Annotated in this window: 50 protein-coding genes (1 of these 50 cut by a window edge); 30 read left to right on the plus strand and 20 right to left on the minus strand. The window is 69.5% G+C overall.

Features of this window, described 5'->3' with window-relative positions; genetic code table 11:
• Positions 1-122 precede the first annotated feature (122 nt).
• The 4 genes from guaB (at position 123) to P6F26_RS19695 (ending at position 5,475) form a co-directional block, all read left to right on the plus strand.
• Positions 123-1,577: an IMP dehydrogenase gene (gene guaB / locus P6F26_RS09875; RefSeq protein ID WP_278028518.1), complete on the plus strand. Its 1,455-nt coding sequence runs from the start codon at positions 123-125 to the stop codon at positions 1,575-1,577.
• Between the two features lie 31 nt (positions 1,578-1,608).
• On the plus strand, positions 1,609-2,787 hold the full coding sequence (locus P6F26_RS09880) for an RsmB/NOP family class I SAM-dependent RNA methyltransferase (protein ID WP_278028519.1): 1,179 nt from the start codon (positions 1,609-1,611) through the stop codon (positions 2,785-2,787).
• 159 nt (positions 2,788-2,946) lie between these two features.
• Positions 2,947-4,002 carry a PAS domain-containing protein gene (locus P6F26_RS09885; RefSeq protein ID WP_278028520.1) on the plus strand — a complete coding sequence of 352 codons (1,056 nt, stop codon included), beginning with the start codon at positions 2,947-2,949 and terminating at the stop codon, positions 4,000-4,002.
• A gap of 102 nt (positions 4,003-4,104) precedes the next feature.
• The gene (locus tag P6F26_RS19695; RefSeq protein WP_430736740.1) at positions 4,105-5,475 is read left to right on the plus strand and encodes an ATP-binding protein; all 1,371 of its coding nucleotides are present in this window, start codon (positions 4,105-4,107) and stop codon (positions 5,473-5,475) included.
• Here the strand turns inward: P6F26_RS19695 and P6F26_RS09900 are convergent.
• Positions 5,444-6,088, minus strand: coding sequence for a gamma-glutamyl kinase (locus P6F26_RS09900; protein ID WP_278028521.1), 645 nt, complete (start codon positions 6,086-6,088; stop codon positions 5,444-5,446). The two genes, P6F26_RS19695 and P6F26_RS09900, sit on opposite strands and share 32 nt — an antisense overlap.
• A 187-nt stretch (positions 6,089-6,275) precedes the next feature.
• Here P6F26_RS09900 and recA point away from each other — a divergent pair, with 187 nt between their 5' ends.
• From recA to P6F26_RS09925, 5 genes are all read left to right on the plus strand, one after another.
• On the plus strand, positions 6,276-7,346 hold the full coding sequence (gene recA / locus P6F26_RS09905) for a recombinase RecA (RefSeq protein ID WP_278028522.1): 1,071 nt from the start codon (positions 6,276-6,278) through the stop codon (positions 7,344-7,346).
• A gap of 157 nt (positions 7,347-7,503) precedes the next feature.
• Positions 7,504-10,167 carry an alanine--tRNA ligase gene (gene alaS, locus P6F26_RS09910; RefSeq protein ID WP_278028523.1) on the plus strand — a complete coding sequence of 888 codons (2,664 nt, stop codon included), beginning with the start codon at positions 7,504-7,506 and terminating at the stop codon, positions 10,165-10,167.
• Position 10,168: 1 nt separating this feature from the next.
• Positions 10,169-10,459, plus strand: coding sequence for a DUF1330 domain-containing protein (locus P6F26_RS09915; RefSeq protein WP_278028524.1), 291 nt, complete (start codon positions 10,169-10,171; stop codon positions 10,457-10,459).
• Between the two features lie 79 nt (positions 10,460-10,538).
• Entirely contained in the window at positions 10,539-12,233 is a 1,695-nt protein-coding gene (gene ade, locus P6F26_RS09920; protein ID WP_278028525.1) for an adenine deaminase, read from the plus strand.
• Between the two features lie 84 nt (positions 12,234-12,317).
• Positions 12,318-14,519 (plus strand): NADP-dependent isocitrate dehydrogenase, encoded by a 2,202-nt coding sequence (locus P6F26_RS09925; protein WP_278028526.1) that lies wholly within the window; start codon positions 12,318-12,320, stop codon positions 14,517-14,519.
• Positions 14,520-14,559: 40 nt separating this feature from the next.
• Here the strand turns inward: P6F26_RS09925 and pcaG are convergent, their stop codons facing one another.
• The 4 genes from pcaG to pobA are packed head-to-tail and all read right to left on the minus strand — an operon-like array spanning position 14,560 to position 17,476.
• The gene (gene pcaG / locus P6F26_RS09930; protein ID WP_278028527.1) at positions 14,560-15,159 is read right to left on the minus strand and encodes a protocatechuate 3,4-dioxygenase subunit alpha; all 600 of its coding nucleotides are present in this window, start codon (positions 15,157-15,159) and stop codon (positions 14,560-14,562) included.
• Entirely contained in the window at positions 15,159-15,881 is a 723-nt protein-coding gene (gene pcaH, locus P6F26_RS09935; RefSeq protein WP_278028528.1) for a protocatechuate 3,4-dioxygenase subunit beta, read from the minus strand. Before pcaH ends, pcaG begins: the two co-directional genes overlap by 1 nt.
• Entirely contained in the window at positions 15,874-16,263 is a 390-nt protein-coding gene (pcaC, locus tag P6F26_RS09940) for a 4-carboxymuconolactone decarboxylase (protein ID WP_278028529.1), read from the minus strand. The genes pcaH and pcaC overlap by 8 nt, the downstream gene beginning before the upstream one ends.
• A 10-nt stretch (positions 16,264-16,273) precedes the next feature.
• Complete coding sequence (pobA, locus tag P6F26_RS09945; RefSeq protein ID WP_278028530.1) at positions 16,274-17,476, minus strand: 4-hydroxybenzoate 3-monooxygenase; 1,203 nt, start codon at positions 17,474-17,476, stop codon at positions 16,274-16,276.
• A 194-nt stretch (positions 17,477-17,670) separates the two neighbouring features.
• On the opposite strand from pobA, the gene dusA reads away from it, so the two are divergent.
• From dusA to P6F26_RS09960, 3 genes are all read left to right on the plus strand, one after another.
• Positions 17,671-18,669 (plus strand): tRNA dihydrouridine(20/20a) synthase DusA, encoded by a 999-nt coding sequence (gene dusA, locus P6F26_RS09950; RefSeq protein ID WP_278028531.1) that lies wholly within the window; start codon positions 17,671-17,673, stop codon positions 18,667-18,669.
• Between the two features lie 96 nt (positions 18,670-18,765).
• On the plus strand, positions 18,766-19,590 hold the full coding sequence (locus P6F26_RS09955) for a sulfite exporter TauE/SafE family protein (protein ID WP_278028617.1): 825 nt from the start codon (positions 18,766-18,768) through the stop codon (positions 19,588-19,590).
• Entirely contained in the window at positions 19,587-20,366 is a 780-nt protein-coding gene (locus P6F26_RS09960; RefSeq protein WP_347403039.1) for a hypothetical protein, read from the plus strand. Before P6F26_RS09955 ends, P6F26_RS09960 begins: the two co-directional genes overlap by 4 nt.
• 25 nt (positions 20,367-20,391) lie before the next feature.
• Here the strand turns inward: P6F26_RS09960 and P6F26_RS09965 are convergent, their stop codons facing one another.
• Genes P6F26_RS09965 through ccmI form a run of 3 tightly spaced genes read right to left on the minus strand, consistent with a single transcriptional unit; the run spans position 20,392 to position 22,345 of the window.
• A complete protein-coding gene (locus tag P6F26_RS09965) occupies positions 20,392-20,631 on the minus strand; it encodes a DUF1289 domain-containing protein (RefSeq protein WP_278028532.1) in 240 nt (79 codons plus the stop codon).
• Positions 20,628-21,113, minus strand: coding sequence for a Holliday junction resolvase RuvX (gene ruvX, locus P6F26_RS09970; protein ID WP_278028533.1), 486 nt, complete (start codon positions 21,111-21,113; stop codon positions 20,628-20,630). Before ruvX ends, P6F26_RS09965 begins: the two co-directional genes overlap by 4 nt.
• Positions 21,110-22,345: a c-type cytochrome biogenesis protein CcmI gene (ccmI, locus tag P6F26_RS09975; RefSeq protein ID WP_278028534.1), complete on the minus strand. Its 1,236-nt coding sequence runs from the start codon at positions 22,343-22,345 to the stop codon at positions 21,110-21,112. The genes ruvX and ccmI overlap by 4 nt, the downstream gene beginning before the upstream one ends.
• Positions 22,346-22,526: 181 nt before the next feature.
• On the opposite strand from ccmI, the gene P6F26_RS09980 reads away from it, so the two are divergent.
• The 4 genes from P6F26_RS09980 (at position 22,527) to rarD (ending at position 25,265) form a co-directional block, all read left to right on the plus strand.
• Positions 22,527-22,751 carry a hypothetical protein gene (locus P6F26_RS09980; RefSeq protein WP_278028535.1) on the plus strand — a complete coding sequence of 75 codons (225 nt, stop codon included), beginning with the start codon at positions 22,527-22,529 and terminating at the stop codon, positions 22,749-22,751.
• A 146-nt stretch (positions 22,752-22,897) separates the two neighbouring features.
• The gene (locus tag P6F26_RS09985; RefSeq protein WP_278028536.1) at positions 22,898-23,500 is read left to right on the plus strand and encodes a superoxide dismutase; all 603 of its coding nucleotides are present in this window, start codon (positions 22,898-22,900) and stop codon (positions 23,498-23,500) included.
• Positions 23,501-23,675: 175 nt separating this feature from the next.
• A complete protein-coding gene (locus P6F26_RS09990; RefSeq protein WP_278028537.1) occupies positions 23,676-24,371 on the plus strand; it encodes a cyclic nucleotide-binding domain-containing protein in 696 nt (231 codons plus the stop codon).
• A 15-nt stretch (positions 24,372-24,386) separates the two neighbouring features.
• Complete coding sequence (gene rarD, locus P6F26_RS09995; protein ID WP_278028538.1) at positions 24,387-25,265, plus strand: EamA family transporter RarD; 879 nt, start codon at positions 24,387-24,389, stop codon at positions 25,263-25,265.
• Here the strand turns inward: rarD and P6F26_RS10000 are convergent.
• A complete protein-coding gene (locus P6F26_RS10000; RefSeq protein ID WP_278028539.1) occupies positions 25,234-25,785 on the minus strand; it encodes an LOG family protein in 552 nt (183 codons plus the stop codon). The two genes, rarD and P6F26_RS10000, sit on opposite strands and share 32 nt — an antisense overlap.
• A gap of 151 nt (positions 25,786-25,936) precedes the next feature.
• Here P6F26_RS10000 and P6F26_RS10005 point away from each other — a divergent pair, with 151 nt between their 5' ends.
• The 3 genes from P6F26_RS10005 to P6F26_RS10015 all read left to right on the plus strand — a co-directional run bounded on the left by P6F26_RS10005 (position 25,937) and on the right by P6F26_RS10015 (position 29,852).
• On the plus strand, positions 25,937-27,442 hold the full coding sequence (locus tag P6F26_RS10005; RefSeq protein ID WP_278028540.1) for a LysM peptidoglycan-binding domain-containing protein: 1,506 nt from the start codon (positions 25,937-25,939) through the stop codon (positions 27,440-27,442).
• Positions 27,443-27,516: 74 nt separating this feature from the next.
• Entirely contained in the window at positions 27,517-29,406 is a 1,890-nt protein-coding gene (locus P6F26_RS10010) for an ABCB family ABC transporter ATP-binding protein/permease (RefSeq protein ID WP_278028541.1), read from the plus strand.
• A 74-nt stretch (positions 29,407-29,480) separates the two neighbouring features.
• A complete protein-coding gene (locus P6F26_RS10015) occupies positions 29,481-29,852 on the plus strand; it encodes a GNAT family N-acetyltransferase (RefSeq protein WP_278028542.1) in 372 nt (123 codons plus the stop codon).
• A 23-nt stretch (positions 29,853-29,875) separates the two neighbouring features.
• Here the strand turns inward: P6F26_RS10015 and P6F26_RS10020 are convergent, their stop codons facing one another.
• Complete coding sequence (locus P6F26_RS10020) at positions 29,876-33,661, minus strand: efflux RND transporter permease subunit (protein WP_278028543.1); 3,786 nt, start codon at positions 33,659-33,661, stop codon at positions 29,876-29,878.
• On the minus strand, positions 33,658-34,905 hold the full coding sequence (locus P6F26_RS10025) for an efflux RND transporter periplasmic adaptor subunit (RefSeq protein ID WP_278028544.1): 1,248 nt from the start codon (positions 34,903-34,905) through the stop codon (positions 33,658-33,660). Before P6F26_RS10025 ends, P6F26_RS10020 begins: the two co-directional genes overlap by 4 nt.
• Before the next feature lie 232 nt (positions 34,906-35,137).
• Here P6F26_RS10025 and P6F26_RS10030 point away from each other — a divergent pair, with 232 nt between their 5' ends.
• Together P6F26_RS10030 and P6F26_RS10035 are read left to right on the plus strand one after the other, a co-directional pair.
• Positions 35,138-35,932: a hypothetical protein gene (locus P6F26_RS10030; protein WP_278028545.1), complete on the plus strand. Its 795-nt coding sequence runs from the start codon at positions 35,138-35,140 to the stop codon at positions 35,930-35,932.
• A gap of 59 nt (positions 35,933-35,991) precedes the next feature.
• Positions 35,992-37,362, plus strand: coding sequence for an outer membrane protein assembly factor BamB family protein (locus P6F26_RS10035; protein WP_278028546.1), 1,371 nt, complete (start codon positions 35,992-35,994; stop codon positions 37,360-37,362).
• Between the two features lie 11 nt (positions 37,363-37,373).
• Here P6F26_RS10035 and P6F26_RS10040 read toward each other — a convergent pair whose 3' ends face one another.
• Positions 37,374-38,039: a YdcF family protein gene (locus P6F26_RS10040; RefSeq protein WP_278028547.1), complete on the minus strand. Its 666-nt coding sequence runs from the start codon at positions 38,037-38,039 to the stop codon at positions 37,374-37,376.
• Between the two features lie 46 nt (positions 38,040-38,085).
• Positions 38,086-39,663 carry a glutamine-hydrolyzing GMP synthase gene (gene guaA / locus P6F26_RS10045; RefSeq protein WP_278028548.1) on the minus strand — a complete coding sequence of 526 codons (1,578 nt, stop codon included), beginning with the start codon at positions 39,661-39,663 and terminating at the stop codon, positions 38,086-38,088.
• 225 nt (positions 39,664-39,888) lie between these two features.
• Here guaA and P6F26_RS10050 point away from each other — a divergent pair, with 225 nt between their 5' ends.
• A complete protein-coding gene (locus P6F26_RS10050; protein ID WP_278028549.1) occupies positions 39,889-41,439 on the plus strand; it encodes a trimethylamine methyltransferase family protein in 1,551 nt (516 codons plus the stop codon).
• On the opposite strand, the gene P6F26_RS10055 is transcribed toward P6F26_RS10050, so the two are convergent.
• Positions 41,432-41,692, minus strand: a complete 261-nt coding sequence (locus tag P6F26_RS10055) for a DUF6477 family protein (protein WP_278028550.1) — start codon at positions 41,690-41,692, stop codon at positions 41,432-41,434. The two genes, P6F26_RS10050 and P6F26_RS10055, sit on opposite strands and share 8 nt — an antisense overlap.
• Positions 41,693-41,939: 247 nt before the next feature.
• Between P6F26_RS10055 and P6F26_RS10060 the strand changes: the two genes are divergently transcribed.
• Positions 41,940-43,049, plus strand: a complete 1,110-nt coding sequence (locus tag P6F26_RS10060) for a DUF6456 domain-containing protein (protein WP_278028551.1) — start codon at positions 41,940-41,942, stop codon at positions 43,047-43,049.
• A gap of 108 nt (positions 43,050-43,157) precedes the next feature.
• Positions 43,158-44,108: a lipoyl synthase gene (gene lipA, locus P6F26_RS10065; RefSeq protein ID WP_278028552.1), complete on the plus strand. Its 951-nt coding sequence runs from the start codon at positions 43,158-43,160 to the stop codon at positions 44,106-44,108.
• Positions 44,109-44,119: 11 nt separating this feature from the next.
• Here lipA and P6F26_RS10070 read toward each other — a convergent pair whose 3' ends face one another.
• The 3 genes from P6F26_RS10070 to hpt all read right to left on the minus strand — a co-directional run bounded on the left by P6F26_RS10070 (position 44,120) and on the right by hpt (position 46,198).
• Entirely contained in the window at positions 44,120-45,013 is an 894-nt protein-coding gene (locus tag P6F26_RS10070) for a cytochrome c (RefSeq protein WP_278028553.1), read from the minus strand.
• A gap of 44 nt (positions 45,014-45,057) precedes the next feature.
• Complete coding sequence (locus P6F26_RS10075) at positions 45,058-45,525, minus strand: c-type cytochrome (RefSeq protein ID WP_278028554.1); 468 nt, start codon at positions 45,523-45,525, stop codon at positions 45,058-45,060.
• 112 nt (positions 45,526-45,637) lie between these two features.
• The gene (hpt, locus tag P6F26_RS10080) at positions 45,638-46,198 is read right to left on the minus strand and encodes a hypoxanthine phosphoribosyltransferase (protein WP_278028555.1); all 561 of its coding nucleotides are present in this window, start codon (positions 46,196-46,198) and stop codon (positions 45,638-45,640) included.
• A gap of 92 nt (positions 46,199-46,290) precedes the next feature.
• On the opposite strand from hpt, the gene P6F26_RS10085 reads away from it, so the two are divergent.
• On the plus strand, positions 46,291-46,755 hold the full coding sequence (locus P6F26_RS10085) for a type II toxin-antitoxin system RatA family toxin (RefSeq protein WP_278028556.1): 465 nt from the start codon (positions 46,291-46,293) through the stop codon (positions 46,753-46,755).
• Positions 46,756-46,773: 18 nt separating this feature from the next.
• On the opposite strand, the gene P6F26_RS10090 is transcribed toward P6F26_RS10085, so the two are convergent.
• The 3 genes from P6F26_RS10090 to P6F26_RS10100 are packed head-to-tail and all read right to left on the minus strand — an operon-like array spanning position 46,774 to position 48,916.
• The gene (locus P6F26_RS10090) at positions 46,774-47,238 is read right to left on the minus strand and encodes a CinA family protein (RefSeq protein ID WP_278028557.1); all 465 of its coding nucleotides are present in this window, start codon (positions 47,236-47,238) and stop codon (positions 46,774-46,776) included.
• Positions 47,235-47,732: a phosphatidylglycerophosphatase A family protein gene (locus P6F26_RS10095; protein WP_278028558.1), complete on the minus strand. Its 498-nt coding sequence runs from the start codon at positions 47,730-47,732 to the stop codon at positions 47,235-47,237. Before P6F26_RS10095 ends, P6F26_RS10090 begins: the two co-directional genes overlap by 4 nt.
• The gene (locus tag P6F26_RS10100) at positions 47,729-48,916 is read right to left on the minus strand and encodes a bifunctional 2-C-methyl-D-erythritol 4-phosphate cytidylyltransferase/2-C-methyl-D-erythritol 2,4-cyclodiphosphate synthase (RefSeq protein WP_278028559.1); all 1,188 of its coding nucleotides are present in this window, start codon (positions 48,914-48,916) and stop codon (positions 47,729-47,731) included. Before P6F26_RS10100 ends, P6F26_RS10095 begins: the two co-directional genes overlap by 4 nt.
• Before the next feature lie 202 nt (positions 48,917-49,118).
• Between P6F26_RS10100 and dusB the strand changes: the two genes are divergently transcribed.
• From dusB to ntrX, 5 genes are all read left to right on the plus strand, one after another.
• Positions 49,119-50,084, plus strand: a complete 966-nt coding sequence (gene dusB / locus P6F26_RS10105) for a tRNA dihydrouridine synthase DusB (protein WP_278028560.1) — start codon at positions 49,119-49,121, stop codon at positions 50,082-50,084.
• Positions 50,081-51,151 (plus strand): two-component system sensor histidine kinase NtrB, encoded by a 1,071-nt coding sequence (locus P6F26_RS10110; RefSeq protein WP_278028561.1) that lies wholly within the window; start codon positions 50,081-50,083, stop codon positions 51,149-51,151. The genes dusB and P6F26_RS10110 overlap by 4 nt, the downstream gene beginning before the upstream one ends.
• A gap of 33 nt (positions 51,152-51,184) precedes the next feature.
• Positions 51,185-52,561, plus strand: coding sequence for a response regulator (locus tag P6F26_RS10115; RefSeq protein ID WP_278028562.1), 1,377 nt, complete (start codon positions 51,185-51,187; stop codon positions 52,559-52,561).
• Between the two features lie 155 nt (positions 52,562-52,716).
• The gene (locus tag P6F26_RS10120) at positions 52,717-54,915 is read left to right on the plus strand and encodes a sensor histidine kinase NtrY-like (protein ID WP_278028563.1); all 2,199 of its coding nucleotides are present in this window, start codon (positions 52,717-52,719) and stop codon (positions 54,913-54,915) included.
• Positions 54,916-56,155 carry the 5' portion of a nitrogen assimilation response regulator NtrX gene (gene ntrX / locus P6F26_RS10125; protein WP_278028564.1) on the plus strand. 158 nt of this gene lie beyond the right edge of the window, so only the first 1,240 of its 1,398 coding nucleotides appear in the window; the start codon lies at positions 54,916-54,918; its stop codon lies off the right edge, out of view.

Below are 56,155 nucleotides of genomic sequence, written 5' to 3' on the forward strand. Positions count from 1 at the left end.
GCCCCGAGGCGGCGCTCGGCCCCTTCCGCGCAGGCCGCCGCGAGGCCGGCCATTTCGCTCTTTCCCTCCCGCCCGCCACATGAGATAGGGACGCGCCAACGCAGAACCCCAAGGAGAGTCCGATGGAGATTCGCGAGGCGCTTACCTTCGACGACGTGCTTCTGGTTCCCGACGCGAGTGTCGTGCTTCCCTCGGATGTCGACACGAGGACGCGGGTCACGAAGTCGATCAAGCTCAACATTCCGCTTCTCAGCTCGGCCATGGACACCGTGACCGAGGCGCGCATGGCCATCGCGATGGCGCAGGCCGGCGGCATGGGGGTCATCCATCGCAATCTCGACATCGACGCACAGTCGCGCGAGGTGCGCCGCGTGAAGCGTTTCGAAAGCGGCATCGTCTACAACCCCGTCACGCTCACGCCGGACCAGACGCTCGCCGACGCCAAGGCCCTGATTGAGCGCTACGGCTTCAGCGGCTTTCCCGTCGTCGACGAGAAGCGGCGCGTCCTAGGGATCGTGACGAACCGCGACATGCGCTTCGCCGAGGCGGACGACACGCCGGTGCGCGTCATGATGACGTCCGACAACCTCGCCATACTGCGCGAGCCCGCGGATCGGGGCGAGGCGATCTCGCTGATGAAGGCGCGGCGCATCGAGAAGCTTCTCGTGACCGACGCCGAGGGAAAGCTCACCGGGCTTCTGACGCTAAAGGACACCGAGCGCGCGGTCCTGAACCCCTCCGCGTGCAAGGACGAACTCGGGCGCCTGCGGGTGGCGGCAGCGACGACGGTGGGCGACGCGGGCTTCGAGAGGTCGGCCGCGCTTGTCGATGCGGGCTGCGACCTCATCGTGATCGACACCGCGCACGGCCATTCCGCCAGCGTGGCCGAGGCCGTCCGCCGGGTGAAGGCGATGTCGAACTCCGTGCAGGTCGTCGCGGGCAACGTGGCCACCGCCGAGGCGACACGCGCGCTCATCGACGCGGGTGCGGACGCCGTCAAGGTCGGCATCGGCCCCGGCTCGATCTGCACCACGCGCATCGTGGCGGGCGTGGGCGTGCCGCAGCTGACGGCGATCATGGATTGCGCGGCCGCCGCGCGCGAGAGCGGCACTCCGATCATCGCGGATGGCGGCATCAAGTATTCCGGCGACTTCGCGAAGGCGATCGCGGCGGGGGCGGACTGCGCCATGGTGGGCTCGATGATCGCGGGCACCGACGAAAGCCCGGGCGAAGTCATCCTGTTCCAGGGCCGGAGCTTCAAGTCCTATCGCGGCATGGGATCGCTCAACGCGATGGCCCGCGGCTCGGCGGACCGCTATTTCCAGAAAGACGCGGCGTCCGACAAGCTGGTGCCCGAAGGCATCGAGGGCCAGGTGCCCTACAAGGGCCCCGCCGGTACGGTGATCCACCAGATGATCGGCGGCCTCAGGGCGGCGATGGGATACACGGGCTGCGCCAATATCGACGAGATGCGCTCGAAGAGCCGTTTCGTGCGGATCACGGGGGCCGGTCTGAAGGAATCTCACGTCCACGACGTGCAGATCACCCGCGAGAGCCCGAATTATCAGGCAAGCTGAACGGTTTGCGGGCCGTGGTTGAAGTGCGAAGATGACCCCCGCAGCCCGTGCCTCCGCTGCCATTTCCGTGCTGGACGGCTGGCTTGGCGGTCTTGCCGCGGAACAGGCGCTGTCGCGGTGGTCGCGCGGCGCGCGCTATGCGGGCTCGGGGGACCGCGCCGCGGTGCGCGATCTCGTCTTCGATGTTCTGCGGCACATGGAAAGCGCGGCGCAGGCGGGCGGTGCCGCGGATGGCCGCGGCCTCGTTCTGGGGCTTCTTCGGCTCCGGGGGAGCGATCCCGCCTCTCTCTTTGACGGCGTGGGTTACGGGCCGGAGCCGCTGACGGAGGCGGAGACGGCTTTCGCCGAGCGTCCGCTGCGGCCGCCGGAGCCCGGCACCGACATCCCGCCATGGCTGCGGGAGGCGATCGGGTTGCGGGCCGAGGACGCCGCCGCCCGCGACACGCTGTTCGCGGCCCTCTGCGAGCGCGCGCCGGTCTGGCTGCGCGTCGTCCTGCGCCGGACGACCCGAGATGCCGCGCAGGCGCGCCTCGACGCCGAGGGCATCGCCACACGGCCTGACCCAGGCTGCGACACTGCCCTTCTGGTCACGGGGGGCGCCCGCTCCCTCCGCGGCTCGGCCGCCTACCGTGACGGGCTCGTGGAGTTGCAGGACCTGTCCGCCCAACGTGCCGTCGCGTCCGTTCCCTGGCCCTCCAGGGGGCGCATCCTCGACTTCTGCGCGGGCGGCGGCGGCAAGGCGCTTGCGATCACCGACCGCACCGGGGCCGCGGTGCTGGCCCATGACGCCTCCGAGCGGCGAATGTCGGACCTGCCGGCCCGGGCCGCGCGCGCGGGCGTCACGATCGAGCGGCTTGCGTCCGGGCAGGCGGCTGCGCGGGCGCCCTACGAGGCCGTCCTGTGCGACGTGCCGTGTTCGGGCACGGGCACCTGGCGCCGTGACCCCGAGGCGAAATGGCGGCTTGCGCCCGAGCGGCTGGACGAATTGCGGCAGCTCCAGGCGCATATCCTCGACGAGGCCGCCCCCCTCGTCGCCGAGGGCGGTCTTCTGGTCTACATGACCTGCTCGCTTCTCGCCTGCGAGGACGAGGAGCAGGTGGCCGCGTTCCTGCGCCGCGCGCCGGGCTGGCGGCAGGAGGGCGCGCGCCTCGACACGCCCCTGAGCGCATCGGACGGCTTCTACACAGCGATCCTGCGCCGCACCGCCTGAGCGTGCGCTACCATTTTTCTTTTCAAGCGGCGTTTTTCGGGCATTTTAAGCGTCGTTTAAGGTTTCCCGTGCAGGCTGGTGTCCTGTGGCAGTGGCGGACACGGGCGGACGCAAGTCCTTCGTGGTGGGGAAGGGCGGTATGGAACGGATCGGACGGGCATGAGCGACCAGGCAGACGCGCCCGCGCCGGCGGGCCCGCCGTCCGTGCTGTGGGCGGCGCAACCGCTCATGCTGCTTGTTCTGGGGCTTGTCGCGGCACTTGGCGCCTATCTCGCCTCTGACGCGCAGCTTTCCTTCGTGCTGGTCGGGGCGGGGGGAGGATGTTTCGCGGCCGGGGTGCTCCTCGGGGCGCGGGGCTACCGTGTCGCGCGCCTTGCGCATCGCGACCTGCGGCGGGCGATGGACCTCGTGCGCCATGATCCGTCCCCGTCCTTCATCACCGACGCCACCGGCGCCGTCGTGGCGCAGAACGCCTCGGCCCAGCGGCGCTTCGGCGACAGGACGGGCCAGCCGATGGCGCGCGCCGTGGGCGCGATCCTGCCCAACGCGTCCGCGGTGGTGTTCCGCCAGGAAACCGCCGTGGCCCGGCGCGACGCCGCGCACGAGACCATCGTGACCCCGCGCGGCGCGGTGCGGCTTCTGGCGCATCGCCTCGGGGGCGGCATCTTCTGGCGGCTGGAGGACACGACCGATGCCATGCGCACAGGCTACGGTATCGGCCTGCCGATGATGGTGGTCAGCCACACCGACACCGTCCTGTCGCTGAACGACGCCATGCACGAGGTTCTGGGCCGGCGCGCCGACAGCCTGTCCGACGTGTTTCCCGACATGCCGCTCGTGGCCGGCCGCCGCACCCGGATGCTGGGCGCGGAGGGCCCGATCGAGGTCGTTCCGATCGTCGTGGCGGCCCGGGACGGCCGGCGCGAGATCTACGCCGTGCCGGGTCTCGCCGAGCCGCCCGCGGCCTCCGTCGCGGCCCGCGCGTTCGAGGCGCTTCCCGTCGCGCTCCTGCATGTCGGGGGGGATGGGCAGGTGCTTGCCTCCAACCGTCAGGCGCAGGCGCTGCTGGGCATCGGCCCGGCCGAGCGCGGGTCGCTCTCGAAGCTGGTGGACGGTCTGGGCCGCCCGGTGCGCGATTGGGTCGCCGACAGCCTCGCCGAAAGCATTCCGCCGCGCGCCGAGTTCGTCCGCGCGAAGAAGCGCCATGACGAATGATTCCTCCAGATCTCGCTCAGCCGCATCAGCGACGCCACGGGGCCGTCGCTTCTGGCGGTGCTCCATGACGCGACCGAGCTCAAGACGCTGGAGCAGCAGTTCGTGCAGAGCCAGAAGATGCAGGCCATCGGCGAACTGGCGGGCGGCGTCGCGCATGACTTCAACAACCTGCTCACGGCGATCACCGGGCATTGCGACCTCGTGCTCCTGCGCCACGACCAGGGCGACGAGGATTACGCGGACCTCGTCCAGATCAACCAGAACGCCAACCGCGCGGCCGCTCTCGTCGGGCAGCTTCTGGCGTTCTCGCGCAAGCAGACGCTGGAGCCCGACGTCGTGGACCTGCGCGACACGATGGGCGAACTGACGCATCTGCTCAACCGGCTCGTGGGCGAGAAGATCACGCTGACGCTGAACCATGATCCGGGGCTGCTTCCGGTGCGCGTCGATCGCCGCCAGCTCGACCAGGTGATCATGAACCTCGTGGTGAACGCGCGCGACGCGATGCCCGAGGGGGGCGAGATCCGGGTCGAGACGCGCGTCCTGCGCCTGCGCGAGCCGCTCCACCGGGAAAGCGCGGCCGTGCCCAAGGGCAACTACGTCACGATCCGCGTCCGCGACGAGGGGCATGGCATCCCCAGCGACAAGCTGAACCGGATATTCGAGCCCTTCTTCACGACCAAGAAGGTCGGCGAAGGCACCGGGCTTGGCCTGTCGATGGCCTACGGCATCGTCAAGCAGACCGGCGGGTACATCTTCGTGGACAGCGTCGTGGGCAAGGGGACGACCTTCACAATCTACATCCCCGTCTACGATGTCCCCGCCGGCCTTGCGGGGGCGCCGCGCCTCGTGTCGGCGGCCGACCGCGGGGCGACGCCCGGTCCCGCGGCACGTCGGGCGGCGGAAGGGGCGTCGGCGCCCTTGCAGGGCGCCCTCGGGCAGGAAGCGCATGGCTCACACGGCCCCGCGCCCTCCACCGCGTCCTCCACCGGGGCCGCGCCGGGGCCGCGCGCCGTTGAGGCCGGACAACCCCTCGATGCGTCGCGGCCGGCACCGGCCCCGGCATCCCGACCCGCGCGGGGCAGGCCGCAAGACGGGCGGCCGGACGGTTCTGCCGTGGTCCTTCTGGTGGAGGACGAGGCGCCGGTGCGCGCCTTCGCCTCGCGCGCGTTGCAGCTGCGCGGCTACAAGGTCATCGAGGCGGACTGCGCCGAAGCGGCGCTGCGGACGCTGGCGACGACGCAGACCGGGATCGACCTCTTCGTGACCGATGTGGTGATGCCCGGCATGGATGGGCCAAGCTGGGTTCGGGAGGCGTTGAAGATCCGACCGGGAACCAAGGTCGTCTTCGTCTCGGGCTACTCGGAGGAGGACATCGAGGACCTGTCGTGGGGCATTCCCGACGCGGTGTTCCTGCCCAAGCCCTTCACGCTTGCGGAGCTTACGGCGACGGTGGCGCGGCAGCTTCACTGACCCGCGCGTAGCGCCCCGCGCAAAGATCGTCCCATAGCGCGAAGTCGGCCGCCGCCTCGCGGCGCAGCCGCGCGTCGAGCTCCTGCGGAAGATGCGGCTCCGGGCCGGCGGGCGAGACGTTGCGCCGCTCGAGGCTCACCGAGACCGACAGGCGGTTTTCCAGGAACGCGACCGCCTCCTCCAGCCGGTCGTGCCGGAAGAGGTGATCGGCGCCCGGACGCCCGCCCTCGTCCGAGAGGAACCGCGACTGCCGCCCGATCCGGGCGAATTCCGCCGGCTGGTCCTGAAGCCACGCGGCCACGAAGTCCTCGAAACCGATCCCTTCCGTCGATTGCGGCCGGCCCGAGATCGCGGGGCGCCCGCGATAGCGATGCCAGCTCGAAAGCCAGCCGACCGGCTCGCGCATCACCGCCATCACCTCCAGCGGCCGCGCCCCGTCGTTCTCGAAGATCCGCGCCAGCTGCCTGCGCCAGCGGCGGAGATTGCAGTGCTTCAGCCCCGGAGGATGCAGGATCGAGGCGTCGGCATGGGGCAGGAAGGCGGCCTCGAGCGCGGTCGTGCCGGTCTTGGGAACCGCCAGCAGCACCAGCCGCGCCTTCCAGAATACCAGCATTTCCTGCCTCCAACGATGCAGCGGCCGAACCTAACCCTTTCTTAACCTGTCACGATCAAAAAGGGGATGAGCAAGATTCATCTTGAAATGTTCCCTTTTTGTTTGCTACCGGTAAATGAGAACAAGAGGCGAACAAGAGCACTGCATTGCCGCGCGTGCGGCCGCATGACATAAGGGGCGAAATTCCATGGCAACGGCGAACCTCCTCGACATGACCGACCGCAAATCGGCCGACAAGCAGAAGGCGCTTGACAGCGCGCTGGCCCAGATCGAACGTCAGTTCGGCAAGGGCTCGATCATGAAGCTCGGCGGCGACAATCCTTTCCGGGACATCGAGGCGACCTCGACGGGCTCGCTCGGCCTCGACATCGCGCTCGGCATCGGCGGGCTGCCGAAGGGCCGCATCATCGAGATCTACGGCCCCGAAAGCTCGGGCAAGACGACGCTGACGCTGCACGTCGTGGCCGAAGAACAGAAGAAGGGCGGCGTCTGCGCCTTCGTCGACGCCGAACACGCGCTCGACCCGCAATACGCCAAGAAGCTTGGCGTGGACCTCGACGAGCTTCTGATTTCGCAGCCCGACACCGGCGAGCAGGCGCTGGAGATCACCGACACGCTGGTGCGCTCGGGCGCGGTCAGTCTCGTCGTGGTCGATTCGGTCGCGGCCCTCACGCCGAAATCCGAGCTTGAGGGCGACATGGGCGACTCGTCCGTGGGCGTGCACGCGCGGCTCATGTCGCAGGCGATGCGCAAGCTCACGGGCTCGATCAGCCGCTCGAACTGCATGGTGATCTTCATCAACCAGATCCGGATGAAGATCGGCGTCATGTTCGGCTCGCCCGAGACGACGACGGGCGGCAACGCGCTCAAGTTCTACTCGTCCGTCCGCCTCGACATCCGCCGCATCGGCGCGATCAAGGACCGCGACGAGGTGGTGGGCAACGCGACCCGCGTGAAGGTCGTCAAGAACAAGGTGGCGCCGCCGTTCAAGCAGGTCGAATTCGACATCATGTATGGCGAGGGCATCTCGAAGATGGGCGAGCTGATCGACCTCGGGGTGAAGGCCGGCGTGGTCGAGAAATCGGGGTCATGGTTCTCGTACGGGGACGAGCGCATCGGGCAGGGACGCGAGAACGCCAAGCAGTTCCTGCGCGAGAACCCCGACGTGGCGCTGTCCATCGAGGACAAGATCCGCGCGGCCCACGGCCTGGACTTCGGCGCCTCCGACGAGGACGACACGGCCATGGTCGAGGATTGACCGGCCGCGCGCCGAGCAATCTAGCGGTCAGAGGCTTCATGGGGGCGGTCTTCGGACCGCCCTTTTGCCGTGTTGTGCCCCCTCGCTTATGGACACGGACCATGGCCGGCTATACATCCGCTCCCTGACCCTTTCCCCGACGACAGACGCGCATCCCATGGCCAGCCTGAACGACATTCGCACGACCTTCCTCGATTATTACCGCCGCAACGGACACGAGATCGTCGACAGCTCGCCCCTCGTTCCGCGCAACGATCCCACGCTGATGTTCACGAACTCCGGCATGGTCCAGTTCAAGAACCTCTTCACCGGGGTCGAGCACCGCGACTACAAGCGCGCGGCCACGAGCCAGAAATGCGTGCGCGCAGGCGGCAAGCACAACGACCTCGACAACGTGGGCTACACCGCGCGGCACCACACGTTCTTCGAGATGCTGGGGAATTTCTCGTTCGGCGACTACTTCAAGGACGAGGCGATCCCCTTCGCGTGGGAGCTTCTGACCCGCGACTTCGGCATCGACAAGTCCAAGCTTCTGGTGACGGTCTACCACACCGACGACGAGGCGGCGGCGATCTGGAAGAAGGTCGCGGGCCTGCCGGACGAGAAGATCATCCGCATCCCCACGAACGACAACTTCTGGATGATGGGCCCCACCGGCCCCTGCGGACCCTGCACCGAGATCTTCTACGATCACGGGCCCTCGATCTGGGGCGGCCCGCCCGGCAGCCCCGAGGAGGACGGCGACCGGTTCATCGAGATCTGGAACCTCGTCTTCATGCAGTTCGAGCAGTTCGAGGACGGATCTCGCCGGGACCTCGCGGCGCAATCGATCGACACCGGCATGGGCCTCGAGCGGATCGGCGCGCTTCTGCAGGGCAAGCACGACAATTACGACACCGACCTCATGCGCAGCCTGATCGAGGCGTCGGCCCACGTGTCGAACGTCGATCCCGACGGGCCCAAGAACGTGCATCACCGGGTGATCGCGGACCACCTGCGTTCGGTCTCGTTCCTGATCGCCGACGGGGTCATGCCCTCCAACGAGGGACGCGGCTACGTCCTGCGGCGGATCATGCGCCGCGCGATGCGCCACGCGCATCTTCTGGGCACGCAGGATCCGATGATGTTCCGCCTCGTGCCGACGCTGGTGCAGCAGATGGGGCAGGCCTATCCCGAACTCGGCCGCGCGCAGGCGCTGATCACCGAGACGCTGAAGCTCGAGGAAGAGCGTTTCCGCACCACCCTCGAGCGGGGCTTGCGGCTTCTTGACGACGAGCTTGCGAAGCTTCCCGACGGCGCCGAGCTGCCTGGCGAGGCCGCGTTCCGGCTTTACGACACCTACGGCTTCCCGCTCGACCTGACGCAGGATGCGCTGAGGGGCGAGCACCGCGGCGTCGACGTCGAAGGCTTCGAGGCCGCGATGGCCGAGCAGAAGGCCAAGGCGCGCGCGGCCTGGTCCGGCTCGGGCGAGCAGGCCGACGCCGCGATATGGTACGACGTCGCCGAAGAGCACGGGACGACCGAGTTCCTCGGCTACGACACCGAAACCGCCGAGGCCGTCATCCGCGCACTCGTGAAGGGCGGCGAGCGTGCGAACGCGGCGCACGAGGGCGACAGCCTGACCGTCGTGGTGAACCAGACGCCGTTCTACGCCGAGGCGGGCGGTCAGGTGGGCGACACCGGCACGCTCAGGACCGAGACGGGCGAGGCGCGCATCACGGACACGCGCAAGGTCGCGGGCGTCTTCCTGCACATGGCCGAGGTCACGAAGGGCGACATCACGCCCGGCCAGCCCGCCGTGCTCGAGGTGGACCACGCCCGCCGCACCACGATCCGCGCCAACCACTCGGCCACGCACCTCCTGCACGAGGCGCTTCGCCGCGCCCTCGGCGAGCATGTCGCGCAGCGCGGCTCGCTCAACGCACCGGACCGCCTGCGCTTCGACTTCAGCCACACCAAGGCGCTGACGCCCGACGAGATCGCGACGGTCGAGCGCGAGGTGAACGACCTGATCCGCCAGAACGCGCCCGTCGAGACGCGCATCATGACGCCGGACGCGGCGCGCGACCTGGGCGCGCAGGCGCTATTCGGCGAGAAATACGGCGACGAGGTCCGCGTCGTGTCGATGGGCGCGCTGGAGGGCACGGGCAAGGGCCGCGACGGGCAGACCTACTCGATCGAACTCTGCGGCGGCACCCATGTGCGCCAGACCGGCGACATCGGCCTTTGCGTGGTGCTGGGCGACAGCGCGTCCTCGGCCGGCGTCCGCCGCATCGAGGCGCTGACCGGCCCCGCCGCCTTCGAACACCTCGCCGAGCAGGACCGGCGCATGGCCGCGCTGGCGCAGGAGCTCAACGCGACCCCCGCCGAGGTGCTGGCCCGCGTGCGTGCACTGAAGGACGAGCGGCGCAAGCTCGAGAACGAGGTGGCGCAGCTGCGCCAGCAGCTCGCTTTGTCGGGCGGCGGATCCTCGTCCGCACCGGACGTCGCGAAGATCGGCGACATCCCGTTCCTCGCGCAGGCGATTTCGGGCGTCAGCGGCAAGGACCTCGCCGGTCTGATCGACGCCCACAAGGAGCGGATCGGCTCGGGCGCAATACTTCTGATTGCGGATGCGGGCGGCAAGGCCGCGGTGGCGGCCGGCGTGACGGGCGACCTGACCGGCAAGGTCTCGGCGGTCGACCTCGTGCGCGCGGCGGTCGAGCAACTTGGCGGCAAGGGCGGCGGCGGCCGGCCCGACTTCGCGCAGGGCGGCGGGCAGGACCCGTCCCGGGCGCCACAGGCCATCGCCGCGGCCGAAGACGTTCTGAAAGGAGCCTGAGATGCCCGCTGCCTACTGGATCGCCCATGTGACCGTCACCGACGAGGACGCCTACGGCAGGTATGCCGCCCTCGCGAGGGAAGCCATCGAAGCGCATGGCGGCCGGTTCCTCGCGCGCGGCGGAACCGCCATCCAGAAGGAGGGCCGCGCCCATCCGCGCAACGTGGTGGCGCATTTCCCGAGCCTCGAGGCGGCCAATGCCTGCTACGAAAGCGAGACCTACCAGCAGGCGCTCGGCCACGCGCGCGGCGCCTCCAAACGCGACCTGGTGCTGGTCGAGGCGCTGGAATAGCCACTTCCCCCTCGCGCCGGTCACGCGGGTGCGGCATCCTTGGCGCCAGCCCGTGACCGGAACGGCAGGAGGGATAGCCATGGCCGATCTCGAAACGCGTATCGCGGCAGGGCGGGGCGACGCGCCCGCCGATCTCGTCCTTCGCGGGGGGCGGGTCCTCGACTTGATCACGGGCGGCCTCATCGAGGGCGACGTCGCGATCACCGACGGCATCATCGTCGGCACCGGCGAGGACTACGAGGGCCGGGAGGTCGTCGACGTGACCGGCCTCACGCTGGTTCCGGGCTTCATCGACACGCATCTCCACATCGAATCGAGCCTCGTGACGCCCTACGAGTTCGACCGCTGCGTGACCCCGCGGGGCGTCACCACCGCCATCTGCGATCCGCACGAGATCTCCAACGTCATCGGCGCCGAGGGCATCCGCTATTTTCAGGAGGCCTCGCGCCGGACGCTCATGGACATCAGGGTGCAGCTGTCGTCCTGCGTGCCGTCCACCGACATGGAGACGGCGGGCGCGGAGATCGACGCCGCGGGCCTCGCCGCACTCATGGGGCACCCCTCGGGCATCGGCCTTGCGGAATTCATGAACTATCCCGGCGTGATCCACCGCGACCCGCGGGCGATGGCCAAGCTCGCGCTGTTCGAGGGCGGGCACATCGACGGCCACGCCCCGCTTCTGTCGGGCCGCGACCTCAACGCCTATGTTGCCGCCGGGATCTCGACCGAGCACGAGGCCACGAGTGCGGACGAAGCGCGCGAGAAGCTGCGCAAGGGGATGCGCGTCCTGATCCGCGAGGGCTCGGTCTCGAAGGATCTGGAGGCGCTGCAGACGGTCCTGACCGACACGACGGCGCCCTACATGTGCCTGTGCACCGACGACCGCAACCCTCTCGACATCGACGAGGAGGGCCACCTCGACCACATGATCCGGCGGCTCATCGCGATGGGCGCGCCGGTGCTTGCGGTCTACCGCGCGGCCTCGCTTTCCGCGGCCGAGGCGTTCGGCCTGAAGGATCGCGGCCTGATCGCGCCGGGCAAGCGGGCCGATATCGTGGCGGTGGACGATCTTGCGACCTGCCGTGCAAGGGCCGTGTGGGCCGGGGGCCGCGCAGTGACGCCCGAGGCCTTCGCCGCGCGCGACGTGATCCCGCCGGTCGGCCGCAACTCGGTCAAGGCGCCGCCGCTGAGCGCCGACAGCTTCCGCGCGGCGGCCAACCGTGAGGAGACGGACGTCATCGGCATCCTCGAGGGCAAGATCCTGACGGAACACCTGCGCGAGGCGATCCCGAGCGTCGATGGCGACAAGCGCCCCGACCCCGACCGCGACCTCGTCAGGATCGCGGTGGTGGAACGTCACGGGCGCAACGGCAACATCGCCACCGGTTTCGTGAAGGGCTTCGGCCTGAAGGCGGGCGCCATCGCGTCGACCGTCTGCCACGACCACCACAACATCGCCTGCGTCGGCGTCGATTATGCCGACATGGCGCTTGCCGCGGGCCGCCTGTCGGAGATCGAGGGCGGTTTCGTGGTCGCGCGGGACGGCGAGGTCCTGGCCGAGCTTGCGCTGCCCGTCGCGGGCCTGATGAGCCTTGCGGGCTTCGAGGAGGTGCGCGACGACCTCATCGCGTTGCGCAAGGCCGCGGCCTCGCTCGGCGTGACCCTGCAGGAGCCGTTCCTGCAGCTGGCCTTCCTTGCCCTGCCGGTGATCCCGGCGCTGAAGATCACCGACCGGGGCATGGTGGACGTGATCCGGTTCGAGATCATTCCCTGACCCCCCCCTGTGGCACCTTGTTCGGTAGACGGCCATTCCGTTGTGTACTATGGCATACCAAAATCAACCCAAGGGCCGGAATCGATGACTGACAAACCCGACATCATCTACACCAAGGTCGACGAAGCGCCGGAACTGGCGTCCGCCTCGCTTCTGCCGATCGTCCAGAGCTTCGCCTCCGCCGCGGGCGTTTCCGTGGGCACGATGGACATCTCGCTGGCCGGGCGGATCATCGCGGCCTTCCCCGAGCACCTGACCGAAGAGCAGCGCATCCCCGACGACCTTGCGGCGCTTGGCCAGATCGTGAAGACGCCCGACGCCAACGTCATCAAGCTTCCCAACATTTCGGCCTCCGTGCCGCAACTCGTCGCCGCGGTGCGCGAGCTGCAGGCGCAGGGCTATGCGCTGCCCGACTATCCCGAGACGCCCGCGACCGACGCCGAGAAGGACGCCCGCGCGCGCTACGACGCGATAAAGGGCTCGGCGGTGAACCCGGTCCTCCGCGAGGGCAACTCGGACCGCCGCGCGGCCGGCGCCGTCAAGAAGTTCGCGCAGGCCAACCCGCACCGCATGGGCGACTGGTCGGCCGACAGCAAGACGCGCGTCGCCTCCATGCCGGGCGGAGATTTCCGCGCGAACGAGGTTTCGGCCACGCTTCCGGCCGCGGCGACGGCGAAGATCGTGCTCGAGACCGAGGGCGGCGAGGAGATCGTGCTGAAGGATGCCGTCAGCTATCCCGAGGGCACCGTCGTCGACGCCACCTTCATGAGCGCCAGCGCGCTTGACGCCTTTCTCGCCGACGAGATCGAGAAGACGAAGCAGGACGGCGTCCTCTTCTCGCTCCACCTCAAGGCGACGATGATGAAGGTCTCCGACCCGATCATCTTCGGTCATGCCGTGCGCGCCTGGCTGAAGCCCGTCTTCGACGAGTACGGCGACGAGATGAAGGCGCTTGGGGTGAACCCCAATTCAGGCCTCGGCGACCTGCTGGAGCGGGTGAAGGACAACGCCGGGATCATGGCGGCCATCGAACGGGTCCGCGCCGAGCGGCCGCCGATGTACATGGTCGACAGCGACCGCGGCATCACCAACCTGCATGTCCCCTCGGATGTCATCGTGGACGCCTCGATGCCCGCGCTGATCCGTGGCGGCGGCAAGGGCTGGGGCCCGGACGGCAAGGAGCACGACGCGGTTTGCGTGATCCCCGACACGTCCTATGCGCCCGTCTATGACGAGACGATCGCCTTTTTCAAGGAACACGGAAAGCTCGATCCGGCGACGGCGGGCACGGTGCAGAACATCGGCCTGATGGCGCAGAAGGCCGAGGAATACGGCTCGCACCCCACGACCTTCGAGATCCCTCAGGCGGGCACGGTGAAGATGGTGCTTCAGGACGGCACCGTCCTGCACAGCCACGATGTCGCGGCCGGCGACATCTGGCGCTCGGCCAGCGCGCGCAAGGCGCCGATCGAGGATTGGGTTAACCTCGCGATCGAGCGGCAGAACGCGACCGGCTACCGCGCGATCTTCTGGCTCGACGAGACACGCGCCCATGACGCCCAGCTGATCGCCCAGGTCAGGCCGATCCTCGAGGCCCGCGGCGTCGCCGACCGCTTCGAGATCATGGCCCCGCGCGAGGCGACGCGCGCCTCGCTCGAGACGATCACGAAGGGCGAGAACACCATCGCCATCACCGGCAACGTGCTGCGCGACTACCTCACCGACCTGTTCCCGATCCTCGAGCTCGCGACCTCGGCCAAGATGCTGTCGATCGTGAAGCTGATGAACGGGGGCGGCCTGTTCGAGACCGGGGCGGGCGGCTCGGCGCCCAAGCACGTCCAGCAGTTCCATTCCGAGAACCACCTGCGCTGGGACAGCCTCGGGGAATTCTGCGCGCTCGGCGAAAGCCTGAAGTTCCTCGCCGACCAGAAGGACAACGCCAAGGCGCGGATCCTCGGCGAGGGCGTCGAGGCGGCCACGCAGGGCTATCTCGACAACGACAACTCCCCCCAGCGCAAGCCGGGACAGCCCGATACGCGGGACAGCCACTACTGGTTCGCGCGCTACTGGGCCGAGTATCTCGCGGCGCAGACCGAGGATCGCGACCTCGCCGATCACTTCGCGCCCATCGCGCGGGATCTTGCCGGGAAGGAGGCGCAGATCACGCAGGAGATGCGCGCGGACCGTGGCAAGCCTGCCGACCAGGGCGGCTACTACCACCCCGATCCGGCGAAGACGGCGGCCCTACTGCGGCCCTCGGCGACGCTGAACGCCATCATCGGTTGACCGTGCGGCGCGGCGGGCCCAGGGCTCCGCCGCGCCACCCCTACAGGTCGAGGAAAACCGTCTCTCCCTCGCCCTGCAGGAGGATGTCGAAGCGGAACTCGCCCGCGCCTGTTCTCTTCGCGATCAGCGTTTCCACCCTTGGCCTGTGCTCGATCCGGCACAGGAGCGGGTCGGCCGCGTTGTCCTCGTCCTCGAAGTAGATGCGCGTCTGCAGCCCGACGTTGATCCCGCGGGCCACGATCCAGAGCGAGACATGCGGCGCCTGAATCCGCCCGTCGCGCAGCGCCACCGGTCCCGGCCGCACGGTGCGCAACGTGAACTCCCCCGTCTGTCCGTCCGCTGCGAAGCGGCAGAAGCCCGTGACGGCCGGGTCCGCGCCGGGCTCGCCCGGGAACAGGCCGCCCGCGTCGGGCTGCCAGCTTTCGATCAGCGCGTCGCGCAGCGCCCAGCCCGTCCCGTCGAAGACCGCGCCGCGGATCGTCACGATCTCGCCCCGTGCGCCCTCGCGGATCGGGCTTGCGCCCAAGTCCTCGGGGTAGAGGCCCTCGATCCCGGCGAAGCTCGGGATGCACCCGATATGGACGTAAGGCCCCGCCGTCTGGCTGGCCGTTTCCTGTAGAAGATCGAGATTTTGCGCCATCACATCCCCTCCGGCCGCGTCTCGAACATGGTCTGTCGCCGCCCGCGCAGCACGATGTCGAAACGGTAGGCGAGGTAATCCATGCCGCGCGAATTCTGCAGGTCGAGCGGCGCCACAAGCCGCTCGATCTGGCCGCGATCCCTGATCGTGTGGACGATCGGGCAATGCTCGATCAGGGGGTCGCCCTCGAAATACATCTGCGTGACCAGCCGCTGCCCGAAGGCATGGCCGAAAACCGAGAAGTGGATGTGCATCGGCCGCCAGTCGTTCGCGCGGTTGGGCCAGGGATAGGCGCCGGGGCGGATCGTCATGAACTCGTAGCGGCCGGCCTCGTCCGTCAGCGTCCGCCCGCAGCCCCCGAAATCGGGATCGAGGGGCGCGAAGTAGGTGTCCTTGACGTGCCGGTAGCGCCCGCCCGCGTTGGCCTGCCAGATCTCCACCAGCGTCCCCGCCACGCCGCGTCCCGTCTCGTCGAGGACACGGCCGTGGACGCGGATGCGCTCGCCGATGGCGCGACGCGCGCCACGGCTGAAGTTGCGGATCAGGTCATTGTCGAGCGGGCCGATCAGGGAATGCCCGAAGCGGGGCCCTGTCTCCTCGGCGGGCGTGCTTTCCATCGACAGAAGCGGCAGGTTCGGCGCGCGCGTGACCGAGCTCTTGTAGTCGGGATCGCGCGGCGCGGGGTGCAGGGCGTGCCTGCGCGGCATCAGGGGCTCAGTCATCGCCCGCCTCCTCCTTCTCCATCTCGGCGAACGTCGCCTTGGCGAGCCTGATCGCGTGGTTGGCCCTGGGCACGCCCGCGTAGACGGCGACGTGCAGGAAGGCCTGCATCACGTCCTCACGGGTGGCGCCCGTGCGCGCGGTTGCGCGGATGTGCATCGGGATCTCATCGAAGCTGCCCGTCGCCGCCAGAAGCGCCAGCGTCAGCATCGAGCGCTCCCGCAGGCCGATCGTGTCGTCGGCCCAGAGCGTCCCCCATGCGCCCTCGGTGATCATCGTCTGGAACGGCGCGTCGAAATCCGTCTTCGCCGCTTCGGCCCTGTCCACATGCGCGTCGCCCAGCACCTCGCGCCGGGTCGCCATGCCTTTTTCGTAACGGTTCATGCGGATCCTTTCAGTAGGGCAGGCCGACATAGTTTTCCGCCATCGCCTTCTGCGCGGCCTCGTTCGAGCGGAGAAAGTCGATCTCGGCCTGCTGCATCCGGCGGTCGAAGCCCGTCTGGTCGGGAAAGCGGTGCATGAGCGTGGTGAACCACCAGCTGAACCGCTCGGCCTTCCAGACGCGGCGGAGCGCGCGGGACGAATAGGCGTCGATGCCCGCGCTCGAGCCCGTGGCGTAGTAGTCGGCCAGGCCCTCGTGCAGGTAATGCACGTCTGACGCGGCGAGGTTCAGGCCCTTCGCCCCCGTTGGCGGCACGATGTGCGCCGCGTCCCCGCACAGGAACAGCCGCCTCCAGCGCATCGGTTCGGTCACGAACGACCTCAGGGCCGCGATCGAGGTCTCGATGGAGGGGCCCGTGACCAGTTTCGCGGCTTCCTCGGCGGGAATGCGGCGTTTCAGCTCAGTCCAGAAGTCGTCGTCGCTCCAGTCCTCGACCCGCTCCTCGAGCGAGCACTGGATGTAGTAGCGGCTGAGCGTGGGGTTGCGCATGGAGCACAGCGCAAAGCCCCGCTCGGAGCTGGCGTAGATCAGCTCGTCGCCCACTGGGGGCGTCTTTGACAGGATGCCGAGCCAGCCGAAGGGATAGATCTTCTCGAACTCGCGCCGAACCTCGCCGGGGATGCTGGTGCGGCTGACGCCGTGAAAGCCGTCGCACCCCGCCACGAAGTCGCAGTCGATGCGCCGCGCCTCGCCCGCCACGGTGAAGGTGAGATGGGGCGCCTGCGTCGCGGCGTCGTGGATCGCGACATCCTCGACCTCGAACATGATCGGCGCGCTGGCGGCCTCGCGTGCCGCGTACAGGTCGCGCGTCACCTCGGTCTGGCCGTAGACGGTCACGGCGTGGCCCGTCGCCGCGCGGAAATCCACGCGGAAGATCTCGTCGTCGAAGGAGATGAGCGTGCCGTCATGCGCGATGCCCTCGCGCTCCACCCGGTCTCCCACGCCCGCCTCGCGCAGCAGCTCCACAAGGCCGCGCTCCAGCACGCCCGCGCGGATGCGGCTCAGGACATGCGCCTTGGAGCGCCGCTCGAGGATCACGGTGTCGATGCCGCGCCGATGCAGGAGCTGCCCCAGAAGGAGGCCCGCAGGCCCGCCGCCGATGATGGCGACCTGCGTTCTCGTGGCGGCAAGCCCCCGGTCAGCCGTCCTGTCCAAGCGCCCCGTCCTCCCCGACGTCCAGTTCACCCGCGCTCCGAGTATAGCGCCCCCGCGGCCGAGCGCGACGGGCAATGTGACGAGCCGGGGCGGGGCGGGTGTTCCACAGGCGCATCTGACGTATTATGTGACGGGCAACGCCCCCAGGCTCTTGAACGCACACCTTCGCGCGCGCGCCCCGAGGAGATCCGAGCATGACCGGCACCGCCGCCCGCGACGCCGCCCGCCTGTCCGTCGCGCCGATGATGGACTGGACAGACCGGCATTGCCGGTATCTGCACCGTCAGCTGTCGCGCCGGGCGCTTCTCTATACCGAGATGGTCACCGCGCCTGCCGTCATTCACGGCGACCGGGCGCGCCTTCTCGACTTTGACCCGGCCGAGCATCCGGTTGCCCTGCAACTCGGCGGGTCCGATCCGTCCGAACTGGCCGAGGCCGTGCGCATCGCGGCCGATTACGGCTATGACGAGATCAACCTCAACGTCGGCTGCCCGTCCGACCGCGTGCAATCGGGCGCATTCGGCGCTGTCCTGATGGAGCGCGCCGGGCTGGTGGCGGACTGCGTCGCTGCCATGATCGCCGCGAGCCCGGTGGAGGTGACGGTGAAGTGCCGCATCGGCGTGGACGACCAGGTTCCCGCCGAGGTGCTTCCCGATTTCCTTACGCGCGTCTCGGAGGCGGGGGTCGGCCGCTTCGCCATCCATGCGCGCAAGGCGTGGCTGCAGGGCCTCAGCCCCAAGGAAAACCGTGACGTCCCGCCGCTCGACTACCCGCTCGTGCACGCCATGAAGGCGGAGTTCCCGCATCTTCACCTGTCCATCAACGGGGGCATCGCCACGCTGGAGGAGGCGCAGGCGCACCTCGCGGCGGGGCTCGACGGGGTGATGGTCGGACGCGCGGCCTATCACGCGCCCGCCGACATTCTCGGCCGGGCCGATGCCGCGATCTTCGGCGAGGCCGCGCCCGCGCGCGGCGCCGAGGACGCAGTGCGCGCCATGCTGCCCTACATCGAGGCGCACCTGTCGGGCGGCGGCCGGCTGCACCAGGTGACGCGTCACATGCTGGGGCTGTTCGCGGGCCGTCCCGGCGCGCGCGGCTGGCGGCGGGTCCTGTCGGAGGGGGCGCATCGCGACGGCGCGGACGCCGAACTCGTCGAGCGCGCGCTGGCGGAGGTGGCGCGCCGCGCGGCCTGAGCAATGGCGCACACTCGCCGTGCGAAGCGGGGGCTTCCCTCCGCCGGGCGGCTGCGCTAGGCGCACCCGTCCGATCAACAGAACATGCGGGGAACCATGCCGGAATTGTCCGATCTCTTGCCGATGCTTGCGCTGATCCTCGTCATCGGCGCCTTCGCGGGGCTGATTGCGGGCCTTCTGGGCGTAGGGGGCGGCATCTTCCTCGTCCCGACGTTCTATTTCGCCTTCGAGCGTCTCGGCTACGACACGCCCGACCTGATGCAGATCTGCCTCGCGACCTCGCTTGCCACGATCGCGATCACCTCGATCCGCTCGGTCATGGCGCACGAGAAGAAGGGCGCGGTCGACTGGAGCATCCTGAGAGGCTGGGGACCCGGCATCGCGATCGGTGCGGTGCTGGGCGTGGTCGCCGCGGCGGGGCTGCGAAACGAGGTCCTGATGGCGATCTTCGGCGTTCTCGGCGTGACCATCGGGCTCTACCTCGCGTTCGGGCGCGACAGCTGGCGCCTCGGCGAGGCCATGCCGCGCGGGATCGCGCGGGCGGTGGCGTCGCCCGTGATGGGCTTTCTCTCGGTCCTGATGGGCATCGGCGGCGGCAGCTTCGGGGTGCCGCTCATGACGCTCTATTCCGTGCCGATCCACCGCGCGGTGGCGACGGCGGCGGGCTTCGGCGTCATCATCGCGATCCCCAGCGTGATCGGCTTCCTGCTGGTGCCGGGGCAGGGGCCTGACCGCCCGCCCTACACGCTGGGGCAGGTCAACGTCGTGGCCTTCGTCGTGGTCGTCGCGATGACGCTGATCACGGCGCCCTGGGGCGCGCGGCTGGCCCACGCCACCAACCCCAAGCCGCTCAAGCGCATCTTCGCGGTCTTCATCTCGGTCATGGCGCTCAACATGCTGCGCAAGGCCATGGGCTGGTGAGCTGGCTCGACCGCGGATGGCAGGTGTTTCCCGCCGAGCCCGCGGTTGCCGACTGGCTTGACGCGGCAGGGCCAGCGGCCCTTGCGGCAAGCCGCGATCCGGCCCTTCTGCAGGCGTGGCTGCGCCAGGGCGGGACATGGTTCGTGGGCGTGGACGCCCTTGCCAACGGACCGGACGGGCGCGTGGACGGCGGCCCGCCGCTTGCGGGTGCGGCGCTTGCGGCGGCGCGCGCCGTGGCGGGCCATCTTCCGCTGCACAGGGGTCAGGTCTCGGTTACCTGGCCGGGTTACCCCGCGCGCGATCCCGGCGAAAGCGAGGCCGCCCACCGGTTCCGGCGCGACCGCGACGCGGCCCACCTCGACGGGCTTTTGCCCGTGGGTCCGCGAAAACGCCGCCACCTCAGGGAGATGCACGCCTTCATCCTCGGCATCGCCGTGACCGGCGCGGGTCCCGAGGCCGCGCCCCTCGTGGTTCGGGAGGGCAGTCACCACCTGATCCGCGCCGCCTTCGCCGACGCGTTTCGCGATAGCAGCCCCGAGGACTGGCCCGGGATCGACATGACGGAGGTCTACGGCGCGGCGCGGCGCGAGGTGTTCGAGCGTTGTCCGCGCCGCCTCGTGCCCCTGAGGGCCGGAGAGGGCGTCCTCGTCCATCGCCACGCGATACACGGCGTCGCACCCTGGGCCGAGGGCGCACCTGCCCCGGACGGGGGCCGCGCCATCGTCTACTTCAGGCCCGAAGTGTCCCGGCCGCTCGACTGGCTGGACCTGCCGTAAGGGCCGGGGGCGGGGTCCAGCGCCGTCAGCTTCCCTTGCGGGCGAGCTTCGCCGCGCGGCCGCCCCGGCGCACCGACAGCTTCTCGCGCCGCGCGGGCAGCTCGGTCATCACCTCGCGCCGCGCCTCGCGGCTCATCCGGCCCCATGCCGTGATCTCGTCGATCGTGCGGTAGCAGCCGGTGCAGATCCGCGCCTCGGGATGCACCACGCAGATCTTCACGCAGGGGCTTTCGATCTCTTCGCGTTTCCAGACGTCGTCGCTCATCTTTCGGCCCCGATATGCCTCATGCGATCCAGCACTCCTTGAAGGATATAGCCCGCCGCGACCGCGTCGATCACCTCTGCGCGACGTTTGCGTGTCGTATCCGCCTCCAGAAGCGCCCTTTCGGCCGCGACCGTGCTCAGACGCTCGTCCCAGAAGGTGATCGGCATCTCCGCGAAGGGCTCGAGCCGCGAGAGGTTGCGGGCGAAGGCGCGCGTCGACTGGGCGCGGGGTCCCTCGCTTCCGTCCATGTTGCGCGGCAGGCCGAGCACGATGCCGCAGAGCTCGCGGTCGGCCACGATCCCGGCCAGCTGCGCGGCGTCGGCGGTGAACTTGGTCCGCTTCAGTGTCGAAAGCGGCGTCGCCACGCTCAGCAGGCGGTCGGACACCGCGACGCCGATCGTCTTCGTCCCGAAGTCGAGGCCCGCGACCCCGCGGCCGGGCTTGAGGACGGCGGCGAAGTCGGCGATGTCCTCGAGGATCACTCGGGCGCCTCGGGCAGGGTGGCGCCCGCCTCCTCGATGAGGGCGAGGGCCTCGGGGCTTTCGGCGAAGACGGCCGTGGCCTCCTCGTAGACGGCGCGGGCCTGCTCGGTCCGGCCGAGAACGCCGAAGGCGGTGATCAGGCGCGCCCAGTCCTCGGGCGGGCCGCCCTCGGTGGCGAGCCGGTCCGCAAGGCCGCCCACCATGCCCTCGATCATCGCGGTGCGGTCGTCGGGGGCCATGTCGGCCGCGGCCTCCATGTCCTCGGCGGTGGGGCCGCGCGGGCGGACGGGCTGCGGCAGGTCCGACAGCGTGACGCGCTCGCCCGCCAGCGCCGCGACCTCCTCGATCTGCAGGCGGATGGGTTCGAGCCAGGGCGCGTCGGCGGTGCTTTCGGCCAGAAGGTTGCGCCAGATCGGAAACGCCATGTCTGGCCGCCCCTGCTGCGCATACATGAGGCCCGCGTAGTAACGCGCGGTTCCGTTCCTCGGCGACAGCTCCAGCCCGCGGCGCAGCGCGGCCTCCGCCTCGGGGCTGACGTAGCCTCCGGCGGCGAGGATCATCATTTCGGCGAGGTCGATGTAGTGGGCGCCCGTCGCCTCGTCGCCGAGGATCCCGATCAGGCGCTCCTGGGCCGCGCGCGCGCCGCGGAAGTTCCCCAGCGCCGCCTCGTTCGACGCCAGAAGGGCCATGCCCTCCGCGTCCTCGGGCCGCTGCTCCATGATCGTGCGCAGGCGCTGCACCAGCTCCTCGCGCTCGGGCTGGTCGGGGATGGCGGGCCGGACCGAAGTCTGCGCCTCCGCGGCGTCCTGGTCGGGGCGGTTCGCGCGCGCCTCCTCGACCATGGCGATGCGAGCCTGCATCGGCAGGTCGGGATAGCCCGGCGCGCCGATCTGCATGTAGAGCGCGACCGAGCCCGCGACCATCGCGACAAGCCCGCCCGCCACGATCCAGCGGTCGGCGGCCGAGCGCCGCGCCTGGTCCTTCTCGGCGTGCGCGAGCGCGCTGTCGGCCTCGAGGATGCGGCGCGACACCTCAGTGCGCGCGCGTGTGGCCTCGGCCTCGGACAGGATGCCCCGCTCGAGGTCGCGGTCCACCTCCTTCAGCTGGTCGCGGTAGACCTGCAGGTCGTAGGCGGCCGCCGGCACGCCGCCCCCGCGCGGGCGCAGGAACGCCACGAGGATCAACAGCGACACGAGCAGCGAGACGCCGCCAACCGCGATCCAGAATCCCATCCTTGCCTCTCCGCCCTTTTTTCCTGGTTCACATCTATGCGCTCCGCGGGGCTACGAAAACCCGACAAAGGCGCGCGGCGGGCGCGGTGGGACGCCGCGGGCCAGCGGCGTCTTTCGGAACAAGCGGCCCGGCGCCCGCGTTCCCCGATTGACGAAGGAAAGCGGCAGGAGGTCAGTCTTGATGGCAGAACGCACCGACAAGCCCGACAGGACACCCGACGCCGACATGCGCCCCATCGGGCGACGCGACAGGCGCCGCGAGGGGGCGCTGGGGATGATCCTGCTGATCGCGCTGCCGCTTCTGATCCTCGCGGTCGCGTTCTTCATGTGGTCGCAGGAAATCGGCTTTGGCGGACCGGCGGGGGACGCGCCCGACACGCCCGCCCCGCAGGCGCCCGCGGACTAACCGCGCGTTCGCGCGTCTCTCCACGGTGTCGCATGTCGCCGCGGGAGCGTCGGACGTCGCGGGCTTTTTCCGGCCCGGGGTTGACCTTGCCGCCCCCGCCGCTCCATCTGTCAGACAATCGCAAACCGCAACCAAGGGGGGCCCAGATGGCTTTCGAACTTCCCGATCTTCCCTATTCCCACGACGCTCTCGCCGATCTCGGCATGAGCCGCGAAACTCTCGAGTATCACCACGACATCCACCACAAGGCCTATGTCGACAACGGCAACAAGCTGATCGCGGGCACCGAGTGGGAAGGCAAGTCGGTCGAGGACATCATCACCGGCACCTACCAGGCCGGCGCGGTCGCGCAGAACGGCATTTTCAACAATGCCTCGCAGCACTGGAACCACGTCCAGTTCTGGGAAATGATGGGACCTGGCGACAAGGGGATGCCGGGCGAACTGGAAAGCGCGCTGACCGAGTCCTTCGGGTCGGTCGACAAGTTCAAGGAAGACTTCGCCGCAGCCGGTGCCGGCCAGTTCGGTTCGGGCTGGGCGTGGCTGGTGAAGGACGCCGACGGCAGCCTCAAGGTGACGAAGACCGAGAACGGCGTGAACCCGCTCTGCTTCGGGCAGACCGCGCTTCTGGGCTGCGACGTGTGGGAACATTCCTACTACATCGACTTCCGCAACAAGCGTCCCGCCTACCTGCAGAACTTCCTCGACAAGCTGGTGAACTGGGAAAACGTGGCCGCGCGCATGGCGTGAGGCCCGCCCCCCGGGGCATCCTTGACGAAAGGCCCGCCCGTCTCGGCGGGCCTTTCTCGTTCCGGTCCGCACGCGCCCGACGAGGCGGGCCGCGGACGGACCGTGCCGAACCGGTTGACGCCCGCGCGATTCCTCATCTTGATAAGCCGATGTAATCGTACCGGACCCCGCCCGCATGGATCTTACACTCGCGTCCGCCCTGTCGGCGGAGGGCCTTCTGGGCCACATGGCCTATGTCGTCCTGGTGGCTTCCATGCTGATGCGCACCCTGACGTGGCTTCGGGTTCTGGTGATCGTCTCGGCGCTTTTCGCCATCGCCTACGGCGCCTTCGTGATCCGCGATCCCGTCACCGTGATCTGGGAGACGCTTCTGGTCGTGGTGAACATCCTGCAACTCATCTCGCTGCACTGGAGCAACCTGCGGGCGCGCTTCACCTCCGACGAACGCGCCTTCGTGTCGCGCCATCTTCCCGGCCTGTCGCGGGGCGAGGCGCGCGCGCTGCTCGATGCGGGGGAATGGACGCGGCTTGCGCCGGGCGCCGTCTTCACCAACGAGGGCGCCCCGGTGGAGCACCTCGTCTACATCGCGCAGGGCGAGGCCGACGTCGTGCTGCGCGGCAACGCCGTGTCACGGTGCCGTCCGGGCGATTTCATCGGCGAGATGACGGCGCTGACTGGCCTGCCCGCGACGGCAAGCGTGCGGGCGGCGGGCGAGGTGCTGATCTGGCGGATCTCGGCGGCGCGGCTGCGTGACATCCTGCGCCGCCGGGAGGCCCTCGAGCGCGAGATGGACGCGGCCTTCGCGCGCAGCTACCGCGACAAGCTTGTGGACATGAACGCACGCGCCGCCGCCAGCGGCACCTCGGGCTGACGTAGAGCCACGGCGATGAGCGACGCGTCGAAGGGCGTTCTGGCGATGGCCCTTGCCTGTGCGGTCTGGGGCCTCTCGCCCCTGTTCTACGCGCTGCTTGACCATGTGCCGCCGCTCGAAATCCTCGCGCATCGGACGATCTGGTCGCTCGTCACTTTCGCTGCCGTGCTGACGTTCCAGCGCAGGCTGGCCGAGCTGCCGCGTGCGTTGTCCACCCCGCGTCTCTTCGCGCTGACGGCGGCGGCGGCGGCGATGATCTCGGTGAACTGGTTCCTGTTCATCTACGCGGTGGGCGTGGGCCGGACGGTCGAGGCGTCGCTCGGCTACTACATCTTTCCGCTCGTGGCGGTGGCCATCGGCGCGATCGTCCTGCGCGAGTCCCTTTCGGCCGGCCAGAAGGTCGCCGTCGCGATGGCGGCGGCCGCCGTGGCGGTCCTGACCGTGGGGCTGGGTGCCGCGCCGTGGATCTCGCTGGTGCTGGCCACCACCTTCGGCATCTACGGCCTTCTCAAACGCTGGGTCGTGGCGGGCCCGGTCGTGTCCGTGGCAGCCGAGGTGCTTCTGTTCCTGCCGCTGGCTGCAGGCTTCCTCGCGTGGGTCTGGGCGACGCGCGGGATGGAGCATTCGGCGGGCGACATGGCGCTGTTCGTGCTGTCCGGGCCGCTCACGGCCGTGCCGCTGATGTTGTTCTCGTATGCGGCGCGGCGCGCGGCGATGGCGACGATCGGACTGATCCAGTATGTCAATCCGACGCTTCAGTTCCTCGTCGCGGTCCTCGTCCTGAACGAGGCGGTGACGGCATGGCACATGATCGCGTTTCCGCTGATCTGGGCGGCGCTCGCCGTCTATTCCGTGGCCACGCTCAGGCCCCTGGCCCGTCCAGCGCCGCCATGAGGGCGGGCACGTCCGGCACCGACCTGAAGTAGTCGAGAAGGCTCGCCTCGGCGAAGCCCTGCGCGACCACGTGATCGAGGAGGGCGCGCATCGGCCCCCAGTAGCCCGCGGTATCAAGAAGGTAGATCGGCTTCTCGTGGAGGCCGAGCTGGCGCCACGTCAGCACCTCGAAGAACTCGTCGAGCGATCCCGCGCCGCCGGGCAGCATGACGATGGCGTCGGCGTTCATGAACATGACCTTCTTCCGCTCGTGCATCGTCTCGGTGACGATGAAGGTCGTCAGGTCGCGCTTGCCGACCTCGCGCGCCAGCAGATGGCCGGGGATGACGCCGAAGGTATCGCCGCCCGCCGCCTGCGCGGCCCGGGCAACGGCCCCCATCAGACCGACGTCGCCGGCCCCGTAGACCAGGCGCAGCCCCGCCTCCGCAAGCGCCGTCCCGAGGGCCGTCGCGTCGGCCATGAAGGCAGGGTCGGCGCCCGTCCGGGAGCCGCAATAGACACATATGGAGATGCTCGACATCGGGTCCCTTGCGCTTGACCGGATTTTTCGCCCTGATACTGCGTAATGCGCGCGCGCTCAACCGGCGGCGGCCCTTTCGGGCGCCTGCCGCCCGCGGGGCGGGCGGGCCAGGAGTGCCCCGGTTCGGGGGGATGGATCCGGGAGAATGCCCATGAGGCTTGGAGCCGCGTTCGGCGAAGGCAGGGCGGCAGTGTCGCTTGCTGCGCTGGCGGGCGTCGCGGTCGTGGTCGCGGCGCTGGCCTTCGTGACGCTCCGTGACGATGCGGGCGGGCCGGTCCGCGAGGCCGCGACACCGCCGGCCGGGGCGGTTCCGCCCGGCGGCGAGGCATCCGGGTCCGCGACGCCGCTCGCAACGCCGGCCGGGGGAGAGGCCGCGCGCGATGATGTCGCGCCGCAGGCCGCGCGCGATGATGTCGCGCCGGATGGCGCGCGCGATGATGTCGCGCCGGAGGCCGTGGAGCAGGCCGAGGGGCAGGGGGACGACGCCACGGGCGCGCCCGCGCCCGCTACGCCCGTCCCGCCGCGCTTCGACCAGATCCGGGTGGCGCCCGACGGCGCGGCCGTGGTCGCCGGGCGCGCGCCCTCGGGGGCCGACGTTTCGCTGCTCAGCGACGGCGAGGAGGTCTCGGTCGCGCAGGCCGCGCGCGACGGCGGTTTCGCGGCCATCTTCGAACTGCCGCCTTCCGACAGGCCCCGGATCCTGAGCCTCGTGGCCCTGATGCCCGACGGCGTCCGGATCGAAGGCGTGGAAACCGTCATCATCGCGCCGTTCGGAACGGACGCGCGGGCAGACGCGGCGCCCCCGGACGAGGCGCCCGCCCCGCAGGAGACCGCCGACGCGCCGACAGGCCCGGAGGGCGAGGCCGTTTCGGACGAGGTCGCCCTGGCCGCTCCGGAGGCCCGTCCGCTGCCTCGCGACGAGGCCGTCGATGCGACCGAAGGCCAGCAGGTCGGAACGGCCGCGGACGGCGATGGCCCAATGCCCCGGCCCTCCGCGCCCGAGGCGGTGGCGGCCCTCGACGCGCCCTCGGCGCCCGAGCCGGCTGCGCCCTCGGTGACGCCGCCGGGGCAGGCGCCCGCCATCGTGATCGCAGGGCCCGAGGGCCTGCGCGTCGTGCAGGCGGCGGGATCCTCGCCTGCGGGCGGCGCCCCGGCCGACGCGCCCCTCGCCCAGACCGAGGTTCGTCTCGATGCCATCGCCTACAACCTCGAGGGCGACGTGGTCCTGTCGGGCCGCGGGCCCGCGGATGCGCAGCTTCAGGTCCTTCTGAACAACCAGCCGATCGAGATGGGCGAGATCGGCTCCGGCGGAACCTGGTCGCTCGACCTGCCGGACGTCGATCCGGGCACCTACACGCTGACGGTGGCCGAGGTGTCGCCGCAGGGCGAGGTCCTGAGCGAGGTCGAGACGCCGTTCCTGCGCGAGGATCCCGAGCGGATCGCGGCCTCGCCGATGATGGTGGGCGCGGGGATCTCGGTCATCACGGTGCAGCCGGGCTTCACGCTCTGGGGGATCGCCGAGGCGAATTTCGGCGAGGGAATCGCCTATGTGCAGATCTTCCAGGAGAACCGCGAGGAGATCCGCAATCCCGACCTGATCTTCCCCGGCCAGATCTTCCGGCTGCCGGATCTTCCGCGCGGCACGGATGCACAATAGTCCGCGCGCCACGGCACTGGTCATTCCCGCCCCGCACGCCTAGGTAGAGGACCATCCAGCCAGACGGACCTCCTATGCCAGCCGACACGACAGATCCCCGCGCAGCCGGCGCGGCGCCCGCCGCCGGCGCACGCGAAGATCGCGAGGGCACGGCGCAGCCCACCCTCGAGCAGGCCGAGCGCCGCTCGGGCTGGCGCACGATCCGCAAGGTCGCGCCCTATCTCTGGCCGGAGGGCAAAGCCTGGGTGAAGCGCCGCGTGGTCATCGCGCTCGTGATGCTGGTGGTGGCCAAGCTGGTGGCCGTCGCGACCCCGTTTCTCTACAAGGCCGCCGTCGACGGGCTGGCGGGCGACAGCGCGGGCTCGCCCGCATGGCTTCTGGCGATGGGCGCCGTCGGCGTGACGGTGGCCTACGGCGTGGCGCGCGCCGCGAACGTCGGCTTCCAGCAGCTGCGCGACGCGATCTTCGCGCGCGTGGCGCAAGGCGCGCTGCGGCAGCTCGCGCTCGAGACATTCCAGCACATCCACGCACTCAGCCTCAGCTACCACCTGACGCGGCGAACGGGCGGCCTCAGCCGGATCATCGAGCGCGGCGTGAAGGGCGTGGAATTCCTGCTGCGCTTCCTGCTGTTCTCGGTCGGTCCGCTGATCCTGGAGCTTTTGCTGGTCGGCATCGTCCTGGCAGTCGCCTTCGACATCACCTATCTCGTCGTGCTGGCCGTCACCATCGCGCTCTACATCTGGTTCACCTTCACGGTGACGGAATGGCGGGTGAAGATCCGCCGCGAGATGAACGCGCAGGACACCGATGCCAACCAGAAGGCCATCGACAGCCTGCTGAACTACGAGACGGTCAAGTATTTCGGCGCCGAACGCCGCGAGGCCATGCGCTACGACCGCGCGATGGAGGGCTACGAGCGCGCGGCGATCAAGACCGGCGTGTCGCTTGCCGCGCTGAACTTCGGACAATCGCTCATCATCACCACGGGCCTCGTCATCGTCATGGTGATGGCCGCCCTCGGTGTGCAGGCGGGCGAGCTGACGGTGGGCGACTTCGTCATGGTCAACGCCTACATGATCCAGATCACGCTGCCGCTGAACTTCCTGGGCACCGTCTACCGCGAGATCCGCCAATCGCTGGTGGACATGGGCGAGATGTTCGACCTTCTCGATCAGCCGCGCGAAGTCGCCGACAGACCCGGAGCGCCCGAGCTGGATGTGCGTGGCGGCGAGGTCGCCTTCGACAAGGTGCGCTTCGCCTACGACGCGGCGCGCCCGATCCTGAAGGGCGTGTCCTTCCGCGTGTCGCCGGGCGAGACGGTGGCGCTGGTGGGGCCGTCGGGTTCGGGCAAGTCGACGATCGGGCGGCTTCTGTTCCGCTTCTACGACGTCACGGACGGCGCGATCCGCATCGACGGTCAGGACCTGCGCGACGTCACGCAGGAAAGCTTGCACGCGCGCATCGGCGTCGTCCCGCAGGACACGGTCCTGTTCAACGACACGATCCGCTACAACATCGCCTACGGCCGTCCCGAGGCGACCGAGGCCGAGGTCGAGGCCGCCGCGCGCGCCGCCAAGATCCACGACTTCATCCTCGGCCTGCCGCTTGGCTACAAGACGCAGGTGGGCGAGCGTGGGCTGAAGCTGTCGGGGGGCGAGAAGCAGCGCGTCGGCATCGCGCGCACGCTTCTGAAGGACCCGCCGATCCTGCTTCTGGACGAGGCGACGAGCGCGCTCGACACCGAGACCGAACGCTCGATCCAGTCCGAGCTGAAGATGATGGGGCAGGGCCGTTCGGTCATCACCATCGCGCACAGGCTGTCCACAATCGTCGACAGCGACCGCATCCTCGTGCTCGAGGCGGGCGAAGTGGTGGAGAGCGGCACCCATGACGAGCTTCTGTCGGCGGGCGGGCGCTACGCGACGCTCTGGGCGCGGCAGATGTCGGGCGAGGATTTCGACTGACGGGCGGGCGGATCACGTTCGAGGCGGCGACGGACGCCGATGCCGACTGGCTCGCGACGCTCAGGGCAGAGGCGATGCGCCCGAGCCTGGAGGCCATGGGCCGGTTCGACCTGGAGCGCGCGCGCAACCGGCTGCTTGCGTCCTTTCGCGCCGAGGAGACGACGATCCTTCGCGCGGACGGGCAGGCGGCGGGCTTTTTCGTCCTGCGCCGGCGCGAGACGCACCTGTTGCTGGATCACCTGTACCTCGCGTCCGCGTTCCAGGGGCAGGGTATCGGCCGCATGGTGCTGGAGCGCGTGCAGCGAGAGGCTTGCGCGGCGGCGCTGCCAATCCGGCTGACGGCGCTGAACGGCAGTCCCGCGAACGCCTTCTACCGAGCCTGCGGGTTCAACGCCGTTTCCTCCGACGCGCTCGACACGGTCCTCGAATGGACGCCGCCGGCCTGAAACAGGGCCGGCGGCGCGGGCGATCACTCCGCCGCGCGAAGCGGCGGCTGCGGCGCGTCCTTGGCGTCGAGCGGGCGCTCGGCATCGACGGGCCGCGCCTCGTCGAGAAGGTCCTCGGGCGGCACTTCGTCGGCGACCACGACGGGCCGCGGATCCTCGTCCCAGAAGATCAGCGGATCGCGGGTGGCACGCGCGGCGCGCGCAAGCGCCCAGTCCTGCGCCGTGCGGCTTGCACGGTTGGCGCCAAGGCGTGACAGGCCGCGCGCGATCCAGCCCAAGATCGTCGCCCACCAGACGCGCAGCGCGAGAAGCGAGGGCGTGAAGATCAGCGTCAGGACAGTCGCGATGCCGAGGCCGAAGACCACGGCCGTCGCCAGCTGCTTCCACCACAGGGCCGTGGGACTGTCGACGGTGTAGCCGCCATTGGCGAAGTCGAGCGAGATGCCGAACATCATCGGCGCGAGGCCCGCCATCGTGGTGATCGTGGTCAGGAGGACCGGCCGGATGCGCGCCTCGGCGGTTCGGGTGATCGCCTCGATCTTCGGCATGTAGCGGCTGTATTCCTGGTAGGTGTCGATCAGCACGATGTTGTTGTTCACCACGATCCCGGCCAGCGCGACGATGCCCGTGCCCGTCATGATTATCGAGAAGGTCTGGTCCATGACCAGCATCCCGATCAGAACGCCCGTCGTGGACAGGACCACGGCCAGAAGCACGAGGACGGCGTTGTAGACCGAGTTGAACTGTGCGAGCAGGATGATGAACATAAGCCCCAGAGCCGCCGCGAAGGCCTGGCTGAGGAAGGCCTCGCTTTCCGCCTGGTCCTCCTGGTCGCCCGACCATTCCCACGTCACGCTGGAGGGGAAGGGGGTCTCGGTCTCGATCCAGTCGGTGATCGCGGCGATGCGCTCGTTCGCCGTGACCGGCCGCGTCACGAGCTCGCCCGAGGTCAGCCCCGCCTCGACGGAAGCCGCCGTCGCCCCGTCGTAGAGGCTGTAGACCTGCCAGGCGGTGCCGCCTGCGGTGAAGTCAGCCGGGCCCGACACCGTCGGCTCCGCGGTGTCGAGAAGCATGGCGACCGCGGTGCCGTCGGCGGCATCGACGCGGCTGAGGCCCGCGCGGGTGTCGGCCTTGATCTCGAAGATGCGGCGCTGGTCTACGCGGTTGATCTCGGCCAGCTGCGGCGTCGCCGTGTAGGTCACGAAGTTCGACAGCGGCACGAGGCCGTCCTGCGTGCGCACCCTCAGCGTCTCGAGCGTCGAGAGGACGCGCGCCTCCTGCGGGAAACGCACGCGGATCTCGATCTCCTCGTCGGAGGTCGGCACGCGCATCGTGTCGAGCAGGATGCCGCGCGTCACAAGCTGCACCATCGCGCCCACGGTCGCCACGTCCGCGCCGAAGCGGCCCGCCGCCTCGATATCGACGTCGATCTGCCAGTCGATGCCCGGCAGGGGCAGGCTGTCCTCGACCTGCACGAGGCCGTCCGTGGCGTCGAAATGCGCGCGCGCGTCCTGCGTCGCGGCGGTCAGGGCCGCCCAGTCGTCGCTCGAAAGGCGAAGGCTGACGGGCTTGCTTTCGCCGGGACCCTGCGAGGATTCGAAGATCTCGGTGCGGATCCCCGGCAGCTGGTCCAGCCGCGCCTGCAGCCGGTCGAGCACGACGTCGCCGTCCTCGCGCTGGCCCCACGGCTCGAGGTCGATCTGCACCTGGCCGATCGTGTCGCCGGGCGCGCTGACGCCGCCGGTATTGTTGTTCAGCCCGCCGTCGCCGGCGAAGGCGAAGACGTCGCGGATGCCTTCGTGGTCGAGCACGATCGCCTCGACCTGCCGCACGAGCGCGTCCTGCTCGGCGACCGAAAGGTTGCCGCGCGCGCGAACGTAGACGATGGCCTGCTCGGGCTCGGTCTCGACGAAGAATTCCACTCCGTTGTTGTTTTCGCCGAAATACATGAACACCGAGACGACGAAGGCGGCGACGGCCCCGATGACCACCAGCGGCATGACCGGATTTCCGACGATGGCGTGGATCACCCAGCCGAAGGCCGAGCGGCGGTAGCCCGCCTGCACCCGGCGCTCGGCCCGCGCGAAGCGCAGCGTCCCGAGGATCACCGACATCAGCGCCGACGCCACCACGAAGAGGATTGCGCCCGGCGCCATCGCAAGAAGCGCGGGCGTGCCCTGCGGCGGTGCGGGGAAGAGGACGCCGGGATTGATCGTCTGCATCGCGGCCATGAACATCAGGTAGCCGACCGCGAGCGCGAGCGCGGCGCGCGCCACGGTCCACGGCACAAGCGACGACAGGACGTCGGAGGCGCGCTCGACCACCCGGCTGAAGCGCGCGGCGACGCCCCCAAGAACCGGAAGGTAGATCAGCGCCACGATCAGCGAGGCCGAGAGCACGAAGATCAGCGTGACGGGCAACATGCCCATGAACTCGCCCGCGACGCCCGGCCAGAACAGCATCGGCAGGAACGCGCAGAGCGTCGTGGCGGTGGACGAGACCACCGGCCAGAACATGCGCTTGGCCGCATCGGTATAGGCCTGCATCGGCCGCGCCCCCTGCGCGAGGCGCTTGTCGGCGTATTCGACGACCACGATGGCCCCGTCCACCAGCATCCCCACCGCGAGGATGAGGCCGAACATCACGATGTTGGAGATCGCGATGCCCATGATGCCGAGCAGGATGAAGCACAGCAGGAACGAGGTCGGGATGGCGAAGCCCACCAGCATCGCCGACCGCGTGCCGAGCGAGGCGAGCACGACGATCATCACCAGCGCAATGGCCGTCAGCACCGACCCTTCGAGCTGGCGCACCATGCCCTGCACCGTCACCGACTGATCGAGCGACGTCGCGACGCGCACCGCGTCCCGAAGCTCGGGTGGCCACGAGGCCTCGACGCGTTCGACGGTCTCGCGCACCAGCGCGGCCGTGTCCATGATGTTGAAGCCCTGCCGCTTCACCACCTGAAGCGCCACGGTCGTCTCGCCGTTGAAGCGCGCGGTGCCGGCCCGGTCCTCGTAGGTCAGCCGGATCTCGGCCAGCTCGCCCAGCGTTACGACGCGGTCGCCGTTCACGGTGATGGCGAGGTTGTAGACATCCTCGGCGGTGTCGAAGCTTGCCGGGATCTTGACGGAAATCGCGCCGCTTTCGGTCTCGACCTCGCCGGCCGCGATCAGCTGGTTGTTGTTGACGACCGCGCCGATCAGATCCTGCGCGGTGACGTCGTAGGCCTCGAGCGCGAGGGGGTCTATGATGACCTCGAGCATCTCGTCGCGCGTGCCCGCGAGGCCGGCCTCGAGCACCGGAGAGAGCGCCTCGAGCTCGGTCTGCATTTCGTTGGCGAGCCGGATCAGCGTGCGCTCGGGCGCATCGCCCGACAGCGCCACGACGATGATCGGGAACTCGGAGAAGTTGATCTCGGAGATCTGCCAGCTCTGCGCGCCGTCCGGGAACTCGGCCTCGGCGCGGCCCATGGCGTCGCGCACGTCGGCGATGGTGGCGGACTTGTCCCAGCCGAATTCGAATTCGAGGAAGACGCCCGCGAAGCCTTCGGACGCCGTGCCGGTGATCGTGGTCAGCCCGTCGAGATCCTGGAATTCCGATTCCATCGGGCGGACCAGCAGGCGCTCGCTGTCCTCGGCCGAGATGCCGGGGAAGGGGACCGAGACGAAAAGTCCGGGGATGTCGATGTCGGGCTCGCCCTCCTTTGGAAGGCCGATATAGGCCGCCGCCCCCACCGTGAGCGACAGGATCACGAAGGCCACGACCATGCGGGCGCGGCTGGCGGCCCAGTCGATCACGCCGGTCATTGCGTCAGCTCCTCGTAGGTGGTGCGCACCTCGACGCCGTCGGTGACGAATTCCTGCCCCACGGTGATCACGTCCACGACCTCGGGCAGGCCGGACAGCCAGACGCCGTTGGCGGTGTCGCGGATCATCCGCACCGGGATGAAGCGAACGACGCCGTTCTCCACCGCGCGCACGCCGAGCGTTCCGTCGTCGTTGAGGGTCATGGCCGAGGCCGGCAGGAGGTGCGCGGGCGTGCCCTCCGTCCGGATCAGGATGTCCGCCGTCTGGCCGTCCCGGATGGCGAGATCGGCGTTTGGCACGGTGATCTCGACCTGGAAGGTCCGCGTGCGCTCGTCGGCCGAGCGGCTGAGGAACGTGACCTCGCCCGTGACCTCGGCGCCGGACGCGAGCCGCGCGCCGGCCGTCGCGCCGACCTCGACGCGGTCCACCTGCGCCTCGGGGACGAAGCCCACCAGCTTCATCGGATCAAGCTGGATGATCGTGGCGCAGAGCGATCCCGGCTGCATCAGCGTCCCGAGCTCGGCGGTGTCGGATTCCAGATACCCAGAGAAGGGGGCCGCGATGATGAGGCGCGCGATCTCTTCCTCGGCGCGGCGCACGGCGGCCTCGGCCGCGCGGATGCCAGAGCGGGCCTGCGACACGGCGGCCTCGGCCGACTGGATCGTGGCGCGCGCGCTTTCCAGCGTGGCCTCGGCGCTCGCGGCGCGCGTCTCGGACGCGAAGCCCTGTTCCGAAAGCCGCGCGGCGGCGTTGGCGTCGATCTCTGTCGCGGCAAGCTGCGCGCGTGCGCCCGCCAGCTGGCCCTCGGCCTCGGGAACGCGCGCCCGCGCCGTTTCCAGCGCGGCCTCCGCCTCGGCCAGTGCGGTCAGACGCGTGCCGGGCGCGATTTCGCACAGCGCGGTGCCCTCCTCGACGAAAGCCCCCGCACGGATCGGCGTCGAGACGATGCGGCCCGTCGTCTCCGCCGCCACGTCCACGTCGCGCACGGCCTCCGTCCTGCCACGCAGAAGAACGGCGTTTTCGGCGATCTGCGCCTCGGAGCGGCGGACGGTGACATGAACGAGGCCGGCCTCTGCGGGATCGGTCCGGGCCGCGGCCTCCTGCGAAGCGGGGGCGTCGCCGACCGTCTCCGCGGCCTCGGGCCCGAAGCCGGCCGCGAATTCGACCAGCGTCTCACGGTCCAGGATGACAAAATATAGTCCGACGCAAACGAGCGCCGCGATGACGAGCGGAAGCGGTTTCATGTGATCTTTCTACTGCTGCGACGCAGTCGGCGTCGCGGGAACACAAGAGATCTGTCGTGGCGGTTACGATAAACTGTCCGGTTCAGATTAGATTTTTCCACTTCGGCACGCAAGACTGAACCGTACGGTTCAGTTGTGCCCGCAGATGCGCCGGAGCGGGGCCGCAATGCTTGCAGCCGACCGTTCCGACGCGCTATGAGCGGCGCGACACGGGCAAGAGATCGGGCGTTCCATGGCCAATCCTGACAGTTTCATCGACGAGGTGACGGACGAGGTGCGCCGCGACAGGCTATTCGCCTTCTTCCGCAGGTGGGCGTGGCTTGCGGTCCTGATCGTCATCGTGCTTGTGGGCGGCGCGGCCTACATCGAGTACCGCCGCGCGCAGACCGAGGCCACGGCCGAGGCCTTCGGAAACGCCGTCATCGCGGCGCTGGACGCGGCCGAGCCCGCGGCGCGCGTGGCCGCGCTCGACGAGATCGTGCCGCCGGGCCCCGAAGGCGAGGTGCTGCTTGCGCTTCTGGCCGCGGGCGAGGCCGCAGCGGGCGCCGAGGCCGCGGAGAGGCTGCGCGCCGCTGCCGGGGCGCCCGACCTGCCGCCGCGCTATGGCCATCTCGCGCTTCTGAAGGCGCATCTGCTCGATCCGGCGCCGCCCGCCGAGGCGCGCATCGTCCTTGGCGGCCTTGCCGAGCCGGGCGCGCCCTACGCGGCCCTGGCCGAGGAGCAGCTGGCGCTTCTGGACATTTCCGAGGGCGACATCGAGGCAGGGCTGGAGCGCCTGCGCAGGCTCGAAATCGCCGCCGGGGCCACGCCTGCCTTGCAACAGCGCGTCGGGCAGTTGATTGTCGCCATCGAAAGCGGTGCCGAACTGTCCGACGCCCCGCCCGCAACCGAGGCGGAACCGGTCACGGGCGCGGAGCTTGACGGCGGCGCGGTGGACTTCGAGCTTGGCGGCGATGATTTCCCGCTGCCGGAAGCCGAAGCCGTCGAAGGCACGGAGACCGGTGCAGAGACGCCGGTGAGTGAATGACCGGCGGGCCGATCCCATGGGACGGCCTGCGAGACGCGAACGAGGGAAGGGCGTGCGCCATGACACTTGAAGGGACGCGCGATGCGGCAGCCGCGGCACGGGGCAGGCGAGGCCTCGGGCTTGCACTTCTCGCGGCGGTGGCGGTCCTTGCAGGCTGCGAGCGGGACACGGTCCTGCCGGGCGAGCGCTTCGACACCCGGGTGCCGCTTGCCGAGACGCTGAGCGGCGAGGCCCCCCCGGCGGAGCCCGCCGCGGACGAGGCGCGCCCGATCAGCCTTCCGGCCGCCAGCAGCTATGCAAGCTGGGCGCAGCGCGGCTTCGATGCGCAGAACCGCAAGCCCCACGTCACGCTCGGGTCGAGCCTGACGCAGGTCTGGGCCGCCAATATCGGGCAGGGCAACAGCCGGCGGAACCGCCTGACCGCCGACCCCGTCGCGGGAGACGGGCGGGTCTTCACGCTCGACGCATCGGCGAACGTCCGGGCGCATTCGATCGCGTCGGGCGCGACGCTGTGGTCGGCCGACCTGACCGCCGGTTTCGACCGGGGCGGCAACGTCTCGGGCGGCGGTCTCGCGCTTGCGGGGGGCAGCCTCTATGCGACGACGGGGTATGGCGAGCTGATCGCGCTCGACCCGGCCACGGGCGGCATCCGCTGGCGCCAGCGCCTCGGTGCGGGGATCGGTGCGCCCACGGTGGCGGACGGCACGGTCTACGTCGTCAGCCGCGACAACAGCGCGTGGGCGATCAGCACGGATGCGGGCCGGATCCAGTGGGAACTGGCCTCGGCGCCGGCGCGCGCGCTGCGCGAGGGCGGCGCCGCGCCCGCGGTCACGGGCGGCACCGTGATCTTCCCCTTTGGCACGGGCGAGCTGGTGGCCACGCGGCGCGACACCGGCCTGCGCAGCTGGTCCACGGCGGTCGCGGGCGGACGGCTCGGCGTCGCCTACGCCAACATCAACGACATCACGGGTGATCCCGTCGTCTCGGGCGGCACCGTCTATGCGGGCAACCAGTCGGGTCGGGTCGTCGCGCTGAACGCCACGACGGGCGAACGCCTCTGGACCGCGACCGAGGGCAGCTATTCGCCCGTCCTCGTCACGGGCGGCGACCTTTTCTTCGTGTCCGACCGCAACGAGCTGATCCGCCTCGACGCGGCGACGGGCGCGCGTGTCTGGGGCACGGAGCTTCCCCTCTACGTGCGCGAGCGCGAGCGCCGGCGCCGCGCGGTCTTCACCCATTACGGGCCGATCCTTGCGGGCGGGCGTCTTGCCGTGGCCTCGGGCGACGGTCAGGTGCGCTTCTTCGATCCGGTCTCGGGTGCGCTCGTGGGGACGGTTCCGCTGCGCGCCGGTGCCGCGTCCCATCCCATCGTGGTCAACGACACGCTGATGGTTGTGACGGAAAACGGACGCCTCGTCGCCTTCCGCTGAGGCGGCGCGGCTCAGTCGAACCATTCGATGCGGGTGTCGTGGTCGACGCCCGCAACTCCCGCCGCGCCGTAGATGGCGAGGCGCCCCACGTTCCACCAGATCGCGAGCGTTTCGCGGAAGACCCAGCCGAGCCCGGCGCGCCCGCCCCGTGATGCGGCCTGCGCCTCGGGCTCTCTCGGCGGGGCGCGCAGGGTTACGTCCCCGACGCCGAGAAGCCGGAAGATCGCCCAGGCGCGGGGCAGGTGGAAAGGGTCGGATACGACGATCACCCGATCCGCGCCGCGCCCTAGCGCCGCAAGGCCGAAGGCCGCGTTCTGGATGGTCGAGCGGGCGCGCGGCTCGACGAGGATCGCCGCCTCCGGGACGCCCGCGGCGCGCGCCACGTCTGCCATCGCCTCGGCGGCGGAGTATCTGGCGTTGCCGTATCCCGTGAAGACGACGACCGGCGCCGCGCCGGCCGCGTGAAGCCCGGCGCAGGCGCGCGCGCGGCGGGCCGAGGCTGCATCGGGAAGGCGCGGCCCCTCGGCGGACATCCCCGCCCCGAGACAGAAGATCGCGTCGGCCCTGCCGGACGGGGGCGCGTCGGCCGTCCACAGAAGCTGCACGCCCAGGACGCCGGCCAGGGTCACCGCCCAGATCAGAAGGCCCGCGCCCGCGATCCTGACGAGAAGCCTCACAGCCCTGCGGGGTCCCGGCCAGCCGCGACGGAGCGGCGTCGCCGCGTCATTCCCACTCGATCGTGCCGGGCGGCTTCGACGTGATGTCGTAGGTCACGCGGTTGATCCCCTTGACCTCGTTGATGATGCGCGTGGCCGTCTCGCCGAGGAAGTCGTGCGAGAAGGGGTAGTAGTCGGCGGTCATGCCATCGACGCTGGTGACCGCGCGAAGCGCGCAGGCGAAGTCGTAGGTCCGCCCGTCGCCCATCACGCCCACGGTGCGCACCGGAAGGATCGCGACGAAGGCCTGCCAGATCTCGTCGTAGAGGCCATGCTTGCGGATCTGGTCGATGTAGACCGCATCGGCCTTGCGCAGGATCTCGAGCTTCTCGCGCGTGATCTCGCCGGGACAGCGGATCGCGAGGCCGGGTCCGGGGAAGGGGTGGCGGCCGATGAAGCTTGCGGGAAGCCCCAGCTCGTGGCCAAGGGCGCGCACCTCGTCCTTGAAGAGCTCGCGCAGCGGCTCGACCAGCTTCAGGCCCATCTTCTCGGGCAGTCCGCCGACGTTGTGGTGCGACTTGATCGTCACCGACGGCCCGCCGGAGAACGAGACGCTCTCGATCACGTCGGGGTAAAGCGTGCCCTGCGCGAGGAACTCCGCACCCTCGATCCCGTCGGCGTAGTGCTGGAAGACGTCGATGAACAATGCGCCGATCGTCTTGCGCTTCGTCTCGGGATCGGAAACGCCGTCCAGCGCCGACAGGAACCGTTCGCTCTCGTCGGCGTGGATCAGCGGGATGTTGTAGTGGTCGCGGAACATCTTCACCACTTCCTCGGCCTCGTTCAGCCGCAGAAGCCCGTGGTCCACGAAGACGCAGGTCAGCTGGTCGCCGATCGCCTCGTGGATCAGCACCGCCGCGACGGACGAATCGACGCCACCCGACAGGCCGCAGATCACCTTGGCGTCGCCCACCGTCTCGCGGATCTGGCGGATCGCCTCGTCTCGGTAGGCGGCCATCGTCCAGTCGCCCTCGAAGCCCGCGATGCGGACGAAATTCTCGTAGAGCGTCCGCCCGTTCGGCGTGTGGTGCACCTCGGGGTGGAACTGGACGGCGTAGAAGTGCCGGTCGAGGTCGGCGGTCACGGCAAAGGGGGCGCCGGGCGAGGTCGCGTAGACCTGGAAGCCGGGCGCGAGGCGGCTGACATGGTCGCCGTGGCTCATCCAGACCTGCTCGCGCCCGTCGAGGAACCACCCCGTCAGAAGGTCGATCCGCTCCTCTGGGGGCTGGACGTAGGCGCGCCCGAACTCGGCCGTGCCCTCGCCGCGCAGGACCTCGCCGCCCAGCATCTGCATCATCACCTGCTGGCCGTAGCAGATGCCGAGGACCGGCACGCCGAGCGCGAACACCTTTTCGGGCGGGCGCGGCGAGCCCTCGTCGATCACGCTGGCCGGGCCGCCCGACAGGATCACGGCCTTGGGCGCGAACTCGTCGAGGAAGGCGTCGGTGACGTTCTGGAACGGATGGATCTCGCAGTAGACGTTCAGCTCGCGCAGGCGGCGGGCGATCAGTTGCGTGACCTGGCTGCCGAAGTCGACGATCAGCAGGCGTTCGTGATGGCGGGCGGGATCGGGGGCGTGCGTCATGCTGCAGGCTTAGGGCGCGGTCTTCGCGGGCGCAAGATGCGGCGGCGGGCCGGTGCGGGCGCGTGGCGTTTCGGGGTCGCCGCGCCCGCGCACGGGACCGCCCCGCGCCGCCATGACCGGCCCATGTCGCTTTTCCGCGCAAACTGCCGCAATCGGGCTTCGCGAAGCCGGGCGCGCGCGCTATCCCGCACTCCATCGGGTGCTCTGTCGCGAAAGGGAGTCGCTATGGCCGAGGCGGAACGTGTGGGCGGGCGGCGTGCGCGAGGCGGAGGCGGCGCTGCGCGCCGTGCAGAGCGTTCGGCCGTGCGCTTCGACACCGCGCGCTTCATCGAGCGCAACATCCCCAACCTCGAGATCCTCAACGAGGAAGCGCTCCAGATCATCGAGCACAACGCCGAGACGGTGCTGGAGGAGATTGGCGTCGCCTTCGTCGAGAACCCCGCCGCGCTCGACCGCTGGCGCGAGGCGGGCGCCGACGTGACCGGCGAGCGCGTGCGCATCCCCCGCGGCCTCGCGCGCAAGCTCTGCTCGACCGCGCCCTCGCGGTTCACGCAGATCGCGCGCAACCGCGCCCGCGACGTCGAGATCGGCGGCGGCAGCCTGGTGCTCGCGCCGGTCTACGGCCCGCCGTTCTGGCGCGACGTCCACGAGGGGCGGCGCTACGCCACGATGGCCGACTTCGAGAAGCTTGTGAAGCTCGGCTACATGTCCGAATGGCTCCACCATTCGGGCGGCACGGTTTGCGAACCCACGGACATCGCGGTCAACAAGCGCCACTTCGACATGCTCTACGCGCACATGAGCCTGAACGACAAACCCTTCATGGGGTCGGTCACCGAGCCCTCGCGCGCGAAGGATTCCGTCGACATGGCGCGCATCCTCTTCGGCGAGGACGTCGTCGACGCGAACTGCGTGCTGACATCGCTCATCAACATCAACTCGCCGCTGACCTTCGACGGCGTGATGATGGGCGCACTCGAGGAATACGCGAGCGCGGGACAGGCCTGCATCATCTCGCCCTTCATCGTGGGCGGCGCGATGGCGCCCGTCTCGGTCATGGGCACGCTGACCCAGGTGCTGGCCGAGGTGCTGGCGGGCGTCGCCTATTCCCAGCTCGTTCGCCCCGGCGCGCCCGCGATCTTCGGCGCCTTCGTGACCTCGATCGACATGAATTCCGGCGCGCCCACCTTCGGCACCCCGGAGGCGGCCCAGATCACCAACGGCGCGGGCCAGCTTGCCCGGCGCCTCGGGCTTCCGTTCCGCTCGGGCGGGGCGTTCAACGGCTCGAAGCTGCCCGATGCGCAGGCGGCCTACGAATCGGCGAACTCGCTCAACATGGCGCTCTTGTCGGGCGTGAACTTCATGCTTCACGCCTGCGGCTGGCTGGAGGGCGGTCTGGTGGCGAGCCCCGAGAAGTTCGTGATGGACGCCGACCAGCTCGGCGCGATCCACAAGCTCGCGGCGGGGGTGCCCGTCGACGAGAACGCGCAGGCGATGGACGCGCTGCGCGAGGTCGGGCCGGGCGGCCACTTCCTTGGCTGCGCGCACACCCAGGCCAACTACCAGGAAGCGTTCTGGCGCTCCAAGGTCCTCGACTACCGTCCGTTCGAGACCTGGGCGGAGGATGGCGGCAAGTCCACCTTCGAGCTGGCCGCGGCGCGGGTCGAGAAGCTTCTCGGCGACTACCAGGCGCCGCAGCTCGACCCCGCCATCGACGAGGCCCTCAAGGACTACATGGCGCGCCGCAAGGCCGAGATGCCGGACGCCTTCATCTGAGGGCGTCCGAGGCCTCGCCGGACCGCGCGGCGGACATCAGCGCGCTCATCACCTGCACATGGCGCCGCGGCGAATAGCCGAGGCCACCGCCCATGCGCGCGGCATTCAGCGCGGCCTCCTCCGCGAAAAGGCTGGACACCGGGCGCCGGCGCGCGCGCCTTGCCGCGCAGGCGGCCAGCGCCGCCTGCTGCGCCGCGCGCACCAGAAGGCCCGGGCGCCTGAGCTGGGCGAGCCGGTCTGTGAGGTCTGACATTGGCACAATCTCCGTCCCGTTGGTTCGATGCCGGGAACGATGCCGCGGGCGGCAGGCCTGTTGCGGCAAACGGCGAAGCGGCGCGCGGAGCCCTGCCTGTTGTTTACAAAATCGAAACAAATAATTCCAAATGCGGGTTATTTTAATCTTTTCGTAATCAATTCAGACCGAATTTGCTCGCGTCGTCCAACAGCGCGCGAGGGAAAGGGTCATGAAACTGGCCCCGTCGGAGCATGGCTCCGGAGCAATGATTCATATGCCCGAATGGGTGCCCGAGGAGGCGCGCCAATATCTCGCGCACGTCGCCGAGGGTCGGTCCATTCGCCATATCGCAAAGGCCCGTGGGCAGGCTCCCTCGACCGTTTCCAGGCGCCTTCGCCGGATCGAGGCACTGCGGGACGACCCCTTGATCGACGCGGCGCTCGACGCCCTCGCGGCCCATGCCGCGCCGCGCACCACACCTGACGAACCAGACCAGGAGCACGAGAAGATGACCGCACCGTTTCGTTCGCCGATTGTTTCGGAAGAGGCTACAATATCGCGCGAGGCCCGCAGGATCCTCCGCCGGCTCTGCGAGACCGGCGCGCTGCTCGCCGTGGCGGGCGACATGGAAAAGGCCGTCGTGTTGCGCCCCGGACCCGACGGCGAGCAGACCCGGACGGCCGTCGTCGACCGGCAGGTCGCGCAGGCCTTCGCGGTCAAGGACTGGATCGCCTGCACGAAGACGGGGCGTGTCGCGCGCTACGCGATCACGAATGTCGGGCGCACCGCCCTCAAGCGCCTGATCGAGGACGACCGGCGCCGCCGGCAGAGTGAAGGCCTCGCCGAGGCGCAGACGCCGTTCCAGGCGCAGCATTCGAGCTGGGGCGAGGCCGCGGTCACGACCGATGCAGGGCTGCGCACCCGGATGCGCGTCAACCTCGCGGAATGCCCGCTGGCGAGCCTTGCGCGGCGGCGGGGGCCGGACGGACTGCCGTTCCTGGCGCCTGACCTCGTGCAGGCGGGAGAAAGGCTGCGCGAGGACTTCGAGCGGGCGCAGATGGGCCCGCGCCTCGGCCAGAACTGGGAGCGGTTTCTGACGGCGGGCTCGGATCGCGGCGGTTTCCGCAACGATTCGGGGCTGGCCGAGGGACCGCGCGCGGCCCGCCAGCGCGTCATTGACGCCCAGGAGGCGTTGGGGCCGGGCCTTGCCGATGTCGTGATGCGGGTCTGCTGCTTCCTCGAAGGGCTGGAAACGGCCGAGCGCCGCCTCGGCTGGTCGGCGAGATCGGGCAAGATCGTGCTGAAGATCGGGCTTCAGCGCCTGCTGAAGCACTACGAGGACCGGCACGGCTTCGTGCCGGCGCTCCGCGAATGATGCGGCGGGCCGCCCGCGCCGGCCTGCGCGAAAGTTGCGCGGTTACTTTTTCCCCGCGCTCCACTATCTATCGTCCAACATCCAAGACGAGGAAAGCCGAGAAGGCCCATGCGCGATCTGAAGATCCCCCAGGAACGCCACCCCGAGAAGGCGCACCGTGCCGACAATGCCCAGCCCAAGAAGCCGAGCTGGATCCGCGTGAAGGCCCCGGTGGGCGAGGGATACCGCAAGACCCGCGAGATCGTGCGCGAGCACAAGCTCGTCACCGTCTGCGAGGAGGCGGGATGCCCCAATGCCGGCGAATGCTGGAGCCAGGGCCATGCGACCATGATGATCATGGGCGAGATCTGCACCCGCGGCTGCACCTTCTGCAACGTGGCCACGGGGCGTCCGCAGGACCTCGACCTGTTCGAGCCGGGCCGCGTCGCCGATGCCGTCCAGAAGCTGGGCCTGAACCATGTGGTGATCACCTCCGTCGACCGTGACGATCTCGAGGATGGCGGGGCCGAGCATTTCGCGATGACGATCCGGGCGATCCGCAAGCGTTCGCCCGGCACCACGATCGAGATCCTGACGCCCGACTTCCTGAAATGCGATCCGTCGGTTCTGGAGACGGTGGTCGAGGCGAAGCCCGACGTCTTCAACCACAACCTCGAGACGGTTCCGGCGCTTTACCCGACCGTCCGTCCCGGCGCGCGATACTTCCACTCGCTCAGGCTGCTGCAGCGGGTGAAGGAGATGGATCCCGCCATGTTCACGAAGTCGGGCATCATGGTGGGGCTCGGCGAGGACCGCCAGTCGGTCCTGCAGGTCATGGACGACATGCGCGCGGCGGACGTCGATTTCCTGACCATCGGCCAGTACCTTCAGCCGACGCCCAAGCACCACGCCGTGGACCGTTTCGTGCATCCCGACGAATTCGCGGCCTACGAGAAGTCGGCCTATGGCAAGGGCTTCCTGATGGTCTCGGCAACGCCGCTGACGCGGTCGAGCTACCATGCGGGCGACGATTTCGAACGCCTGCGGGCCAACCGGATGGCGAAGCTCGGCATCGCCTGAGGGCCTGTCGCCTAGTCCGACGCCTCGGGCAGCGCCTTGAGGTAGGCCGCGATGGCCTGCCGGTCGGCGTCGTCAAGGTTCGCAAGGTTGCGCACGACGCTCGCCATCGACCCGCTCGCGGTGTCGAAGTCGGGCGCGAAGCCGTCCTTAAGGTAGGCCGCGATCTCGTCCCGGCTCCAGGTCAGGTCGTCCGGGGTCAGGGCGGGGATCGTGCCCGTTCCCGACGGGTTCGGCGCCCCCGCGAACCACCGGTCTCGATCCAGACCGCCCGTGGCGTCTCGCGGCGTGTGGCATTCCGCGCAATGGGCGAGCGCCTCGGCGAGGTAGCGTCCGCGCATGGCCTCCGCCCCGAGCGCGCCCCGCACGGCGAAGTCGTCGTGCACGTTCAGGAGCTTCCAGAGGCCGATCCCCCGCCGGATCGTGAAGGGAAACGCAAGCTCGTGCGGCTGGCTGGGCGTGTCCGAGGCGGGCAGCGTCCGCCAGAACGCCCAGAGGTCCACGATATCCTGCCGCTCGGCGAGCGCGTAGGAGGCATAGGGGAAAGCGGGGTAGTAGTGGCGCCCGTCGGGTGAGACGCCCCGTGTAACGGCGGTGACGAACTGGGCCTGCGTCCAGCCGCCGATGCCATGCTCGGCGTCCATCGAGACGTTTGGGGCGACGAAGGTCCCGAAGTCGGAATTCAGCCGGCCGCCGCCGGACAGAACGAGCCTGTCCTCGCCTGTCGCGTCCTCCGCCGCGTGGCACGACGCGCAGCCGGCAGCCCAGAACACGGCCTCGCCCCGCGAGGCGTCCCCCTCGAGCCCGGCTAGGTCTGCTTCGCTCAGGTGCGCGGGCCACGTCAGCGCGGTGAACGCGCCGAGGCCCACGAGGGCGAGGGCTGCGGATATGAGGACGACTGCGCGCATCGCGGGGATGCGGGGCCAGCCGTCGCGGCGGCCCCGCCTCGGGGTCAGTCTTCGGCCTGGTAGGTGTCGTGGCAGGCGCCACAGGCGGCCCCCACCGGCCCGAGAGCGCCGCGCATCTGGTCGAGGCCGCCGCCGGCCGCCGCGGCGAGCCCGCCCGCCGCCGCGCCGAGGGCCTGGTATTTCTCGTCGAAATCCGCCCGGCTCTCCCAGATCTCCGGGAGGGCCCGCGTGCCGATCAGTGCCATGTTGTCGGTGCCCTCGGGCCAGGAGAAACGCTGGTCGATCGAGGATAGCGCCACGAGGTTGTCGGCGGCTGCCTGCGCCGTTTCGGCGTCGTAGTCGGCATCGCCGCGCGCCATGCTCACCAACGTGCCGAGGTTCAGCCCCATGAGCTTCATCTGGCCCTGCCGCGCCTCGACAGGAAACGGGAGATCCTGTGCGATGGCGGGCGGCGCGGCCGAAAAGGCGGCGGCGAGCGCTGCGAGCGCGAGAAACGACGTGCGGATGGTCATGGTGCTGAATGCTCCGATACGAATTGAATGGCTGTGCTGAGAGCGTACGGACCTGCGACACGCCGTCAATGAAACGTTCCGTGATGCCCCGCACAGGCGGGTGCCTGCGCGCTCAGCCCGTGGGCGCGCCCATGCGGACCTTGCCGATGAAGGGCAGGTTGCGGTTTCTCTGGGCGTAGTCGATGCCGTAGCCCACCACGAACTCGTCGGGGATCTCGAAGCCGGTCCAGTCGGCGCGAACGTCCACCTCGCGGCGCGTCGGCTTGTCCAGAAGCGCGATGGTCCGCAGGCGGCGGGGCTTTCGCGTCTTCAGAAGCTTCACCACGTGGTCGAGGGTGAAGCCCGTGTCGACGATGTCCTCCACCACCAGCACGTCGCGCCCGGCGATCTCGCCGCGAAGATCCTTGAGGATGCGCACCTCGCGCGAGGAATGCATTGCGTCGCCGTAGGAGGAGGCTTCGAGGAAATCGACCTCGACCGGCAGATCGAGTTCGCGCACGAGGTCCGCGATGAAGACGAAGCTGCCGCGCAGAAGGCCCACGACAACCAGTTTCTCGGTCCCCGCGAAGGCCGCCTCGATCTCGCGGGCGAGCGCCTCGATGCGGGCCGCGATGGACTTGGCCGAGATCATCTGCACGACCTCGTAGCTGCCGTTTCCACTGGGCTGCGCCATCATGTCCCCCTGTCGGATCCGGCCCGGAACCTTGATTTCCGGAACCGTTTTTAAGACATGCGGTTGAAACGCGAAAGATGGAAAGGCCCGGGATGCCCGCGCATTCGGAAACCAGAAGGCTGCCGCACACGGCCGAGCAGATGTACGACCTTGTCGCGGACGTGGCGAATTACCCGAAGTTCATCCCGTGGATCGCGGCGGCGCGCGTGCGCTCGGTCACGCCCGAGGGCGACCACGAGGTGATGCTTGCCGATCTCGTCGTGGGCTTCCGCATGTTCCGCGAGAAATTCCTGTCGAAGGTCACGATGTGGGAGGGGACGCGCCGCATCGACACCGAATACATTGAGGGACCGTTCCGGCACATGCGCTCGACCTGGGTGTTCCGCGACGTGGACGAGGGCGGCTGCGAGGTCAGCTTCGACGTGGATTTCGAGTTCCGCAACAGGCTTTTGCAGGGGGCCGCGGGCCTGTTCTTCCACGAGGCGATGCAACGCATCGTGCGCGCCTTCGAGGCCCGCGCCGACGAGTTGCATGGAAAGGACGCCGCGACCGTCTGAGCCTTGGGCGGCGCGCGCTCAGCCGAGGGCGTCCAGCACCATGGCGAGCGCGTGCTCGACGCTGGCGGCGCGCACGGCGTCCCGCCCGAGGGGCCCGAACTCGACCGTTTCCGTTCGGACTTTGTCGTCCCACGCGACGCCGAAGCACACCCGGCCCTCGGGCTTGTGCTCGGACCCGCCAGGGCCCGCGATGCCGGTGACGGCGACCGCGATGCTGGCATGGGAGCGGTCGAGCGCGCCGCGCGCCATCTCGGCCGCGACCGGTTCGGAGACGGCGCCGTGGGTGTCGAGCGTGGCGCGCGCGACGCCCAGCATCTCTATCTTGGCGGCGTTCGAATAGGTCACGAAGCCGCGGTCCAGCACCTTCGAGGATCCAGGCACGTCGGTGATCCGCGCGGCGATCAGCCCACCGGTGCAGCTTTCGGCGGTGGCGAGCATCCAGCCCTTGTCCGCGACCGCCCTGATGAACGCCTCGGCGCTCATGACGTGGCGATCATGGGGACATGGGCGATGACTGCGGCCGCCGCCACGACCAGCGCGGCGATCCAGCCCGCGATCAGGTCGTCGGCCATCACGCCCATCGCGCCTTCCTGCCGGTCGGCCCAGCCCACGGGGCCCGGCTTCCAGATGTCGAAGAGACGGAAGGCCACGAAAGCCGTAACGATGCCGGGCCAGAGCGCGAGGAAGTCCGCGCCTGCGAAGGCCGCGCCGAAGGACACCGGCCAGAGCGCGATCCATTGTCCCGCCACCTCGTCGATGACGATTTCGGAGGGGTCCTTGATGTCGCTGTCCGCGATCTCGCGCCCGACCGCCCACCACCCGGCCGCCGTCACCACGACGGTCGCTGCGGCAAGCAGCCAGAAGCCGCCGGCCTCGTGCAGCGCCCATGCCAACGGGATCGCCGCGAGGCTTCCCCATGTGCCGGGCGCGGGACGGATGTGGCCGATGCCGAAGAGGGTCGCGATCATGCCTGTCATCGTTTCACCAGCGTCACGGTCGCAAGCGCCGCGATCCCTTCCTCGCGCCCGGTGAAGCCGAGCCGTTCCGTCGTCGTGGCCTTGACCGACACGCGGCCCTCCTCAATGCGCAGAAGCCGCGCCAGTTCCGCCCGCATCGCCGCCGCATGCGGGCCCACCTTGGGCCGCTCGCAGATCAGCGTCACGTCGGCATGTGTGATCGCGAAACCCCGATCCGTGGCGATGTTCACGGCATGGGTCATGAAGACATGGCTTGCAGCCCCCTTCCATTGCGGGTCGCTCGGGGGGAAATGGGTGCCGATGTCGCCCTCGGCCAGCGCGCCGTAGATGGCGTCGGTCAGGGTGTGCAGGCCCACGTCGGCGTCCGAATGGCCCTGGAGCCCGCGCTCGTGCGGCACCTTCACGCCGCAGAGCATGACGTGATCGCCCGGCCCGAAGCGGTGCACGTCGAAGCCGTTGCCGGTGCGGATGTCCATCGTGGTGCGGTCCTCCTCGACGATCCGCGCGGCGCGGGCGAAGTCGCCCGGCGCGGTGATCTTGATGTTGTTCTCGTCGCCCGGCGTGATCGCGACGGCAAGCCCGCCGGCGCGCGCCACCTCAACGTCGTCGGCCGCCGCGCCGCCGCGGTCTGCATGGGCGGCATGGGCCGCGCGGATCGCCCCGAGGTGGAAGCCCTGTGGCGTCTGCGCCCGCCAGAGCCCGTCGCGCGCCTCGGTGCCCGTGACCGTGGCCGCGCCGCGCCAGAGCGCGTCCGTGACGGCGAGGGCAGGGGCCGCGCCCTCGTGGCTGGAGAGCGCGGCGAGCACGCCGTCGATCACCTCGCGGCGCACCAGTGGGCGGGCGGCGTCGTGGATCAGCACGAAGGGCAGCGCCCCCGAGACTGCGGCAAGGCCCGCCCGCACCGAGGCGTCGCGCGTGTCGCCGCCTTCGACGTCGCGCAGCGGCTTGGCCGAAGCGACGCCGCTTGCGGCATAGAGTTCGGCATCGGCGGCGTTCCGAACCACGACGATTTCACCGATCGCGGGGTGCGCGTCGAAGGCCGCGACCGTCCGGGCCAGCACCGATTGTCCGCCCAGGTCACGGAATTGCTTGGGCAATCCCGCGCCCGCACGCACGCCCCTGCCGGCAGCGACGATGATCGCTGCGGCGACGGGAGGGGCTGGTTCGCGGGTCGGGTCGTTCATGCCGCCGGTTTACGGGCATCCCGTTCCCCGCACAATGCGACGCTGTATTTGCCTAAATAATGTGCAATAAGGTCAATCTGTGATCTGAGCGCCCGGCCCCGCCTTGAAAGGAGGGGCTTTCCTTTGAACTCCGGTGCGGCCCGCACTATCGACTAGATCGTCGTGCACAAGGATTGAGCATTTGTCCGTTTCGCTGGCAACAATGGACCTGTCGCCGCCCGTGATCCTCGCCCCCATGGCCGGGATCACGGACCTTCCGTTCCGGCGCCTCGTGGCGTCGTTCGGGGCGGGCCTTGTCGTGTCGGAAATGGTGGCGAGCCAGGAAATGGTCGAGGCCAAGCCCTCGGCGCGCGCCCGCGCCGAACTGGGCCTTACCGAAGCTGCGACCGCCGTGCAGCTCGCTGGCCGCGATCCGCGGTGGATGGCCGAGGCCGCGCGCATCGCCGAAGGGCAGGGGGCGCGGGTCATCGACATCAACATGGGGTGCCCGGCCAAGAAGGTCGTGGGCGGACTTTCGGGATCGGCGCTGATGCGCGACCTCGACCACGCGCTGACGCTGATCGAGGCGGTCGTGGGCGCGGTGGGCGTGCCGGTGACGCTGAAGACGCGGCTTGGCTGGGACGACACGGCGCTGAACGCGGCAGATCTCGCGCGGCGGGCCGAGGGAGCGGGCATCTCCATGATCACGATCCACGGGCGGACGCGCTGCCAGTTCTACAAGGGCCGCGCCGACTGGGCGGCCATCCGCGCGGTCAGGGACGCCGTGCGCATCCCGGTGATCGCCAACGGCGACATCAGGGACGCCGCGGACGCCGCGCGCGCGCTGGAGCGATCGGGCGCGGACGGGGTCATGGTTGGCCGCGGTGCGCAGGGCCGGCCCTGGGCGCTGGCCGGGATCGTGGCCGCGCTGTTCGGGACGCCTGCGCCGCGCATTCCCCGGGGCGCGGCGCTGGCCGCGATGGTGGCCCGCCACTACGAGGACATGCTGTCCTTCTACGGCACGGCTCTGGGCCTGCGCGTCGCGCGCAAGCATCTCGGCTGGTACATGGACGAGGCCGGGACGCCCGGCGCCTTGCGCAAGAGCGTCCTGACCGCGACCGACCCGCGCGCGGTCCTGCGGGCGATCCACGCGGCCCTCGCCGCCGCACCGCAGGCGGCCGCCGCATGACGCAGGTGACGAACTCGCTCTGGGCCTCGCTTCCGGTGCCCGCGCTGCTCGTCGATGCCGAGGACCGGATCTGCGACGTGAACCCCGCCGCCGAGACCTTTCTCAACGCCTCGCGGAAATCGCTCGAGGGCCATCCCGTCTGGGACAAGATCTTCGTCGACGCCCCGCTCGAGGACGCCTTCTCGCGCATCCGCAGCGGCCACTCGGCGCTGTTCGTCAATTCGGTGGACGTGGGCACCGGCAGCCGCAAGCCCGTTTCATGCGACGTGCAGATCGCGCCGCTTGTGGACAAGCCCGACCATGTGCTGGTCCTTCTGGAAAACCGCGAGCTTGCCGGGCGGCTCGACCGGGCGATGTCGTCGAAATCCGCCGCGAAGTCCGCGATCGGCATGGCCGAGATGCTGGCCCACGAGATCAAGAACCCGCTCGCGGGCATCACCGGCGCGGCACAGCTGATCTCGATGAGCGCCAGCGGCGAGGAGCGCGAGCTGACCGACCTCATCGTCGAGGAGACGCGGCGCATCCTGAAGCTTCTGAGCCAGGTCGAGGAGTTCGGCAACGTCCGCCCGCCCGAGCGGCGCGCGGTCAACATCCACGACGTGCTCGACCGGACGCGCAAGCTTGCCGCAGTGGGCTTCGCCGCGCACATGCGCATCGAGGACGACTACGACCCGTCGCTGCCGCCGACATGGGCCGATCCCGACCAGCTGCAGCAGGTTTTCCTGAACCTTCTGAAGAACGCGGCCGAGGCGGGCCGGTCGGGCGGCACGATCCGGATCAGGACGTTCTACGAGCTGTCCCTGAAGGTGCGCCGCCGCGACGGGACGGGCGGCGCCGTCCCCCTGCAGGTCGAGGTCATCGACGACGGGCCGGGCATTCCCCCCGACATCGCCGCCGACATCTTCGAGCCCTTCGTCTCGGGCCGCGAGAACGGAACCGGCCTCGGCCTCGCGCTGATTTCCAAGATCATTTCCGACCATGACGGCTGGATCGCGGTGGATTCCGTTCCCGGCCGCACCGTCTTCCGCATCTCCCTTCCCATCGCGCCGCGCGAGGTCCCGCCATGAGCGCGCGCGCCCTGAAAACCGGAGCATACTGACATGGACGGCACCGTTCTCGTCGCCGACGACGACCGCACCATCCGCACGGTCCTGACGCAGGCGCTGACGCGCGCGGGCTGCAAGGTCCACGCCACCTCCAGCCTGATGACGCTGATGCGGTGGGTGGACGAGGGCAAGGGCGACCTGGTGATCTCGGACGTGATCATGCCCGACGGCAACGGCCTCGACACGCTGCCCCAGATCAGCGAACGCCGCCCGGGCCTGCCGGTCATCATCATCTCGGCGCAGAACACGATCATGACGGCGATCCAGGCCACCGAGGCGGATGCCTACGACTACCTGCCCAAGCCGTTCGACCTGCCCGACCTGATGAAGCGCGCGGCCCGCGCGCTCGACCAGAAGCGCCGCGCGCCCTCCGCCTCGAAACCGCCCGCCGAGGCCGTCCCCTCCGCGCAGGAGGACCTGCCGCTGGTGGGGCGCACGGCCTCGATGCAGGCGCTCTATCGGCTGGTGGCGCGGGTGATGAACACCGATCTGCCCGTCCTCGTCACCGGCGAAAGCGGCACCGGCAAAAGCCTGATCGCGCGCGCCATTCACGACTTCTCGGACCGCCGCACGCTGCCCTTCGTGGTGGCCTCGCCAGGCGATCTCGAAGGCATGGACGGGCCCTCGGCGGTCCTTGCGCGGGCGCGGGGCGGTTCGATCCTGTTCGACGAGGTGGGCGATCTGGGCGAGGCGGCGCAGGGCAAGATCGTGCGGATGCTCGACGCGCTCGGCGACAGCGCGCCGCGCGTCATGGCCACCTCCCAGCGCGACCTGATGGAGCGGATGGAGGCGGGCGATTTCCGGCAGGACCTGTTCTACCGCCTCGGCGGCGTCTCCATCGCGGTGCCCTCGCTGCGTGAGCGGGTGGACGACATCCCGCTTCTCGCAAGCCATTTCCTCGCGCGGGCCGAGCGTGACGGCGCGCCGGTGCGCCGTTTCTCCTCCGAGGCGATGGAGCTGATTCGGGCCTACTCGTGGCCCGGCAACGTGCGCCAGCTGGAGAACACGATCCGCCGGCTCACCGTCACCAGCCCCGCCGAAGAGATCGCCCGCTCCGAGATCGAGGCGGTTCTGGGCTCGCAGCCCGCGATCGAGCCGCTGATGGGCGGCGGTCAGGGCGACAAGCTGGCGGCGTCGGTCGGCAAGCACCTGCGGCGCTACTTCGACCTGCATGGCGGGGTGCTTCCGCCGCCGGGTCTTTATACCCGGATCCTGCGCGAGGTTGAGACGCCGCTGATCGAGATCGCCCTCGAGGCGACCGGCGGCAATCAGGCCAAATGTGCGGAATTGCTGGGGATCAACCGCAATACCTTGAGAAAGAAGATCACCGACCTCGATATCCGCGTGACTCGGCGGCGCAAATTGATGTAAAAGCGCAACAGGCGCGTGGCACAATAAGCACGGCCTGAACAGCTCGGGCAGGGCGCCTGACGTCCGTGAGGGAGCAGTGGTGTAACGTGGTTGAACGGCCGGCGGACAGCGGGGCGGATAGGGTTCCTTCATCTCCGATCGAGCGGCTCGCCCGGATGCGGCGGCACCGCACATGGCGGTCTGCCGGCACGCTGGGGCTTGTCACGCTCGGGCCCGTGCTGGCGATGGCGACCTTCCTCGTGCTGGGGCCCCTGGCCACCTCCATCGTCACGCCCGCCCTGCGCCTCGTGCTCCTGGCCGACCTGGTCTACATCCTCGTGGTGGCGGCCCTCGTGCTGCGCGAGGTGGCGCGCATCGTGGCCTCGCGGCGCGCGCGGTCGGCGGGCTCGCGGCTGCACCTGCGGCTCACGGGCGTCTTCGCCATCGTCGCGCTGGTGCCCACGATCCTTGTCGCGGTCTTCGCCACGATCACCGTGAACATGGGCCTCGAGGGGTGGTTCTCGGACCGGGTCTCGACCGCGCTCGGCAATTCGGTGGACGCCGCGACCGCCTACCAGCAGGAACATCGCGACGACCTTTCCGAGGATGCGACGGCGCTCGCGGCCTTCCTCAACCTCAACCGCCGCGCGGCGCCTTTCCTGACCGATGGCGAACTCAGGCAGCTTCTGAGCCAGGGCCAGGGCCGCATCCAGCGGGGTCTGAGCGAGGCCTTCGTGATCGACGGCGGCGGCGAGATTCGCGCACGCGGCGAGCGAAGCTACCTTTTCGACTACGAACGCCCCTCGCAGGAGGATCTCGACCGGGCCGAAGCGGGCGAGCTGGTCATCGTCGAGGACCGAGCGCAGAGCGAGTTTCGCGCGCTCCTGCGCCTTGGCGCGTTTCCCGACCGCTACCTCTACATCAGCCGCGACGTGGACGGCGAGATCATCTCGCTTCTCGACGAGACGCAGCAGACGGTGCAGCTCTATCGCCAGCTCGAGCTTGACCGGGGGCGGGTGCTGTTCGAGTTCGGGCTGCTCTACCTCGGCTTCGCGATCATCATGATCCTCGCCGCGATCTGGCTCGGACTGTGGTTCGCCGAGCGCCTGTCGCGGCCCGTGGGGCGGCTTGCCAGCGCGGCGCAGCGCGTGGGGCAGGGCGATCTCGACGTCCGTGTCGCGGAGGAGCAGACCGACGACGAAATCGCGATGCTGGGCCAGCTGTTCAACCAGATGACGCGCCAGCTCAAGGGCCAGCGCGACGCGCTGGTGGAGCAGAACGCGGCGACCGAGGCGCGGAGGCGGCTGTTCGATTCCGTTCTGACCAGCGTGACCGCGGGGGTGATCGGGCTGAACGCGGAGGGGCGGATCGATTTCATGAACCGCTCGGCGATCCGGCTTCTTGGCCTGATCGACCAGCGCGACTCGGGCCTGTCGCTGCAGGCCGCGGTGCCCGAGTTCGGGGCGCTGTTCGAGCGGCTGACCGGCAGCTTCAGCGAAAGCGTGCAGGAGGAGATCAAGCTGACGCGGCGCGGCAAGCAGGAAAGCCTGCTGGTCCGCATGGCGACGCGGCGCAACACCGACGGGGCGCTCGAGGGCTATGTCGTGGCCTTCGACGACGTGACAGACCTCGTGTCGGCGCAGCGTCTGGCGGCATGGGGCGACGTCGCGCGGCGCATCGCCCACGAGATCAAGAACCCGCTCACGCCGATCCAGTTGTCGGCCGAGCGCATCAACCGCAAGTTCGCGCGCCACCTGCCGCCCGAGGACGCCGAGAAGCTCGCCCAGATGACCGAGGTCGTGGTGCGCCAGACCAACGACCTGCGCCGGATCGTGGACGAGTTCTCCAAGTTCGCCCGGATGCCCGAGCCCGAGACCCGCGCCGAGGACGCCGTGAAGCTTCTGCGCGAGGCCGTCACCCTGCAGCAATCCGGTCAGCCCGGCACGCGGTTCGACGTGTCGCTGCCGGACGCGCCGGTGCTGGCCGAGCTGGACGCCACGATGATCGGGCAGGCGTTCACGAACCTCATCAAGAACGGTGGGGAAGCCATTGAAACCTTGATGGAAAAGGGTGCGCCAGATGGTTTCGTGCCCGAGCTTCGCATCGCCATGACCACGACGCCCGACACAGTTGTCGTGGACATCGCCGACAACGGCATCGGCCTGCCGCCGGACCGGGCGAAGCTGTTCGAGCCCTACGTCACCACGCGCGAGAAGGGCACCGGCCTGGGCCTGCCCATCGTCAAGAAGATCGTCGAGGAGCACGGCGGAACGCTGGAGCTTGTCGATGCCGATCAATTCCATGAAGGCGCGCATCGCGGAGCGATGGCGCGCATCACATTGCCGCGCCTCAGGGCGGAAACCGGGGAGGACTAGATGACCGACATTCTGGTGGTGGACGACGAGCGCGATATCCGCGAGCTGATCTGCGACATCCTCGAGGACGAGGGCTTCACGACACGGCGCGCGGGCACCTCGGACGAATGCATGTCCGAGCTGAACAAGGCCGCGCCGGGGCTCATGGTGCTCGACATCTGGCTCAAGGACAGCAGCATGGACGGGATCGACATCCTGAAACATGTGCGCCAGGACAATCCCGACGTGCCGGTCGTCATCATCTCGGGACACGGCAACATCGAGATCGCCGTCGCCGCGATCAAGCAGGGCGCCTACGACTTCATCGAGAAGCCGTTCAACATCGACCAGCTTCTCGTCGTGATCCGCCGCGCGATGGAGACCTCGCGCCTGCGCCGCGAGAACTCCCAGCTGCGCCGGCAGGAGGTCCGCGCGACCGACCTCGTGGGAAGCTCGCCCGCCCTGAAGATGCTGAAGTCGCAGCTTGAGAAGGTCACGAAGTCGAACGGACGTGTGATGCTGAAGGGCGGCCCCGGCTCGGGCAAGGAGGTGGCCGCGCGCTGGATCCACGCCAATTCCAACCGCGCGGGCGCGCCCTTCGTCACCGTGTCCTCCGCCGCGATCCAGCCCGACCACATGGAGGAGGTTCTGTTCGGCCGCGAAAGTCCCGAGCGCGGGGTGGAGCAGGGGTTGCTGGAACAGGCCCATGGCGGCGTGATCTACTTCGACGAGGTGGCGGACATGCCGCCGGGCACCCAGTCGAAGATCCTGCGCGTCCTCGTCGACCAGTCCTTCACCCGCGTGGGCGGCACCGCGAAGGTGCGCGTCGATCTCAGGGTGATCTCGTCGACGACGCGCGACCTGACCGCCGAGATCGCCGCGGGCCGCTTCCGCGAGGAGCTCTTTCACCGGCTGAACGTCGTGCCGATCGAGGTGCCGAAGCTGGAGGACCGGCGCGAGGACATCCCCGAACTGGCCCGCTTCTTCATCGAGACGTTCAACCGCGAGCAGGGCCTTGCGCTGCGCGAGCTGGGCGAGGACGCGGTCGCGATGCTTCAGACGATGAGCTGGCCGGGCAACGTGCGCCAGCTGCGCAACGTGGTGGAGCGCGTCCTGATCCTTGGCGAGGGCACCGGCCCGATCGAGGCGCGCGACCTGCCTGCCTCCTCCGAGCAGACGTCGGGCGAGGGAGACGAGATGTCGCTGTCCGCCTCGCTCACCACGCTGCCGCTGCGCGAGGCGCGCGAGCTGTTCGAGCGGC

This window comes from Roseicyclus salinarum (genome assembly GCF_029624655.1).
Classification (GTDB): domain Bacteria; phylum Pseudomonadota; class Alphaproteobacteria; order Rhodobacterales; family Rhodobacteraceae; genus Roseibacterium; species Roseibacterium salinarum.

Bases quoted from the DNA above. Each gene is read 5' to 3' on its own strand.
- guaB (WP_278028518.1), top strand. From the start codon at position 123: ATGGAGATTCGCGAGGCGCTTACCTTCGACGACGTGCTTCTGGTTCCC.
- P6F26_RS09880 (WP_278028519.1), top strand. From the start codon at position 1,609: ATGACCCCCGCAGCCCGTGCCTCCGCTGCCATTTCCGTGCTGGACGGC.
- P6F26_RS09885 (WP_278028520.1), top strand. From the start codon at position 2,947: ATGAGCGACCAGGCAGACGCGCCCGCGCCGGCGGGCCCGCCGTCCGTG.
- P6F26_RS09900 (WP_278028521.1), bottom strand. From the start codon at position 6,088: ATGCTGGTATTCTGGAAGGCGCGGCTGGTGCTGCTGGCGGTTCCCAAG.
- recA (WP_278028522.1), top strand. From the start codon at position 6,276: ATGGCAACGGCGAACCTCCTCGACATGACCGACCGCAAATCGGCCGAC.
- alaS (WP_278028523.1), top strand. From the start codon at position 7,504: ATGGCCAGCCTGAACGACATTCGCACGACCTTCCTCGATTATTACCGC.
- P6F26_RS09915 (WP_278028524.1), top strand. From the start codon at position 10,169: ATGCCCGCTGCCTACTGGATCGCCCATGTGACCGTCACCGACGAGGAC.
- ade (WP_278028525.1), top strand. From the start codon at position 10,539: ATGGCCGATCTCGAAACGCGTATCGCGGCAGGGCGGGGCGACGCGCCC.
- P6F26_RS09925 (WP_278028526.1), top strand. From the start codon at position 12,318: ATGACTGACAAACCCGACATCATCTACACCAAGGTCGACGAAGCGCCG.
- pcaG (WP_278028527.1), bottom strand. From the start codon at position 15,159: ATGGCGCAAAATCTCGATCTTCTACAGGAAACGGCCAGCCAGACGGCG.
- pcaH (WP_278028528.1), bottom strand. From the start codon at position 15,881: ATGACTGAGCCCCTGATGCCGCGCAGGCACGCCCTGCACCCCGCGCCG.
- pcaC (WP_278028529.1), bottom strand. From the start codon at position 16,263: ATGAACCGTTACGAAAAAGGCATGGCGACCCGGCGCGAGGTGCTGGGC.
- dusA (WP_278028531.1), top strand. From the start codon at position 17,671: ATGACCGGCACCGCCGCCCGCGACGCCGCCCGCCTGTCCGTCGCGCCG.
- P6F26_RS09955 (WP_278028617.1), top strand. From the start codon at position 18,766: ATGCCGGAATTGTCCGATCTCTTGCCGATGCTTGCGCTGATCCTCGTC.
- P6F26_RS09965 (WP_278028532.1), bottom strand. From the start codon at position 20,631: ATGAGCGACGACGTCTGGAAACGCGAAGAGATCGAAAGCCCCTGCGTG.
- ccmI (WP_278028534.1), bottom strand. From the start codon at position 22,345: ATGGGATTCTGGATCGCGGTTGGCGGCGTCTCGCTGCTCGTGTCGCTG.
- P6F26_RS09980 (WP_278028535.1), top strand. From the start codon at position 22,527: ATGGCAGAACGCACCGACAAGCCCGACAGGACACCCGACGCCGACATG.
- P6F26_RS09985 (WP_278028536.1), top strand. From the start codon at position 22,898: ATGGCTTTCGAACTTCCCGATCTTCCCTATTCCCACGACGCTCTCGCC.
- P6F26_RS09990 (WP_278028537.1), top strand. From the start codon at position 23,676: ATGGATCTTACACTCGCGTCCGCCCTGTCGGCGGAGGGCCTTCTGGGC.
- rarD (WP_278028538.1), top strand. From the start codon at position 24,387: ATGAGCGACGCGTCGAAGGGCGTTCTGGCGATGGCCCTTGCCTGTGCG.
- P6F26_RS10000 (WP_278028539.1), bottom strand. From the start codon at position 25,785: ATGTCGAGCATCTCCATATGTGTCTATTGCGGCTCCCGGACGGGCGCC.
- P6F26_RS10005 (WP_278028540.1), top strand. From the start codon at position 25,937: ATGAGGCTTGGAGCCGCGTTCGGCGAAGGCAGGGCGGCAGTGTCGCTT.
- P6F26_RS10010 (WP_278028541.1), top strand. From the start codon at position 27,517: ATGCCAGCCGACACGACAGATCCCCGCGCAGCCGGCGCGGCGCCCGCC.
- P6F26_RS10015 (WP_278028542.1), top strand. From the start codon at position 29,481: ATGCGCCCGAGCCTGGAGGCCATGGGCCGGTTCGACCTGGAGCGCGCG.
- P6F26_RS10020 (WP_278028543.1), bottom strand. From the start codon at position 33,661: ATGACCGGCGTGATCGACTGGGCCGCCAGCCGCGCCCGCATGGTCGTG.
- P6F26_RS10025 (WP_278028544.1), bottom strand. From the start codon at position 34,905: ATGAAACCGCTTCCGCTCGTCATCGCGGCGCTCGTTTGCGTCGGACTA.
- P6F26_RS10030 (WP_278028545.1), top strand. From the start codon at position 35,138: ATGGCCAATCCTGACAGTTTCATCGACGAGGTGACGGACGAGGTGCGC.
- P6F26_RS10035 (WP_278028546.1), top strand. From the start codon at position 35,992: ATGACACTTGAAGGGACGCGCGATGCGGCAGCCGCGGCACGGGGCAGG.
- guaA (WP_278028548.1), bottom strand. From the start codon at position 39,663: ATGACGCACGCCCCCGATCCCGCCCGCCATCACGAACGCCTGCTGATC.
- P6F26_RS10050 (WP_278028549.1), top strand. From the start codon at position 39,889: ATGGCCGAGGCGGAACGTGTGGGCGGGCGGCGTGCGCGAGGCGGAGGC.
- P6F26_RS10055 (WP_278028550.1), bottom strand. From the start codon at position 41,692: ATGTCAGACCTCACAGACCGGCTCGCCCAGCTCAGGCGCCCGGGCCTT.
- P6F26_RS10060 (WP_278028551.1), top strand. From the start codon at position 41,940: ATGATTCATATGCCCGAATGGGTGCCCGAGGAGGCGCGCCAATATCTC.
- lipA (WP_278028552.1), top strand. From the start codon at position 43,158: ATGCGCGATCTGAAGATCCCCCAGGAACGCCACCCCGAGAAGGCGCAC.
- P6F26_RS10070 (WP_278028553.1), bottom strand. From the start codon at position 45,013: ATGCGCGCAGTCGTCCTCATATCCGCAGCCCTCGCCCTCGTGGGCCTC.
- P6F26_RS10075 (WP_278028554.1), bottom strand. From the start codon at position 45,525: ATGACCATCCGCACGTCGTTTCTCGCGCTCGCAGCGCTCGCCGCCGCC.
- hpt (WP_278028555.1), bottom strand. From the start codon at position 46,198: ATGGCGCAGCCCAGTGGAAACGGCAGCTACGAGGTCGTGCAGATGATC.
- P6F26_RS10085 (WP_278028556.1), top strand. From the start codon at position 46,291: ATGCCCGCGCATTCGGAAACCAGAAGGCTGCCGCACACGGCCGAGCAG.
- P6F26_RS10090 (WP_278028557.1), bottom strand. From the start codon at position 47,238: ATGAGCGCCGAGGCGTTCATCAGGGCGGTCGCGGACAAGGGCTGGATG.
- P6F26_RS10095 (WP_278028558.1), bottom strand. From the start codon at position 47,732: ATGACAGGCATGATCGCGACCCTCTTCGGCATCGGCCACATCCGTCCC.
- P6F26_RS10100 (WP_278028559.1), bottom strand. From the start codon at position 48,916: ATGAACGACCCGACCCGCGAACCAGCCCCTCCCGTCGCCGCAGCGATC.
- dusB (WP_278028560.1), top strand. From the start codon at position 49,119: ATGGACCTGTCGCCGCCCGTGATCCTCGCCCCCATGGCCGGGATCACG.
- P6F26_RS10110 (WP_278028561.1), top strand. From the start codon at position 50,081: ATGACGCAGGTGACGAACTCGCTCTGGGCCTCGCTTCCGGTGCCCGCG.
- P6F26_RS10115 (WP_278028562.1), top strand. From the start codon at position 51,185: ATGGACGGCACCGTTCTCGTCGCCGACGACGACCGCACCATCCGCACG.
- P6F26_RS10120 (WP_278028563.1), top strand. From the start codon at position 52,717: ATGCGGCGGCACCGCACATGGCGGTCTGCCGGCACGCTGGGGCTTGTC.